The 56,820-nt window shown below is 74.2% G+C and carries 50 protein-coding genes (1 of these 50 only partly in view); 31 read left to right on the top strand and 19 right to left on the bottom strand.

Translation table 11 applies throughout. From position 1 onward, the window contains the following. Positions 1–1,254, bottom strand: a 1,254-nt coding sequence (locus tag ACWDD9_RS07385) for a putative Ig domain-containing protein (RefSeq protein WP_449811070.1), incomplete at its 3' end; no start/stop codon positions are given. A gap of 224 nt (positions 1,255–1,478) precedes the next feature. After that, positions 1,479–2,447, bottom strand: a complete 969-nt coding sequence (locus ACWDD9_RS07390) for a hypothetical protein (protein ID WP_449811071.1) — start codon at positions 2,445–2,447, stop codon at positions 1,479–1,481. 154 nt (positions 2,448–2,601) lie between these two features. Between ACWDD9_RS07390 and ACWDD9_RS07395 the strand changes: the two genes are divergently transcribed. Together ACWDD9_RS07395 and ACWDD9_RS07400 are read left to right on the top strand one after the other, a co-directional pair. Beyond that, positions 2,602–3,723 (top strand): alpha/beta hydrolase, encoded by a 1,122-nt coding sequence (locus ACWDD9_RS07395; protein WP_074001025.1) that lies wholly within the window; start codon positions 2,602–2,604, stop codon positions 3,721–3,723. Positions 3,724–3,794: 71 nt separating this feature from the next. Then, entirely contained in the window at positions 3,795–6,224 is a 2,430-nt protein-coding gene (locus ACWDD9_RS07400) for a glycosyltransferase family 39 protein (RefSeq protein WP_449811072.1), read from the top strand. A gap of 104 nt (positions 6,225–6,328) precedes the next feature. On the opposite strand, the gene ACWDD9_RS07405 is transcribed toward ACWDD9_RS07400, so the two are convergent. From ACWDD9_RS07405 to moaA, 3 genes are all read right to left on the bottom strand, one after another. After that, a complete protein-coding gene (locus ACWDD9_RS07405) occupies positions 6,329–7,894 on the bottom strand; it encodes an alpha/beta hydrolase (protein ID WP_449811073.1) in 1,566 nt (521 codons plus the stop codon). Between the two features lie 94 nt (positions 7,895–7,988). Further along, positions 7,989–8,762, bottom strand: coding sequence for an HNH endonuclease family protein (locus ACWDD9_RS07410; RefSeq protein ID WP_117487336.1), 774 nt, complete (start codon positions 8,760–8,762; stop codon positions 7,989–7,991). 146 nt (positions 8,763–8,908) lie between these two features. After that, a complete protein-coding gene (moaA, locus tag ACWDD9_RS07415; RefSeq protein ID WP_449811074.1) occupies positions 8,909–9,982 on the bottom strand; it encodes a GTP 3',8-cyclase MoaA in 1,074 nt (357 codons plus the stop codon). A gap of 130 nt (positions 9,983–10,112) precedes the next feature. Here moaA and ACWDD9_RS07420 point away from each other — a divergent pair, with 130 nt between their 5' ends. The 5 genes from ACWDD9_RS07420 (at position 10,113) to ACWDD9_RS07440 (ending at position 15,282) form a co-directional block, all read left to right on the top strand. Next, the gene (locus tag ACWDD9_RS07420; RefSeq protein WP_259316543.1) at positions 10,113–10,730 is read left to right on the top strand and encodes a nucleotidyltransferase family protein; all 618 of its coding nucleotides are present in this window, start codon (positions 10,113–10,115) and stop codon (positions 10,728–10,730) included. Positions 10,731–10,904: 174 nt separating this feature from the next. Continuing rightward, positions 10,905–11,753, top strand: a complete 849-nt coding sequence (locus tag ACWDD9_RS07425; RefSeq protein ID WP_241852729.1) for a hypothetical protein — start codon at positions 10,905–10,907, stop codon at positions 11,751–11,753. A gap of 221 nt (positions 11,754–11,974) precedes the next feature. Next, complete coding sequence (locus tag ACWDD9_RS07430; protein WP_049660965.1) at positions 11,975–12,847, top strand: tetratricopeptide repeat protein; 873 nt, start codon at positions 11,975–11,977, stop codon at positions 12,845–12,847. Between the two features lie 163 nt (positions 12,848–13,010). Next, entirely contained in the window at positions 13,011–13,958 is a 948-nt protein-coding gene (locus ACWDD9_RS07435; protein WP_449811075.1) for a (2Fe-2S)-binding protein, read from the top strand. A 214-nt stretch (positions 13,959–14,172) separates the two neighbouring features. Continuing rightward, entirely contained in the window at positions 14,173–15,282 is a 1,110-nt protein-coding gene (locus tag ACWDD9_RS07440; RefSeq protein WP_449811076.1) for a DUF2637 domain-containing protein, read from the top strand. Positions 15,283–15,334: 52 nt separating this feature from the next. On the opposite strand, the gene ACWDD9_RS07445 is transcribed toward ACWDD9_RS07440, so the two are convergent. Continuing rightward, a complete protein-coding gene (locus ACWDD9_RS07445) occupies positions 15,335–17,743 on the bottom strand; it encodes a SpoIIE family protein phosphatase (RefSeq protein WP_079271782.1) in 2,409 nt (802 codons plus the stop codon). Positions 17,744–18,081: 338 nt separating this feature from the next. Then, positions 18,082–18,468, bottom strand: a complete 387-nt coding sequence (locus tag ACWDD9_RS07450) for an ATP-binding protein (protein WP_049658213.1) — start codon at positions 18,466–18,468, stop codon at positions 18,082–18,084. Positions 18,469–19,133: 665 nt separating this feature from the next. Between ACWDD9_RS07450 and ACWDD9_RS07455 the strand changes: the two genes are divergently transcribed. From ACWDD9_RS07455 to ACWDD9_RS07475, 5 genes are all read left to right on the top strand, one after another. Further along, the gene (locus tag ACWDD9_RS07455) at positions 19,134–19,844 is read left to right on the top strand and encodes an urease subunit gamma (RefSeq protein WP_449811077.1); all 711 of its coding nucleotides are present in this window, start codon (positions 19,134–19,136) and stop codon (positions 19,842–19,844) included. Beyond that, positions 19,841–21,562, top strand: coding sequence for an urease subunit alpha (locus ACWDD9_RS07460; RefSeq protein WP_375873907.1), 1,722 nt, complete (start codon positions 19,841–19,843; stop codon positions 21,560–21,562). Before ACWDD9_RS07455 ends, ACWDD9_RS07460 begins: the two co-directional genes overlap by 4 nt. Before the next feature lie 17 nt (positions 21,563–21,579). After that, on the top strand, positions 21,580–22,626 hold the full coding sequence (locus ACWDD9_RS07465) for an agmatine deiminase family protein (RefSeq protein WP_117487341.1): 1,047 nt from the start codon (positions 21,580–21,582) through the stop codon (positions 22,624–22,626). Between the two features lie 97 nt (positions 22,627–22,723). Next, positions 22,724–23,323: a TetR/AcrR family transcriptional regulator gene (locus ACWDD9_RS07470; RefSeq protein ID WP_375873908.1), complete on the top strand. Its 600-nt coding sequence runs from the start codon at positions 22,724–22,726 to the stop codon at positions 23,321–23,323. 166 nt (positions 23,324–23,489) lie between these two features. Further along, positions 23,490–24,974: an alpha/beta hydrolase gene (locus tag ACWDD9_RS07475; RefSeq protein ID WP_449811078.1), complete on the top strand. Its 1,485-nt coding sequence runs from the start codon at positions 23,490–23,492 to the stop codon at positions 24,972–24,974. A 52-nt stretch (positions 24,975–25,026) separates the two neighbouring features. Here the strand turns inward: ACWDD9_RS07475 and ACWDD9_RS07480 are convergent, their stop codons facing one another. Then, positions 25,027–26,655: a protein phosphatase 2C domain-containing protein gene (locus ACWDD9_RS07480; protein WP_449811079.1), complete on the bottom strand. Its 1,629-nt coding sequence runs from the start codon at positions 26,653–26,655 to the stop codon at positions 25,027–25,029. Positions 26,656–27,044: 389 nt separating this feature from the next. On the opposite strand from ACWDD9_RS07480, the gene ACWDD9_RS07485 reads away from it, so the two are divergent. The 4 genes from ACWDD9_RS07485 to pth all read left to right on the top strand — a co-directional run bounded on the left by ACWDD9_RS07485 (position 27,045) and on the right by pth (position 29,748). Further along, positions 27,045–27,512 (top strand): hypothetical protein, encoded by a 468-nt coding sequence (locus ACWDD9_RS07485; protein WP_074001015.1) that lies wholly within the window; start codon positions 27,045–27,047, stop codon positions 27,510–27,512. Between the two features lie 101 nt (positions 27,513–27,613). Continuing rightward, positions 27,614–28,279: a DUF3105 domain-containing protein gene (locus ACWDD9_RS07490; RefSeq protein ID WP_049656099.1), complete on the top strand. Its 666-nt coding sequence runs from the start codon at positions 27,614–27,616 to the stop codon at positions 28,277–28,279. A gap of 26 nt (positions 28,280–28,305) precedes the next feature. Then, the gene (locus ACWDD9_RS07495; protein ID WP_396276730.1) at positions 28,306–28,980 is read left to right on the top strand and encodes a DUF305 domain-containing protein; all 675 of its coding nucleotides are present in this window, start codon (positions 28,306–28,308) and stop codon (positions 28,978–28,980) included. A gap of 177 nt (positions 28,981–29,157) precedes the next feature. Next, on the top strand, positions 29,158–29,748 hold the full coding sequence (gene pth, locus ACWDD9_RS07500) for an aminoacyl-tRNA hydrolase (RefSeq protein WP_375873911.1): 591 nt from the start codon (positions 29,158–29,160) through the stop codon (positions 29,746–29,748). Here the strand turns inward: pth and ACWDD9_RS07505 are convergent. Beyond that, a complete protein-coding gene (locus tag ACWDD9_RS07505; RefSeq protein WP_449811080.1) occupies positions 29,745–31,241 on the bottom strand; it encodes an MFS transporter in 1,497 nt (498 codons plus the stop codon). The two genes, pth and ACWDD9_RS07505, sit on opposite strands and share 4 nt — an antisense overlap. Positions 31,242–31,432: 191 nt before the next feature. Between ACWDD9_RS07505 and ACWDD9_RS07510 the strand changes: the two genes are divergently transcribed. Both ACWDD9_RS07510 and ACWDD9_RS07515 read left to right on the top strand, forming a co-directional pair. Then, complete coding sequence (locus ACWDD9_RS07510) at positions 31,433–31,951, top strand: MarR family winged helix-turn-helix transcriptional regulator (RefSeq protein WP_049656105.1); 519 nt, start codon at positions 31,433–31,435, stop codon at positions 31,949–31,951. A 104-nt stretch (positions 31,952–32,055) separates the two neighbouring features. Next, entirely contained in the window at positions 32,056–32,565 is a 510-nt protein-coding gene (locus ACWDD9_RS07515) for a GNAT family N-acetyltransferase (RefSeq protein WP_449811081.1), read from the top strand. 42 nt (positions 32,566–32,607) lie between these two features. Here ACWDD9_RS07515 and ACWDD9_RS07520 read toward each other — a convergent pair whose 3' ends face one another. Together ACWDD9_RS07520 and ACWDD9_RS07525 are read right to left on the bottom strand one after the other, a co-directional pair. Next, positions 32,608–33,117, bottom strand: a complete 510-nt coding sequence (locus ACWDD9_RS07520) for a methylated-DNA--[protein]-cysteine S-methyltransferase (protein WP_049656108.1) — start codon at positions 33,115–33,117, stop codon at positions 32,608–32,610. Next, on the bottom strand, positions 33,114–34,778 hold the full coding sequence (locus ACWDD9_RS07525; RefSeq protein ID WP_449811082.1) for a DNA-3-methyladenine glycosylase 2 family protein: 1,665 nt from the start codon (positions 34,776–34,778) through the stop codon (positions 33,114–33,116). The genes ACWDD9_RS07520 and ACWDD9_RS07525 overlap by 4 nt, the downstream gene beginning before the upstream one ends. Before the next feature lie 348 nt (positions 34,779–35,126). On the opposite strand from ACWDD9_RS07525, the gene ACWDD9_RS07530 reads away from it, so the two are divergent. Then, the gene (locus ACWDD9_RS07530; RefSeq protein WP_049658651.1) at positions 35,127–35,585 is read left to right on the top strand and encodes an ASCH domain-containing protein; all 459 of its coding nucleotides are present in this window, start codon (positions 35,127–35,129) and stop codon (positions 35,583–35,585) included. 59 nt (positions 35,586–35,644) lie between these two features. Here ACWDD9_RS07530 and rsgA read toward each other — a convergent pair whose 3' ends face one another. Together rsgA and ACWDD9_RS07540 are read right to left on the bottom strand one after the other, a co-directional pair. Beyond that, the gene (rsgA, locus tag ACWDD9_RS07535; protein WP_449811083.1) at positions 35,645–36,778 is read right to left on the bottom strand and encodes a ribosome small subunit-dependent GTPase A; all 1,134 of its coding nucleotides are present in this window, start codon (positions 36,776–36,778) and stop codon (positions 35,645–35,647) included. Between the two features lie 412 nt (positions 36,779–37,190). Then, a complete protein-coding gene (locus ACWDD9_RS07540; RefSeq protein ID WP_449811084.1) occupies positions 37,191–38,327 on the bottom strand; it encodes a cytochrome c oxidase assembly protein in 1,137 nt (378 codons plus the stop codon). A 297-nt stretch (positions 38,328–38,624) separates the two neighbouring features. Here ACWDD9_RS07540 and ACWDD9_RS07545 point away from each other — a divergent pair, with 297 nt between their 5' ends. Then, complete coding sequence (locus ACWDD9_RS07545; protein WP_380777412.1) at positions 38,625–40,253, top strand: FtsW/RodA/SpoVE family cell cycle protein; 1,629 nt, start codon at positions 38,625–38,627, stop codon at positions 40,251–40,253. A 122-nt stretch (positions 40,254–40,375) separates the two neighbouring features. On the opposite strand, the gene ACWDD9_RS07550 is transcribed toward ACWDD9_RS07545, so the two are convergent. Beyond that, on the bottom strand, positions 40,376–41,803 hold the full coding sequence (locus tag ACWDD9_RS07550; RefSeq protein WP_449811085.1) for a YihY/virulence factor BrkB family protein: 1,428 nt from the start codon (positions 41,801–41,803) through the stop codon (positions 40,376–40,378). A 213-nt stretch (positions 41,804–42,016) separates the two neighbouring features. Here ACWDD9_RS07550 and ACWDD9_RS07555 point away from each other — a divergent pair, with 213 nt between their 5' ends. The 11 genes from ACWDD9_RS07555 (at position 42,017) to ACWDD9_RS07605 (ending at position 51,920) form a co-directional block, all read left to right on the top strand. Then, on the top strand, positions 42,017–42,100 hold the full coding sequence (locus ACWDD9_RS07555) for a putative leader peptide (protein ID WP_310593185.1): 84 nt from the start codon (positions 42,017–42,019) through the stop codon (positions 42,098–42,100). A gap of 198 nt (positions 42,101–42,298) precedes the next feature. Then, positions 42,299–44,023 carry a nitrite/sulfite reductase gene (locus ACWDD9_RS07560; protein ID WP_449811086.1) on the top strand — a complete coding sequence of 575 codons (1,725 nt, stop codon included), beginning with the start codon at positions 42,299–42,301 and terminating at the stop codon, positions 44,021–44,023. A gap of 99 nt (positions 44,024–44,122) precedes the next feature. After that, positions 44,123–44,305 carry a hypothetical protein gene (locus ACWDD9_RS07565; RefSeq protein WP_030060859.1) on the top strand — a complete coding sequence of 61 codons (183 nt, stop codon included), beginning with the start codon at positions 44,123–44,125 and terminating at the stop codon, positions 44,303–44,305. Next, positions 44,286–44,987 (top strand): phosphoadenylyl-sulfate reductase, encoded by a 702-nt coding sequence (locus ACWDD9_RS07570; RefSeq protein WP_117487354.1) that lies wholly within the window; start codon positions 44,286–44,288, stop codon positions 44,985–44,987. The genes ACWDD9_RS07565 and ACWDD9_RS07570 overlap by 20 nt, the downstream gene beginning before the upstream one ends. Positions 44,988–45,049: 62 nt before the next feature. Then, a complete protein-coding gene (gene cysC / locus ACWDD9_RS07575; RefSeq protein ID WP_049655048.1) occupies positions 45,050–45,631 on the top strand; it encodes an adenylyl-sulfate kinase in 582 nt (193 codons plus the stop codon). Next, a complete protein-coding gene (gene cysD / locus ACWDD9_RS07580) occupies positions 45,628–46,587 on the top strand; it encodes a sulfate adenylyltransferase subunit CysD (RefSeq protein WP_259316546.1) in 960 nt (319 codons plus the stop codon). Before cysC ends, cysD begins: the two co-directional genes overlap by 4 nt. Further along, entirely contained in the window at positions 46,587–47,900 is a 1,314-nt protein-coding gene (locus ACWDD9_RS07585; RefSeq protein ID WP_074001004.1) for a sulfate adenylyltransferase subunit 1, read from the top strand. The genes cysD and ACWDD9_RS07585 overlap by 1 nt, the downstream gene beginning before the upstream one ends. A gap of 246 nt (positions 47,901–48,146) precedes the next feature. Continuing rightward, entirely contained in the window at positions 48,147–49,310 is a 1,164-nt protein-coding gene (locus tag ACWDD9_RS07590; protein ID WP_049655034.1) for an aliphatic sulfonate ABC transporter substrate-binding protein, read from the top strand. A 142-nt stretch (positions 49,311–49,452) separates the two neighbouring features. Beyond that, on the top strand, positions 49,453–50,256 hold the full coding sequence (locus tag ACWDD9_RS07595) for an ABC transporter ATP-binding protein (protein ID WP_416873510.1): 804 nt from the start codon (positions 49,453–49,455) through the stop codon (positions 50,254–50,256). Next, complete coding sequence (locus ACWDD9_RS07600; protein ID WP_074001002.1) at positions 50,243–51,175, top strand: ABC transporter permease; 933 nt, start codon at positions 50,243–50,245, stop codon at positions 51,173–51,175. The genes ACWDD9_RS07595 and ACWDD9_RS07600 overlap by 14 nt, the downstream gene beginning before the upstream one ends. Before the next feature lie 7 nt (positions 51,176–51,182). Beyond that, positions 51,183–51,920: a sirohydrochlorin chelatase gene (locus ACWDD9_RS07605; protein WP_449811171.1), complete on the top strand. Its 738-nt coding sequence runs from the start codon at positions 51,183–51,185 to the stop codon at positions 51,918–51,920. Positions 51,921–51,923: 3 nt separating this feature from the next. On the opposite strand, the gene ACWDD9_RS07610 is transcribed toward ACWDD9_RS07605, so the two are convergent. From ACWDD9_RS07610 to ACWDD9_RS07630, 5 genes are all read right to left on the bottom strand, one after another. Then, positions 51,924–52,235: a hypothetical protein gene (locus ACWDD9_RS07610; protein ID WP_449811087.1), complete on the bottom strand. Its 312-nt coding sequence runs from the start codon at positions 52,233–52,235 to the stop codon at positions 51,924–51,926. Between the two features lie 148 nt (positions 52,236–52,383). Then, positions 52,384–53,097: a ricin-type beta-trefoil lectin domain protein gene (locus ACWDD9_RS07615; RefSeq protein WP_053112563.1), complete on the bottom strand. Its 714-nt coding sequence runs from the start codon at positions 53,095–53,097 to the stop codon at positions 52,384–52,386. Positions 53,098–53,389: 292 nt separating this feature from the next. Beyond that, a complete protein-coding gene (locus tag ACWDD9_RS07620) occupies positions 53,390–55,057 on the bottom strand; it encodes a DEAD/DEAH box helicase (protein WP_074001000.1) in 1,668 nt (555 codons plus the stop codon). Positions 55,058–55,220: 163 nt separating this feature from the next. Then, positions 55,221–55,427 carry a cold-shock protein gene (locus ACWDD9_RS07625; RefSeq protein WP_049657493.1) on the bottom strand — a complete coding sequence of 69 codons (207 nt, stop codon included), beginning with the start codon at positions 55,425–55,427 and terminating at the stop codon, positions 55,221–55,223. Between the two features lie 338 nt (positions 55,428–55,765). Then, a protein-coding gene (locus ACWDD9_RS07630) for an MMPL family transporter (protein WP_380738717.1) crosses the window boundary here: on the bottom strand, positions 55,766–56,820 show its 3' end. Its footprint extends 1,144 nt past the window's final position; 1,055 of the gene's 2,199 nt are visible here — the last part of the coding sequence; its start codon lies beyond the right edge, outside the window; the stop codon is at positions 55,766–55,768.

Genomic DNA, 56,820 nt, shown 5'->3' on the forward strand with positions numbered 1-56,820 from the left:
GTCCGAGTGGGTGGAGCCGTAGCCGTTCAGCCACGCCTTCCAGGAGCCGCTGTGGGCCGCCTGCGAGGCGCTGCTGTCCACCACGCCGCTCGACGTCGTCCACGGCGTGGCCGTGCCCGACTCGAAGCCCTCGTTGCCCAGCAGCTGGGCCGGGGTGCAGCCGCCGCCACCGGTGGAGACGGCCCAGGTGAAGCTGGTGGAGGCCGACTTGCCGGCAGCGTCCGTCACGGTGACGGTGACGGTGGAGCTGCCCGCCGTGGAGACGGTGCCGGTGATCGCGCCGGTGGAGGCGTTGATCGACAGCCCGGCGGGCAGGCCGCTCGCGGCGTAGGACAGCGGGGCGGTGCCACCGGAGGCGTTGATCTGGAGGTTGACCGCGCCGCCGACGGCGGTGGACTGGTTGCCCGGGTTGGTCACCGAGACGGCGCTGCCGGCCGGCTTGGTGAGCAGGCAGCCGGCCACGTTGAGGTCGATGGCCCGGGTCGAGGAGTTCAGGCAGGTGGTGAACCAGTACGTCTCCTCACCGTAACTCTGGCCCTTGTAGGCCTTGGTGGTGCCGTCGGCGGCCACCTCACACGGGTTGTTGAGGGTGCACATGCCGCCGTCGTCGTTGCCGGTGTTGTTGATGCCGACGATCCGCCCGCTGGCGGAGTCGACGATCGGCGAGCCGGAGGTGCCGTGCGTGGTGTTGCAGCCGGAGCTGTAGCGCAGCGAGTCGTGCCAGGTCCAGGCGTCCTCGCGCAGGGTCGGCACGAAGCCGTTGACGGAGCAGTTCCAGACCTGCTTCCAGTACGACGAGGGTATGTACATCGACGCGCCGTCGGTCGGGTGGGCGTCGCTGATCGTCAGCGCGGTGGCGCCGTACTTCGAGCTGATCGACCCGTAGGTGTCGGTGAGTTGGTAGAGGGCGACGTCGGTGCCGGTCATGGTCGCGTAGAGCAGCTTGTCGGCCTGGACGGTGCCCAGGCTGTTGCCCGCGCCGTCCAGCAGGGTGCCGCTGCGGCTGGCGGTGGTGTTCTGGATGACCTGGCCGGCCGAGGGCATGGTCGGCAGGCAGTGTCCGTTGGTGAGCATCAGCGCCCGGTCACCGGCCGCCGAGGTGGGGTAACGGACCAGCGAGGCCGAGCAGTTGCTCAGGGCGATGGTGGACGTCAGGTCGGCCGCCTGGACGGCGTGCGCAGGGGCGGCGGCGAAGGCCAGCCCGCCCGCGACGACGGCACTCGTACCGGCCACCGCGACAAGTCTCTTGAACATGGCTCTCCTTGTGGGGGATCGCGGGGTGTACGACTGGTCGCCGACGCCCGCGCCGCATGAAAGTGCCATGGCCACTTCAAGAGGTCAAGGAGTGTGACCGAACTCGCCACTGCCCGGCACGGGCCGTGCCATCCGACGGCAACGACCCGTCCCGGTATGCCCGTTACGGGCCGGGGCAGTGGATACGGCTGCGGTCGCGGTCGCGGTTGCGGCTACGGCTGCGGCTACGGCTGCGGGAAGGCGTTCGGGTCCACGTCGTTGGTCTTGGCGTTGCCGTCGGCCACCGGCTGGAGGGTGATCTCCCAGGAGGTCGCGGTCCGGCCGGTCTCGAACGGGAAGGTGTCCTCGAACTTGGTGAACTGGCAGTTCTGGGTGAAGCCCTTGGCATCGGAGTCCCAGTCCGCGCCGCCGGAGACGTAGACCTCGTACGTCCCGTCCTCCACGCCGTCGACACTGGCGTGCTGCCCCTTGCCGACGAACACCGAGTGCACGGCCTTGCCGTTCAGCGCGAGCGACACCACGGCGTCCACCTTGCCGCCGTTCTCGACCTTGAACACGCCCTCGCCGCGCAGCTTCCCCTTCCGGACCATGGTGCCGTTGTCCAGCGCGCGGGACTGCTGCTGGGGCAGCGGCGGGACGGCGAAGGTGGTCTGGTAGCCGGCCGCGGTCATCGTGACGAGGGCCGCCGACACCGCCGCCAGCCCCTGGGAGGCGCCCAGTTCGGCCTCGGCCGAGCTCAGCGCGCAGACGTCGTGGAACTTGATGTCGCTGCGGACCTTGCCGGCGTCGGTGGCGAGCGAGGTCAGCGCCGCCACCAGTTCCTTCCGCGCCGCCGTCACCCCGGGCGGCTCGTCCGCCACGCTCAGGGACTTGGCGGCGCCCTGCGCGCTGGTGACGATGCCGCCGAGCACGGTGTCGAGGTCGCCCAGGTCCTTGGCGCCGGCCACCTGGGCGAGCGCGACGGTGACCGGGTCGACGCTCGCGCTGAGCACCGGGCCGTACGGCGCCCGGGTCGGGGTCGGCGTCGGCGTCGCGGTCGGCTTCGCCGAGACCCCCGTCCCCGCCGCCCCGGGCGCGGACGAGCCGCCCGCCGAACCACCACCCCCGCCACCGGAGCAGGCCGCCAGCGCCAGCGCCGTGCCGACGGCCAGACCGACCTTCCCCACGAACCTCTCGGACCCCGTGAACCTCATGCCCCACCCCCGGGTAGCCGGACCGCGCGCACACCGCGCAGCCGTGCGGTCACACATGGTCCCGAGCACGAACGACCCCGTCAACCCATTACCCGGCGGTCACCTCCGAGGGGCCCCCCGAGGCCGTCTCCGGAGGTCAACTACGATCGGGCCCGTGCTCAGTCTCACCGGACTCCCCCTCCAGATCATCGCCTCGCTCCTCGCGATCGCCGTCTTCGCCGCCACCATGTGGCTCTGGCCGCGGTTCGGCGGGAAGGGCTGGAAGGCGTGGCTGGGCCGGCTCGGGGCGTTCCTGGCCACCCAGGTGTCGGTGCTGGCCGCGATGGGCCTGATCGCCAACAGCTACTTCGGCTTCTACAGCTCCTGGACGGACCTGCTCGGCACCAGCGGCGGGCTCGGCACGGTGGTCGACCACCAGCCCAACGCGTCCGGGGTGGCCGTCACCGGCGAGCAGAAGTTCTACTCCGCGCAGGGCTCGGACCCGGAGCGCTCCGGCCTGATCCAGAAGGTCGACGTCAAAGGAGCCGGCAGCGGCCTGACCACCGAGGCGTACGTCTACCTGCCGCCGCAGTACTTCCAGCCGGACTACGCCAAGCAGCGCTTCCCGATGGCCCTGGTGCTCACCGGCTACCCGGGCACCCCGGAGAAGCTGATCTCGCTGATGCAGTACCCGGCGTCCACGCTGAACGCGATCGAGCAGAAGAAGCTGCCGCCGACCGTCCTGGTGATGACCCGGCCCACCCTGGTCGGCGACCGGGACACCGAGTGCGTGGACGTGCCGAACGGCCCCCAGGTGGAGACCTTCTTCACCAGCGACCTGCCCAAGGCCCTCGCCACCACCTACCGGATCGGCACCGACCCGGCCAGCCGGGCGGTGATCGGCAACTCCACCGGCGGCTACTGCGCGCTCAAGTTCGCGCTGCGCAAGCCCGACGCCTACCGCTCGGCGGTCGCGCTCTCCGGCTACTACGACGCGGCCCACGACGCGACCACCGGCGACCTGTTCGGCGGCAACGACCGGCTGAAGCAGGAGAACGACCTGCTGTGGCGGCTGAAGAACCAGCCGCCCGCCCCGGTCAACCTGCTGCTGACCACCGCGTACGACGAGAACAACTACGACGAGACCAAGGCCATGATCGCGGCCTTCAAGGCCCCCACCACGATGTCCTCCATCACCCTGGACACCGCCGGCCACAACTTCCACACCTGGACCAGGGAGATCCCCCCGGCCCTGGAGTGGCTGGGCAAGCACCTCGCCGTACCGCCATCCGCCTGACGTTCCAGATCACACGCGCCTCACACTCCCGTCTCACGGTTCTCTCAGGCACGCCACCGACGGTATGGCGCATGACCACGAGCAGCTACTCCCCTCCGGCCGGCGAACCGTGGCCCGAGGCCGCGCACTACCCGCCGCCGGAGGTGCCGCAGCCGGACCCGGTCCGGCCGGACCCGGCGCCGCTCTTCCCCGAACAGCCCCTGCCGCCCGCCGGCCCCAAGGGGTTCGCCACCTGGCCCGACCGGCTGCGCACCCTCCCCGCCCGCGCCTGGCGCGGGCGCGCTGACGACCCGCGCTGGGTGCGCCCGGCCCTGCTGGCGCTGCTGGCCGCGACCGCCGTCCTCTACCTGTGGGGCCTGAGCGCCTCCGGCTGGGCCAACTCCTTCTACTCGGCCGCCGTGCAGGCTGGCTCGCAGAGCTGGAAGGCCTTCTTCTTCGGCTCCTCGGACGCGGCGAACTTCATCACCGTCGACAAGCCCCCGGCCTCGCTGTGGCCGATGGCGCTCTCGGCGCGGATCTTCGGCCTCTCCTCCTGGTCGGTGCTGGCCCCGCAGGCGCTGATGGGCGCGGCCACCGTCGGCGTGCTGTACGCGACGGTGCGCCGGCGCTTCTCCCCGCTCGGCGGCCTGCTGGCGGGCGCCGCGCTGGCGCTCACCCCGGTCGCGGCGCTGATGTTCCGCTTCAACAACCCGGACGCACTGCTGGTGCTGCTGCTGACGCTGGCCGCGTACGGGATGGTCCGGGCCGTCGAGGCGGCGGGCACCCGGTGGCTGGTGTTCACCGGGGTGATGTTCGGCCTCGCCTTCCTCACCAAGACCCTGGCGGCCTTCCTGGTGCTGCCCGCCTTCGCGGTGATCTACCTGGTGGTGGCGCCCACCGGCCTCTGGCGGCGGGTGCGGCAGACCCTGCTCGCGGGCGTGGCACTGCTGGTCTCGGGCGGCTGGTGGGTGGCGGTCGTCGAGCTGATGCCCGCCTCGGCCCGCCCGTACATCGGCGGCTCGCAGGACAACAGCTTCCTCTCGCTCACCTTCGGCTACAACGGCCTCGGCCGGGTCGACGGCAACGAGCGCGGCAGCGTGGGCGGCGGCGCCCGGATGCCGGCCGGGGTCGACCTGCCGGGCGGCGCGGCGCCCGGCGGCCGCGGCTGGGGGCAGACCGGCCTGACCCGGATGTTCGGCACCGACATCGGCGGGCAGATCGCCTGGCTGCTGCCGGCCGCGCTGATCCTGCTGCTGGCCGGCCTCTGGGCGACCCGCCGCTACGGCCGCGCCGACACCGCCCGCGCGGCCTTCCTGGTCTGGGGCGGCTGGCTGCTCTCCACCGCGCTGGTCTTCAGCTTCATGTCCGGGATCTTCCACCAGTACTACACGGTGGCGCTGGCCCCGGCCGTCGCGGCGCTGGTCGGCATGGGCGTGGACGGGCTGTGGCGGGCCCGGCACCGGGTGCCCTGGGCGCTGGTACTGGCCGGGACGCTCGCGGTGACGGCGGTCTGGGCGTTCGTGCTGCTCGGCCGCAGCTCCGGCTTCCTGCCGTGGCTGCGCTGGGCGGTGCTGGCCGGCGGACTGCTCGCGGCGGCCGCGCTGGCGGCCGGGCCGTTCGTCGGGCGGGTCTCCGGCCGGGCCGGCGCGCGGATCGCCTCGGTGGCGGGCCTGGTGGGCCTGGCGGCGGCGCTCGGCGGTCCGGCCGCGTACGCGGTGGACACCGTGAACTCCCCGCACACCGGCTCGATCGTGACCGCCGGGCCGGGCGTGAAGGGCGGGTCCGGGCCGGGCGGCATGGGGCACCGGGGCGGCAAGGGCTTCCCGGGCGGCACCGGCAACGGCAACGGGCACTGGTTCGGCCAGGGCGGCCCGGGTGGCCAGGGGGGCTTCGCGGGCGGTCAGGGCGGTCAGGGCGGTCAGCAGGGCTTCGCGCCCGGGCAGGGCTTCCCGGGCGGCGGCATCGGCAACGGCGGCGACCGCGCCAACGGCCGCCACGAGCGCGGCACCGGCGGCGGCACCGGCCTCCCCGGCACCCAGGACCCCGAGGGCACCGGCACCGACGGCGCGGGCGGACTCCCCGGCGGCGCCGTCGACGGCACGGCCGGCGGCCCGCCCCCCGGCGGCATGGGCGGCCTGCTCGACGGCCCCAAGGTGACCGACGAGGTCGCCGCCATGCTCAAGGAGAACGCCGACCACTACACCTGGGCGGCCGCCGCGATCGGCTCGCAGACCGCGGCCGGCTACCAACTCGCCACCGGCGAACCGGTGATGGCCCTCGGCGGCTTCAACGGCACCGACCCCTCGCTGACCCTGGCCGGCTTCCAGAAGTACGTCCAGGAGGGCAAGGTGCACTGGTTCATCGGTGCGGGCGGCTCCCGCCGCGGCTTCGGCGGCGGCGCGGGCGGCGAGGGCGGGCAGCAGAGCGAGTCCGCCCAGATCGAGTCCTGGGTGACCGCCCACTTCACCGCGAAGACCATCGGCTCGACCACCTTCTACGACCTGACGGCCCCCACCTCCTGACCGAGGGCCGCGACCCCGGAGGGGGCGTGCCGCGCGAAAGCGGCACGCCCCCTCCGCGCTGTCCCCGGCCGACCCCCGCCGAGCTCATCCGGACCCTGGCGCCCTCAGTCCGACCCGCAGCGGGTACCCGCCGCCGGCAGCCGCCCGTCCACCAGGAACGCCGTCACGGCCGCCCGGACGCAGCCGCTCTTGTCGTACGCGGTGTGCCCGTCGCCCTCCCGGGTGAGCAGCACGCCGTGCTCCAGCCCGGCGGAGAGCCGCTCGGCCCAGGCGTACGGGGTGACCGGGTCGGCGGTGGAGCCGATCACCAGGAGCGGGGCGCTGCCCGGCGCCCGGACCGGTCGCGGCGGCTCGGCCGGACGGTACGGCCAGGGGCGGCAGTCCGCTTCGAGCAGGGTGCCGACCGGGTCGTGCCCGCTGGTCAACGGGGCGCGGGCGGCGAGTTCGGCGAGGGCCGGGCGCAGTTCCGCCTCGGTGGGCGGCGGCGGGCCGTCCGCGCAGGAGATGGCGGCGAAGGCGTCGGCCGGGGTCCGGTAGCGGCCGTCCTCGCCGCGGCCGTCGGCGCCGTCGGCGAGGGCGAGCAGGCCGTCGGCGTCGCCCCGGGTGACGGCCGGTTCGAGGGCCTCGCGCAGCCGGGGCCAGGAGCGGCGGCCGTCGGAGAGGACGTCCAGGGCGGCGACCCAGCCGAGCGCGGCGGTGAGGGTCCGGCCGTCGGCGGCGCGCAGCGGGTGGTCGCGCAGGCCGTCGAGGAAGCGGGCGAGGCGCTGCGGGGCGGCGGCCGGGTCGGCGCCGAGCGGGCAGGCCGGCCCGTCCTCGGTGGCGCAGGCGGCGGCGAAGGCCCGGAGCCCGGTCTCGGCGGCGACGGCGGCTTCGATGCCGAGCCGCGCCGCGGGGGCGCTGTGGTCGACGGCGCCGTCGAGGACGAGCCGGCCGGTGCGCTCGGGGAACTCCTCGGCGTAGCGGGCGCCGAGGTGGGTGCCGTAGGAGAAGCCGAGGAAGTCCAGCCGGCGTTCGCCGAGGGCGCCGCGCAGCACGTCGAGGTCGCGGGCGGTGTCGCGGGTGCCGAGGTGCGGGAGCAGGTCGGCGTGCCGGGCGCGGCAGGCCTCGGCGAGGATCCGGGCGTGGTCGTAGGCCGGGTCGTCGGTGGCGTTCCACTGGTCGCGGGTGCGGTCGTCCAGGCAGTGGACGGGGGTGGTGTCGCCGGCGCCGCGCGGGTCGAAGCCGACCAGGTCGTACCGGTCGTGCAGCGGCCCCTGGTAGCTCTGCCAGCCCCAACGGACCATGTCGACACCGGAGTTGCCGGGGCCGCCGGGGTTGAGCAGCAGGGTGCCGAGCCGCCGCTTCGGGTCGGCGGCGGCCACCTTGGCGAGGGCGACGTCGACGGTGCGGCCGCCCGGGTCGGCGTAGTCCAGCGGGACCTTGAGGGTGGCGCACCGCACGGCGGCCGCGTCCTGGTCGCCGTCGTCCTCGCCGGGGCAGCTCCGCCAGTCGATCCGCTGGTCGTAGAGCGCGCGCAGGGCGGGGGCCGCGGTGGCGGCGACCCGTTCGTCCAGCGGCGGGCGGACGGCCGGGCGGGCGGCGCCCGTGCAGCCGCTCGACAGCGCGAGGGCGAGGGCGGCGGCGAGGGCGGGCACGGCGCGCCCGGCCGACCGGGGGAGCGGGGAGATCATCGGGGCCACCGCCCACGAATACCACCCGGCCCGCGCCCGGCCGTCACCGGGGGCACACCGCGCCCGCCCTTCGACGGCGGGGATTGACGTTTCGTCAGCCGCCGCACAGCTGGAGCATGGTCTTCTTGTCGGCCTCGGTGACGGGCAGCTGGTACTTCAGCGAGACCTGGGCGAAGCGCACCGCGTAGGAGCAGCGGATCTCGGTGTTGGCGGGCAGCCAGGAGGCCGGGCCGGAGTCGCCCTTGGAGGCGTTCTGCGAGCCGTCGGCGGGGATCAGGTTCAGCGGGTCGTTGGCGATCTGGACGCGCTTGGCCTTGTCCCACTTGCTGGCGCCCATCTGCCAGTCGTAGGAGAGCGGCATCACGTGGTCGATCTGGATCTTGGAGGCCTGCTGCTTGGTCCACTGGACGCTCTTGCCGGTGTACGGGTCCCAGATGGTCATCGCGGTGACCGTGCAGTCCGAGCCGTCCTTGTGCTCGACGGCGGTGCCGTCGCGGGCCAGCAGGTCGTTGCGGGTGTCGCACTTGTTGCCGCCGAACGGGACGCCCTCGACGTTGTCCGTCCAGGCGGGGCCGAACTCGTTGCGGTCGTAGCCGTCCTTGGTGCCGACGGCGGCGGTGGTGACCTTGGCGATGACGTCCCGGCCGGCCTTCTGCTCCTCGGGGGTGGTCAGCGGCGCCAGGCCGGGCTTGGTGCCGTCCGGGTTCTGCAGCGGGCTGGTGCCGGTGGCCCCGGCGGCGGCGGTGCCGCCGTTGGCCTTGGGGCCGGTCGACTTGTGGTCGCGGCCGCCGATCAGCCAGCCGACCAGCGCGAGCGCGCATATCAGGAACACGGTGGCGGCGGACAGGGTGGAGCGGCGGGCGGGCACGGGGAACTCCGGAGGTCAGGGGCGGGTTGACGGCAAGCCAGCAGACCAGCCGCCCGGGGGGAGGTCAAGCCGACGCCACGCGATCCCGCCGAGCATGTCGAAGCTCACACCCGCTCACCCCCTGGTCCGGGGCCCGGGCGGCGCCGTCAGCCGCCGATGGCGGACATCGGGCGGTCGGGCCGGACGAACTCCGCGCTGCCGACGGCGTGTCCGGGCCCCTTGCCCGCCACCGCGGCCCGCCAGGCCGCCTCGATCGCCGCGTCGTCCGCCCCGCCGCGCAGCAGCGCCCGCAGGTCCGACTCCTCCGTCGCGAACAGACAGGCGCGCAGCTGCCCGTCCGCCGTCAGCCGCACCCGGTCGCAGCCGCCGCAGAACGGCCGGGTGACGGAGGCGATCACGCCGACGACCGCGTCCGTACCGGCGATCCGCCACTCCTCCGCCGGGGCGTTGCCGGACCGGCCGACGGGGACCAGGTCGAACCGCTCCTCGAGTGCCGCCAGGACCTCCGCCGCCGTCACCATCGCCGAACGGTCCCACGCCCCTTGCGCGTCCAGCGGCATGGACTCGATGAACCGCATCCGGTACCCGTGCCCGACGGCGAACTCCACCAGCTCCACGATCTCGTCGTCGTTGACCCCGCGCACCGGCACCGCGTTCACCTTCACCGGCCCCAGCCCCGCCGCCCTCGCCGCTGCCAGCCCCGCGAGGACGTCACCGATGCGGTCCCGCCGGGTGATCGCGGCGAAGCGCTCCGGACGCAGCGTGTCCAGGCTGACGTTCACCCGCCCCAGCCCCGCCGCCGCCAGCCCGGCCGCCGCGCGCGCCAGCCCGATCCCGTTCGTGGTCAACGACAACTCGGCCCCCAGCGGGGCGATCCGCCCGACCAGCCCCGCCAACCCCCGCCGCAGCAACGGCTCCCCGCCCGTCAGCCGGACCGACCGCACCCCCAGCCGCTCCACCGCGATCCGCACCAGCCGGACCACCTCGTCGTCCCCCAGCAGCCCGGCGCGCCCGAGCCAGGGCAGCCCCTCCGCCGGCATGCAGTAGGTGCAGCGCAGGTTGCAGCGGTCGGTCAGCGAGACCCGCAGATCGGTGTGGACCCGGCCGAAGCGGTCCACCAGCGGGGGCGGGGCCTCGCTGTCGTGCGGTCGTGTGTCGTACGGAGGCGTGGTGCGCGGAGGCGTGGTGCGCGGGGCGGGGTTGTACGGGGCCGTGTTCATCGGCCCAGTACAGGCGGGGCGGGCCCGCCCCGGCCAGCGGCCGAACCGCCGGGGCGCGGCCACCGCGCACCGCCTCCGCTTGTGGCTTCCCACAATGCGCGCCCCGGCCCCGACCGGGCAGGCTGGCCCCATGCAGACAGCGCCGACACCCGCCGGACCGGGCCCGGTCGCCGCCCTGGTCCTCGCCGCCGGCGGCGGGCGGCGCCTCGGCGGGCGGCCCAAGGCGCTGCTCCGCTACCGGGGCCGGCCGCTGGTGGAGCACGCGGTGGCGGTGGTCCGGGCCGGCGGCTGCACGGAGGTCACGGTGGTGCTGGGCGCGGCGGGCGAACGGGTCCGGGCCACCGCGCACCTGCCGGGCTGCCGACTGGTCGGCAACCCGGACTGGGCGCAGGGCATGGGCTCCTCGCTGCGGGCCGGCCTGGCCGCGCTGCCGCCGCACGCCTCGGCGGCACTGGTGATGCTGGTGGACACCCCCGGCGTCACCCCGGCCGCGGTGGCCCGGCTGCTGGCCGCCCACCGGGCGGGCGCCGAACTGGCCGCGGCGGCCTACGAGGGGCGGCGCGGACACCCGGTGCTGATCGGCGCCCGGCACTTCGCCGAGGCGGCGGCGGGCGCCCGCGGCGACGCCGGGGCCCGCGCCCTGCTGGCGGCGCACGCGGCGGAGCTCGTCCTGGTCGAGTGCGCCGACGTCGCCGCCCCGGACGACCTCGACACCCCCGCCGACCTGGCCCGCTGGTCCGCCGGCTGAACGTCCCGGTCCGCCCCGCCGGGCATCCCCCTCCGGAAGGATTCCTTCCCTACCCGAGCAGGCAGGATCCCCTGATCCGTCCCTGAGGATTGCCCCATTCCGCGTCCTGCGCCGGACATTTCGGGGAGCATGGGAGACGTCCCACCCACCCGACACCGACGGACGGAGCCCGCGATGGCCGGACTGCCCGACGACTTCACCGGACACGACCCCGCTCGGACGGGGCCCGGCGGTGGCGCCCGGGCGATCCGCTGCCCCGCCTGCCGCCGCGAGCACCTCTACGAACCGCCCTCCCTCCCCTGTCCGTGCGGGGCCTCGCTCAAGGTGCCGCTGCTGCGCGGCGGAGTGCCGGTGCAGGTGCGCTTCCGGTCCTGGGAGGACTCCTGGCTGAGCATGCGCTGCCCGCACTGCGGCCGCTCCGACCAGTGGCCGCAGCCCGAGTTCACCTGCAACTGCGGCGCCACCGTCCGGCTGCCGGTGGACCGCGCCACCCGCCTGGGCACCGGCACCGCCGCCCCGCTCGCCGCCCCCGGCCCGCAGGCCGCCCGCCCGCTCCCGGCCCACCCGGCGAACGCCCCCGCCCCGGCCCCGCCCGCACCGTCCCCGACCGGCCGCTCCCGCCCGTTCCGCCACCGCGCGCCGTTCCGCCCGCACCCGGTGCGCACCTCGCAGGACGCGGTGTTCACCGCCGCCCGCTACCTGGAGTGGCTCGGCTTCGACGACCTGGAGCTCACCGAGTCCCAGGAGCGCGACGGGGTCACCCTGCTGGGCGGCCGGATGGTCGCCCAGGTGGACACCTGGACCGAGCCCGCCGACGTGAAGTCGGTCGAGTGCCTCTGGCTCCAGACCCTGCACGCCGAGGAGATGGCCGCCGCGATGTTCACCCTCGCGGGCTATTCGCACCAGGCCACCGTGCGCGGCGAACAGCTGCTGGTGGCCCTGTTCAGCCTGGACCTGGCGGGCGTGCCGCAGCCCGCGAACGGCGCCGCCGAGGCCCTGATGGAGACCGGCTGGACCTCCTGACCCACCGGGCGGCCCCGCCGGGCCGCCCCACCGGCCCCCTCCGGTCCCTTTCCCTCGCGCACCCCTAGATCATTTCTCTTCCAAAAGCAACAACCTTCGCTCGTGATCTGGTGCACAAGCTCACCCCCGTGTTGAATTGCCGCCACAGCGCGGGCCTTTCGCCCTGTCGTCGCCATGCGTGCGGGTCGTGGCGACAGGGCCTCAGGGGCAGGTCCGTGCCCATGCCGGATGGCGCACACAAGGAGGTGGCGTTGTCGGAGCACGGATGGGACCCGAGCAACCCGGAGGGGCGGGGGCGGGCGGCAGCGGAGGAGCCGGGTGACACCGTGTGGCGGCTGAGGTCCCGGGGGTGCTGGCAGGAGGCCGCCGAACTACTGCGACCGACCGCCGAGCACGACCCGGACGCGGCCCTGGGGCGGGCCGAACTCCTCATCGAGCAATGCCTGTTCACCGCCGCGAACTGGACCCAGGCGGAACAGGCGCTGCGCCTGGCGGAGGCCCTGGCCTCCGGCACCGAGCAGCGCGCGGCCGCCGCCTGCGCCCGCGGCTTCCTCGCGTACGTGGCGAGCGTCCTCGGCCCGCGCGACCGGCTGGACGAGGCACAGGCGGCGCTCGGCCGCACCTCGGCCCTGCTGCCGCCGGACGCCCCGGGCCGCCCGCTGCTGGACTTCCGGCGCGGACTGGTCGCCGAGAACCTGCTGCGCGACCGCAGCGCGGCCTGGATCGCCTACCGGCGGGCGCACGAGGGCGCCGGCGAACGCGGGGACGAGCTGCTGCGCTCGTACACCTGGCGGCACCTGGCCGCGCTGGCGCTCTCGCGCGGGGAGCGCGGGAACGCCCGGGAGGGCTTCGACGCCTCCCTGCGGCTGCGCGAGCAACTCGGCTTCACGGTGGGGGTGGCGCCGGCGCTCGCGGCGCTCGCCGAGGTGTCCGAGCCGCCCGAGGCCGCGCGGCTGCGGGCCGAGGCGACCCGGCTGGTGGACGCCCTGGGCGGCGTGCCGGTCTGGCTCGCGCGCCAGCTGAACGCCCTCCGCACAACCGGTGCTCCCCCGGACGGGCGCATCACCAGCGAGACCGGGGGGACGATCAGCTAAGGTGAGGCTAACCTGGCCGGGGGGAGCAGTACCCCGGCCAGGTCGCCTTGCCGTTCCCCGGGCACCGCCATGCCCCGGTCCGGCCGCGTCCGGCGCCGCCACCACCCGGCCGGGCACCGCCGGGCGGACCATGGGCGCCCCGGTCGACCCGATGGGGCCGTCCATGACCGCGAGCAGCACCCGGCCCGGCCCCAGGCCGCGCGTCCCCCGCGCCACCGGGGCGCGCACCCCCGCCCCCACCGCCCCGGGCGCCCCCTCGTACCACCGGCTGTCCGGACTCACCCCCGTCCTGACGGTGCGCTGCGCACCGCCCCGGCGCGGCGGCGGCTGGCTGCCCGTCGCCGACCTCGCCGCCCGCCCCGAGGCGGTGCGCGAGCTGATCGCCCACGACGCCCGGCAGGGCCTCGCCCGCTACGGGCAGCCGCTGCGCCCGGACGTCGCGGCCGGCTTCGGGCTGCACCGCTTCGTCTGGCCGGTCTCGCTGCTGTTCACGCTGCCGTGGTTCCTGGAGCGGCGCGTCCCGCTGCTCGGCCTCGGGGACGTCGCGCTGCGCCGGCGCCCCGACGCGGTCGAACTGACCGTCCGCCCGGCGGAGTTCGCCTGCCTTCCGGACGACCCGGCGGCCGGGTCGGGGGCGGGTTCGAAGCCCGGGACGGCCGTCGGCCCGGAGTGGGCCCGGACGGTGCCGGACGAGGCGGCGCTGGCCGCCGCCCTGCGGTCCGCGCTGGGCGCCTTCCTGGCCCCGGTGCTCACCGCCTTCGGCCCGGAGGCGCGGCGCGGGCCCCGGGTGCTGTGGGCGATGGCCACCGACGCGGTGGTGGAGGGGCTCTGCTACGCGGGCGGGCTGCTCGGGGAGCAGGAGCGGGCGCGCGCCGAACTGTCCGCGCTGCTGGCGCCCGGCGGGCCCCCCGACCCCGCGCGCACGCCCGGCGCGGGCGACCGCCCCGCTCCGGCCCCGGCCCCCTTCATCCCGGGCGCCGGATTCGCGCCCCCGGCGCCCGGGGGCGGTGGCGCTCCGGTCCTGGAGCGCTCCCGGGCCAGCTGCTGCCTCGTCTACACCGCCGATCCGAAGGACATGTGCGGCGGCTGTCCGCGCGTCACGCGGCGTTGACGAAAACCTGTCCGATATCAGGTCCGAAAAGCCCGCGATTCCGGGAAAAGCCCGCTTCAAATTCGCATGACAATGCGATGGTAACCGGGTCAGAAATCCCTCTCCTCAGCGCATTGACGGCGAATCGGCCATTTCCTCGCCGCGCGTCCGCCATGATGGTCCCCGCCGTCACGACGCAGAAAAGCGACACAGGAAAGCGAGGCTGGTTTCGGCGATGAAATTGTCCGACATACCGCTCGGATGGGCGATCACCGTGGTCGTGGGGCTGCTGGTCAGCGCACTCCTGGTGGCCCTGCTCCGCAGCCGGGGGTCCGCCTCCTCCACCGCCGGCACGGATTCCTGGGAACGCTCCGAGGAACGGCGCCGCCGCAAGGAATCCCTGTACGGCGGCGCCTCCTACACCCTGTTGTTCTGCTGCGCGGGCGTCGCGGCCGCCCTCTCCTTCCACGGCCTGGTCGGCTTCGGCGTGCAGAACCTGGGCCTGTCCGGCGGCTGGGAGTACCTCGTCCCGTTCGGCCTGGACGGCGCCGCGATGTTCTGCTCGGTGCTCGCCGTCCGCGAGGCCAGCCACGGCGACGCGGCGCTCGGCTCCCGGCTGCTGGTCTGGCTCTTCGCCGGCGCCTCGGCCTGGTTCAACTGGGTGCACGCCCCGCGCGGCCTGACCCACGCCGGCGCCCCGCAGTTCTTCTCCGGCATGTCCCTCTCCGCGGCGATCCTGTTCGACCGGGCGCTCAAGCAGACCCGCCGGGCCGCGCTGCGCGAGCAGGGCCTGGTGCCGCGCCCGCTGCCGCAGATCCGCATCGTCCGCTGGCTGCGCGCCCCGCGCGAGACCTACGCGGCCTGGTCGCTGATGCTGCTGGAGAACGTCCGCAGCCTGGACGAGGCGGTCGAGGAGGTGCGCGACGACAAGCGGGAGCGCGCCGACGAGAAACAGCGCCGCAAGCTGGCCGGGCGCCGGGAACGGGCCGAGATCCGGGCGATCAACCGCTCCCACAGCGCCTGGCGGCGCGGTGGCGGCACGGCGCGGCGGCTGGGGTCCGGCGCGGAGCCCGCGACGGCCGCCGCGGCGGACCGCCCCGGGGTGGAACGCGTCTCGACGGAGCGGGTGCCGGCGGAGCGCGTCGGGGCCGAGCGCCCCGAGGTGGAGCGCCCCGCCGGTCCGCGCGAGGTGGAACCGGCCGAGGGCACGGTCGTCCAGCCGGGCCTGCCGGCCCGTCCGGAGCGGCGCACCATCGACCTCACCCTGGAGGAGGACACCGTCACGCTGCCCCGGCTGGACGAGATGGAACGCAAACTGAAGGACCTGGAGCAGCAGTTCGGCTGACCGCTCCCCCGTCGGCGCCCCGGGAGCCGGAGACCGGGCCCCGGGCCGGGGCTCAGGCCGCCGACGTCCCGCTGAGCTCGAACCACATCCTCTTGCCGGAGCCGCGCGGCTCCACGCCCCAGGAGTCCGCGAGTGCCTCGACCAGCATCAGACCCCGCCCGGAGGAGGCCTGCTCCCCCGGCGTCCGGCGGGTCGGCCAGAGGTCCGACTCGTCCTCCACCTCGACCCGCAGCCGGGCCCGGCCGCCGTCCGCCTCCGGCTCCCGGTAGAGCCGGGCGGTGAACATGGCGTCCCGGTCGGTGTGCCGGATGGCGTTGGTGACCAGCTCGGAGGAGAGCAGCTCGGCGGTGTCGATGAACTCGGCCACGCCCCAGCGGCGCAGCGCGTCGCGCAGCTCGGCCCGGACCTCGGCGACCCGCGCCAGGTCGGCCTGGCCGATCCGGCGGCGCAGCTGCTGGGCGGCCAGCCCGCCGGCCGGGCCGTCCCAGCGCAGGAGCAGCAGCGCTATGTCGTCCTCGCGCTCGCTGGAGTCGGCGGCCTGGGAGGCGATCCGCTCGGCCAGCTCCTCCAGCGGGTCGCGGGCGGCCTGCCCGGCGTCCGGCAGCGGGCGGGCGAGCGCCCGGGCGAGCCGGGCGATGCCCTCGTCCAGGTCCATGCCGCGCGCCTCGACCAGGCCGTCGGTGCAGAGCAGCACGGTCTCGCCCGGGTCCAGGCTGAACCGGGTGACCCGGTACTCCTGGTCCGGGTCGATGCCCAGCGGCAGCCCGCCGGCCACCGGCACCACGGCGGCGGTGCCGTCCGCGCGGCGCACCAGCGGGTCGAGGTGACCGGCCCGGACGGCGTAGACCACGCCGTAGTCCACGTTGACCTCGGCGTAGGTGCAGGTCGCGAAGTGGTCGGTGTCGAGGTCGGCGAGGAAGCGGGAGGCGCGGGCCATCACGGCGGCGGGCGGGTGGCCCTCGGCCGCGTAGGCGCGCAGCGCGATCCGCAGCTGGCCCATGATCCCGGCGGCGTGCACGTCGTGGCCCTGGACGTCGCCGATCACCAGGCCGACGTGTCCGCCGGGCAGCGGCACCACGTCGTACCAGTCGCCGCCGATCTGGAGGCCGGAGCCGGCCGCGATGTAGCGCACGGCGGTGGTCACGCCCGGGACGGACGGGACGGTGCGCGGCAGCATCACCCGCTGGAGGCCGGCCGCGAGCTCGTGCTCGGCGTCGTGCAGCCGGGCCCGGGCCAGCGACTGGGCGACCAGCCCGCCCAGGGTGGTCAGCAGGGTGCGCTCGTCGGCGTCCAGCTCGCGCTCGTCGTCGAAGCTGACCACGCAGACGCCGATCGCCCGGCCGCTGGCCACCAGCGGCAGGTACGCCCAGGAGCCCCGGCCGGTGCGGCTGGTCTGCTCCCACACCTCGGGGTAGCCGTCGCGGAAGTCCTCGCGGGTCGAGACGAAGACCGGCGCGCGGTGGCGCAGCGCCTCGGCGGCCGGGTGGCCGGGCGGCAGCACGGTGCGGTCCCAGACCGCCAGCGAGTCGGAGCGGTAGCCGGAGGCGCCGAGGATCTGAGCCCGTCCGGCCTCGAAGGAGGCCAGCACCAGGCCGTCCGGCGGCAGTCCGGGCAGCGGCAGTTCGGTGAACACCCGGGCCACGTCACGCACGGTGACGGCTTCGGAGAGGGCGCGCGCCGCCTCCTTGATGAACCGGGAGCGCTCCTCGCGCAGCAGGGCCATCCGGTCGGCGTGGTCCCGCTTGTGCAGCTCGACGGTGGCGTCCCAGACGAAGCCGACCATCCGGGAGGCCCGGCCGAAGGCGTCGGCGAGCACCCGGCCGCGGAAGCGCACCGCGCGCATGCCGCCGTTCGCCCCGACCGTCCGGTAGTAGGCGCCGCACTGGCCCAGTTCGGACACCGCGCGCTCGACCCGGCGGCGCACCACGGGCGCGTCCTCGGGGTGCAGCATGGCCAGGAAGGAGGCGGCCGTACGGTCGAAGCGGCTCTGCCCCAGGGCGTCCAGTCCGACGATCGCACAGGCCCGCTGGTCGCCCTCCAGGACGTCGCGGCGGATGTCCCAGTCGAAGGAGCCGATGCCGTTGGCCGCCATCGCGGGCTCCAGCCAGTCCGGCATGGTGTCCGCGGAGGACGGCGGCAGGCCGCCCGACAGCACGGGCGCCAGCCGGGCGGCGGCGAGGCTCGGGGACGGGCGCACCGCGGAGCCGCGGCGCGAGGACTGGGCGGGCGGCCGGGCCCGGCCCGTCCCGGTGGTGGTGGGGCCGGCGGCGGGCTGCCCGGAGGTGCGCGGCTCCGGGGCGCCCGGCTGCTCGGCGACACGCGGCTCGACGGCTCTCGGCCGGGCGGTGCGCGGCTCCACGGTCCTCGGCTCTACGGCTCGCGGCGCCACCGTCCGCGGCTCGACGACGGGCGCCGCGCCGGGAGGAAGCGCCGGCCCCGGCGACTCGGGCTCAGTGGGCATGCTGCTCCTGCCGCTGCCGTGGCGGACCGCGCCGACCGTCCGGACGGGCCGCGTGGCGTTGTGATGGGTCGTGCTGGATAGGACGGTGCGACGGACGGTCGCCAGTCGAGGTTCGGTCTCCCCGCTGCTTCCCGCACGTGGACACACATTCCCACCATCCTGGCCAATGTTCGGCCGAGCGGCAATGCCAACGGGCCGGAAATCTTCCGTTCCGCCTTCTGTTCTGGGCTTCCTTCGACAGCGAATCAATCGACGGCGAACAATCGTACGTCCTGCCGCCGACCCGGAACACACGGCCCGGAACGCACGGCCCGGAGCATGCCGCCCGGAGGCGGGACTCAGGGCATGGCGAGCTCGAACCAGGTGACCTTGCCGTCGCCGCGCAGCTGCACGCCCCAGGAGTCCGCGAGCGCCTCCACCAGCAGCAGGCCGCGCCCCGAGGTCGCGTACTCGCCCTCCGGATCGCGCCGCCGCCCGGGCAGTCTGCTGGTGCCGTCCTGCACCTCGATGCGCAGCCGGTGGTCCGAGCCGAGCTCCGCGTCGAACACCGCGCCCTTGCCCGTGTGCAGCAGCGCGTTGGTGACCAGCTCGGAGGAGAGCAGCTCGGCGGTGTCGGACAGCTCCGGCACCCCCCAGTGGCTCAGCGCCGAGCGCAACCGCCGCCGCACCGCGCCCACCCCGACGAGATCCGCCGGATCGAGCGTGAGGTGCAGTCTCCGGTGCACGGCACACCCCGGTGCCGGCGCACCCGGCAGGGTCGTCCCGGTGCCGGCGACCGGCGCCTGGACCGGCCCGGACCGGTAGGCGTCGCCGGAACTCGTCCGCTGCCGCGGGAATCGCGACTGACCGTCCATCAACACATGCCCCCGCCCTGAAATCCGGGCCCCCGCCTCCGGATCCCCCGCCGGCCGGGTGGCCCCCTCGTTCTGACCACTCATCCTCATGCCCAGTTGACGGCGTTTGCAACAGTGTGCGTCCGATCACGTGGGGTGAAAGGGGCACGGGGTGGTTCGCGTGATCCAACTGCCCGCGCCGGACAGGTTTGCGAAGCGCAGAGGCTGTTTTCGAAGAAGCCCCCACCCGATCCCGCGCACACCCGGCGCCCGTACCAACCGTGCGCCCGACCACGCGCCCCCTGCCCCGCTCCCGCCGCGCGCCGGGGTCCGGGCACCGGCCCACCCGGTCCTCTTCGCCCCCGTCCCCCGCTCCCGCCCGCTCACCCCCGTCCCCCGCCCGGCGGGCCGAACGCCCGCGGAGCGGCAACGCTGGACAGGGCGGCCCGCTGCGGGTTCAATGACCCCGAGATGTTTGAACGCCGTTCTAACATCGATCCCGACAGCCCCCGAGGACCCGAGCCGACCCCCTTCCCGGCGACCGCGAGCGAGGAACCGTGCGACTGACCCCCACCGAGCGGGACCGGCTGCTGATCTTCACGGCAGCCGAACTGGCCCGCGCCCGCCGCGCCCGGGGCGTGCGCCTCAACATCCCCGAGGCCACCGCCCTGATCGCGGACACCGTCTGCGAGGCCGCCCGCGACGGCCGCCGCCTCGCCGAGGCCATCGAGGCCGGCCGCTCCGTGCTCACCGCCGACGAGGTGCTGCCCGGCGTGCCGGACGTGGTCACCGTCGTCCAGGTCGAGGCGGTCTTCGAGGACGGCACCCGCCTCGCCGTCGTCAACGACCCGTTCAAGGGCGCCGGCTCGCTCGGCGACGACGCCCCCGGCAGCGCGCTGATCGGCGACGGCGCCGGCTACGACCCGGTCGAGGAGACGCTGCTGCTCCCCGTGCACAACACCTCCGGGGTGCCGATCTCGGTCACCTCGCACTTCCACTTCTTCGAGGCCAACCCCCGGCTGGCCTTCGACCGGGCCGCCGCCTACGGCACCCACCTGGCCGTGCCGGCCGGCTCCTCGGTGCGCTTCGACCCGGGCGCCACCGTCGAGGTCGGCCTGGTGCCGATCGGCGGAAAGCGGGTCGCGATCGGCTTCGCGGGGCTCGTGGACGGGCCGCTGGACGCGCCCGGCGCGAAGGAGGCCGCCCTGGCGAAGGCCCGCGCGACCGGCTACCTGACCGGCTTCGACGACGCGGAGGTGCCCTCGTGAGCGCGATCACCCCGCACGACTACATCGCCGTGCACGGCCCGCGCGCCGGGGACCGGGTCCGGCTCGGCGACAGCGGACTGATCGTCCGGGTCGAGTCCGACTCCCAGGCGCCCGGCGACGAGTTCCTGGCCGGCTTCGGCAAGACCGCCCGGGACGGCCTGCACCTCAAGCCCGCCGCCGTCCGCGACACCTGCGACGTGGTGATCAGCAACGTCCTGGTGATCGACGCGGTCCAGGGCGTCCGCAAGACCTCGATCGGCCTGATCGGCGGCCGGATCGCCTCGATCGGGCGGGCCGGCAACCCCGACACCCTCGACGGCGTCGACGTGGTCGTCGGCACCGGCACCACGATCGTCTCCGGCGAGGGCCTGATCGCCACCGCCGGCGCCGTCGACACCCACGTCCACCTGCTCTCGCCGCGGATCATGGAGGCCTCGCTGGCCTCCGGCGTCACCACCATCATCGGCCAGGAGTTCGGCCCGGTCTGGGGCGTCGGCGTCAACTCCCCCTGGGCGCTGCGGCACGCCTTCAACTCCTTCGACGCCTGGCCCGTCAACATCGGCTTCCTGGGCCGCGGTTCGTCCTCCGACGAGGCCCCGCTGATCGAGGCGCTGGCCGAGGGCGGCGCGTCCGGCTTCAAGGTGCACGAGGACATGGGCGCGCACACCCGCGCCCTGGACACCGCGCTGCGGGTCGCCGAGGAGTACGACGTCCAGGTCGCCCTGCACACCGACGGGCTGAACGAGTGCCTCTCCGTCGAGGACACCCTCAAGGTGCTCGACGGCCGGACCATCCACGCCTTCCACATCGAGGGCTGCGGCGGCGGACACGTCCCCAACGTCCTCAAGATGGCGGGCGTGCCGAACGTCATCGGCTCCTCCACCAACCCGACGCTGCCGTTCGGGCGGGACGCGCTCGGCGAGCACTACGACATGATCGTCTCCGCCCACGACCTCAAGCCCGACCTGCCCGGCGACGCCGCGATGGCCCGCGACCGCATCCGGGCCGGCACCATGGGCGCCGAGGACGTGCTGCACGACCTCGGAGTCATCGGCATCACCTCCTCCGACGCCCAGGGCATGGGCCGGGCCGGCGAGACCGTGCGCCGCACCTTCGCCATGGCCGGGAAGATGAAGGCCGAACTCGGCCCGCTCGACGGCGCCGGCTCGTACGGGACGACGGAGAGCGGCGACGACAACGAGCGCGTGCTGCGCTACATCGCCAAGCTCACCATCAACCCGGCCATCGCCCACGGCCTCTCCCACGAGGTCGGCTCCATCGAGATCGGCAAGCTCGCCGACATCGTGCTGTGGCGCCCCGACCACTTCGGCGCCAAGCCGCAACTGGTCCTCAAGGCCGGCTTCCCCGCCTACGGCGTGGTCGGCGACCCCAACGCCTCCACCGACCGCTGCGAACCGCTCGTCCTGGGACCGCAGTTCGGCGCCCACGGCGCGACCGCCGCCGACATCTCGGTGGCCTTCGTCGCCCAGGCCGCCGCCGACGGCGCCTACCTCGACCAGGCCGCCGACGGGCTGCCCACCCGCCGCCGCCGGGTCGGCGTACGGAACACCCGCGGCATCGGACCGCGCGACATGGTGCGCAACGCCCGCATCGGCCACGTCGAGGTCACCGAGACCGGCCTGGTCTCCCTGGACGGCTCGCCGCTGCGCTCCGAACCCGCCGACAGCGTCTCCCTCAGCCGCCTCTACTTCCTCTGACCGCTTAGGACTTCACGATGACCACCGCCACGCCCGCCTCCCTCGGCTACCGGATGCCCGCCGAGTGGCACCCGCACGACCGCACCTGGATGGCCTTCCCCACCACCAACCCCACCTTCGACGGCCCCGAGCAGCTGCACGCCGCCCGCCAGGCCTGGGCCGCCGTCGCCGACACCATCGTCCGGTACGAGCCGGTGACGCTGATCGTCAACACCGGCGAGACCGAGCAGGCGCGCACGTACGTCTCCGAGAAGGTCGAGATCGTCGAGCGCCCGCTGAACGACGCGTGGATGCGCGACATCGGCCCCTCCTTCCTGATCGACGGCAAGGGCTCGCTGGCCGCCACCGACTGGATCTTCAACGGCTGGGGCGCCCAGTCCTGGGCCCGCTGGGACAAGGACCAGCACATCGCCGAGCACATCAGCGAACTGACGGACGTCCGGCGCTTCGCCTCCCGGCTGATCAACGAGGGCGGCGGCATCCACGTCGACGGCGAGGGCACGGTCCTCGTCACCGAGACCGTCCAGCTCGGCGAGGGCCGCAACGCGACCTGGACCAAGGAGGAGGTCGAGGCCGAGCTGCACGCCTTCCTCGGCACCACCAAGGCGATCTGGCTGCCGCGCGGACTCACCCGCGACTACGACGAGTTCGGCACCCGCGGGCACATCGACATCGTCGCCTCCTTCGTGCGCCCCGGCGTCGTGGTCGCCCACGTCCAGCCCGACCCCTCGCACCCGGACCACGAGGTCTGCCGCGAACTGGTCGCCGTGCTGCGCGCCTCCACCGACGCCCAGGGCCGGCCGCTGGAGGTCCTCGAACTGCCCGCCCCCACCGTCCTGCTGGACGAGGACGGCGAGCCGGTCGACTACTCCTACATCAACCACTACGTGGCCAACGGCGCCGTCGTCCTGTGCGCCTTCGACGACCCGCGCGACCAGGAGGCCGCCGCGATCCTCGCCGAGGCCTACCCGGGCCGCACCGTCGAACTCGTCGACGCCCGCGAGATCTTCGCCAACGGCGGCGGCATCCACTGCATCACCCAGCAGCAGCCGAAGGCGCTCTGACGCCCCGCCCGGGCGGGGGCCGTACGCCCCCGCCCGGGCCGCCTTCCCGCGTTCCGCGCCGCCTTCCCACGCTCAGGCCCACCGAGGAGAACCCCACATGGCCGACCCCCGCCCGCGCCGGCCGGCCCGCCCCCGCGAGGAGGTCTTCGCCACCGCCCGGGCCGCGATCGCCGAACACGGGCTCGCCAAGCTCACCATGGCCGGGCTCGGCAAACAGCTCCAGATGAGCGCCGGACACCTGCTCTACTACTTCGGCAGCAAGGACCAGCTGCTGCTGGAGACCCTCCGCTGGAGCGAGGACCAGCTCGGCGCCCGCCGCCGCGAGGCCCTCGCCGACCACACCCTCGACGCCTGGCAGCGCCTCGACGCCTACCTGCGCCTCTACCTGCCGGAGGGCGCGGGCGACCCGCGCTGGATCCTCTGGGTCGAGGTGTGGGGCCGCTCCCCCGCGAGCGCCGAGATCCGCCAGGGCCAGCAGGAGATCGAGGCCCCCTGGCAGGCCGACCTGGTCGCCCTCATCGAGGAGGGCACCGCCACCGGCCGCTTCACCCCCGGCCCCGCCGCCGACCGCGCGGCCCAGATCCGCGCCCTGCTCGACGGCCTCGCCGTCCCCGTCGCCATCGGCCTCCCCGACGCCCACCGCGACACCGCCCTCACCCAGGCCACCGCCGTCACCGGCATCCTCCTGCGCACCTGAGCGGCCCCGCGGCCTGACCGGCTCCGGTTCCGGCCCCGGATCCGGGTCCGGCTTCGGCTTTGGCTTCGGCTCAACCACCGGGTGGAGAACGGCGGGTGGAGAACCGGCCGCCGACCTCCACCCCCGCTCCGAAGCCGGGGCCGCCGAGCCGACCTACCGTCAGAGTATGACCGCGATCCTGCGCCGCACGGCCGCGACCGGTGGCCTGCTGCTCTCCCTCCTGCTCCTGCCCGCGGCCGTCGCCCCGCCGACGGCCGACGCCGCGCCCACCGCCCTCCGTTGGGGGCCCTGCCCGGCCCCGACCCCCAACGCCAACGGCACGCCCTTTCCCCGCGACCCGCGCCAGCGGTGCACGACGCTGCGCGTCCCCCGCGACTACCGCCACCCCGGCGCCGGGACCCTCACGCTCACCGTCTCCCGGATCCGCACCGCCGACCCGGCCCACCGCCACGGCGACCTCGTGGTGGTCCCCGGCGGACCGGGCGGCTCCGGCCTCGACTACCCCGGGGAGGCCACCGCCTTCCTGCCGCCCGACGTCCTGCGCTCCTACGACCTGATCGGCTTCGACGAGCGCGGCGTCGGCAACAGCACCCCCGTGCACTGCGACCTGCCCGCCGAGGAGCGCGCCGCCGAACTCAACTACCCCTTCCCCGCCCCCGACGGCTCGATCACCGCCAACCTCGACCTGGCCCGGCGGATCGCCGACGCCTGCGCCGCCGCGAGCGGCCCGTACCTCGCCGACATCACCACCGCCGACTCCGCCCGGGACCTCGACCGGATCCGGGCCGCCCTCGGCGTCCACCGGATCTCCTACCTGGGCTCCTCCTACGCCACCTACCTCGGCCAGGTCTACGCGAGCCTCTTCCCCACCCGCGCCGAGCACCTGGTGCTGGACAGCACGGTCGCCCCCGGCGGGGAGCAGCAGGCGATCGGCCTGTTCAGCGAGGGCACCGAGGAGGCCTTCCCGGCCCTCGCCCGGTACCTCGCCGCCCGCGACGACACCCTCCACCTGGGCGCCACCCCCGAAGCCGTACGGGCCGCCTACCTGCGGCTCGCCGAGGAGCTCGACCGCGCGCCGTTCGGCCTGCCCGACGGCCGGACCCTCACCGGCAACACCCTTCGGGCCGTCGTCTACGCCTCGCTCACCAAACCTCGCTACTACCCGCTGGCCGCCACGGTGCTGCGGATGGCCGCCACCCGCACCGCCCCGCCGCCGGGAGGCTCCCCCGGCAGCGGCCTCCCGTCGGTCATCCCGGACAACTTCGTCGCCGCCCAGTCCGCGGTGATCTGCGGCGACTCCGCCTGGCCCCGCGACCCCGCCGTCTACGCCGCCCGCACCGCGGCCGACCGGCAGCGCTACCCGCTCACCGCCGGCATGTCCGGCAACGTCTGGCCCTGCGCGTTCTGGCACTACCGCCCTGAGGAACCGCCGGTGCGCCCGAACCCGGACGGGCCGCGGAACATCCTGATGCTCCAGAACCGCTACGACGCCTCGACGCCGTACTCCGGGGCCCGTCAGGTCCGGTCGGCCTTCGGCCACCGGGCGGCGATGGTCACGGTGGACGCCACCGGGCACGGCGTCGACTTCACCGACCCCCGGATCCGCGACCCGCTCACCGCCTTCCTCCTCGACGGCCGGCTGCCGGCCTGACCGGCCCGGGACCGCACCCCGCCGCTCCGCATCCCGCCGCCGCCCTCCCCGGTCACTCGGTCCAGATGGCGGCGGCCGTGCGGTCGTCGGCGTAGCCCTTGGCGCGGACCTGGACCTGGCGGAGGAAGTCGACGGTGCCCGGGGGGTGCGGGTGGGTCCAGTGGGTGGAGAGGAAGTGGGCGACGGCCGGCTCGTCGGCGATGGGGCGGGCGAGACCGGGGGTGCAGAGCAGGAGGATGTCGCCCGGCGTCACGGGGACGAGCCGGAAGCGGAACGGGCGCGGACCGGGAACCGGGGCCTCGGGGACCGGCGGCTGGCCGTCCGGATGGTGCAGCAGGCGGGCCGCGTAGGCGTCGATCCAGTGGCCGGAGCGCAGCAGGTAGAGCCCGCCCGGGCCGACGCCGAAGGCCGCCCGGTAGCCGGCCTCCGGGTCCAGCGACACCAGCAGGCAGTGCAGCAGCGCCGGGGACGGCGCGTCCTCCTCCTCCCGGGGCACCAGGGCGCGCAGCGGGGCGGCGGCACCGGTGGCCAGGCGCTGGAGGCCGTAGCGGAGCCGGTCGCGGGCGCCGGCGCGCAGGTCGGCGGCCAGGCCGGCCCGGCTGCGCCCGATCGCGGCCGCGAGCTGGTGGCACGCCTCCCCGGTGGCCGCCGCGACCGCCTCGGCGGTGAGCGCCTCCTCCTCGGCGCCGCCCGTACGGTCGAAGCCGCCGAGGACGGCGAGCAGCAGGCCGTCGGGGCCCTCGCCGAACCGGGTGACCAGCAGGGCGTCGCGGCGCGGCTCGCCCCGGTAGCGCGCGGAGTCACCCCGGACGGAGGCGGCGCGCAGCACGGACGGCCCGTACTGGGCGCCGTCCAGCACGGTGTCCGGTACGAGCGCGCGCAGTGCGCCCGGGTCCGCCTCGGGTACGGCCGTCGGCTCGGGTCCGTAGGTCGGCGGGCGCTCGCCGACGTGCGGGACGGCGGCGCCGCCGTCGGCGAGCGGTGCGCGGATGGCCAGGCGGGGGTCGGGGACGGGCGCGGGGGCTTCCGGCTCCTCCGCCGTCTCCGGCTCGGCCGGCGCCTCGGCGACGACGGGCTCCGGCTCGGGCTCGGGCTCCGGTTCGGGGGCGGGCGGCGGTTCGGGGGCGGGCGGCGGGGTGGGGGCGGGCGGCGGGGTGGGCTTCTCCAGCGAGACCGGGTCCGGGACCGGTACGGCCTCCGGCTCACGTACCGGCTCGGGCTCAGGTACCGGCTCCGGCTGTACCTCCGGCTCCGGCGCGGGCTTCGGCGCGTCCTCGGCGAAGGCGGGGGCCGGGACGTGGTGGGTCTCGGAGGAGGTCCGCTGTCGCCCGATCCCCTCCGCCCCGCCGATCACGCCGACCGCGGTGTCGAACCAGTCGTCGATGCTGTCCCGGTTGTCCGCGCCCTCCGACCCGTCAGGCTCCGCGGGAGCCCCGGCCCCGACCTCCGGCACAGCCGCCGCAACCGCCACCTCCGGCTCCGGATCCGGCCGCACCTCCGGCTCCGCCGACCGCTGCTGCCCGATGAGCCCGACCGCCGTGTCGAACCAGTCGTCCACGCTGCCGTCCCCCGGGTCGGCGTGCGGGGTGTCCGGGAGGGTGCCCGCCGGACCGTCGTAGACGGCGTCCCACCAGCCGTCGTCCGGCCGGTGCGGCTGTGCCGGTGCACCCTGCTTGCTCATCTGACGGCTCCTGGTCGTTCCGTGGTCGCGCCGCCCCCGGGCGGGCCGGGCTGACGACATTGTTCTCCACCCGCGAGGACCCTGTCCGGGTTTCGGCGACAACCGGTCACCCACCGGAAAGTCCCGGCCACCGCGCTCACCTGCCGGTTCGCGAGCCCGGTCCCGGGCGCGTCATCCGTTCGTCCGCTTCCGTTCCGTCCGTGCTTGCCGGATGTGTCCGGAGCAGGGTGTTTCCTGGTCATCCGGGCGTACGGGCCGCCGAAAATGGGGGCCGGTGGGGGGCATCGCATCACTCGTTCGGCTGATTAAATGTGCGCATGACCGCGTCGGCCCCCAGTTCGCCCCGACCGGGGAGGGCCGCATCCGCGGGCCGCCCGGCAGGTGGGCTGTTGGTCCTGCTGCTCGTCGCGCTGCTGACGCTGCTGCCGTGCGCGGGCCAGGCGAAGGCGGTGGACGGCTCCGGCCATCCGACGGCGGCCGCGGCCCCGGCCGGCTCCGTCACGGTGGTCAGCGTGGTCAGCGTCCAGGTCGCCACCGGGCACGCGTCCTACACCGGCCGTGCCGCGAAGGTCGCCAAGTCCGCGAACCCCTCGGACCACCACCGGACGGCCGAGGAGCAGGGGCACTGGATCCTCTGCACCGCCGACGGCCAGCCTCCGCGCAACAACGGCTGCTCCAGCCACCCGTACTGCCCGCAGGACGCCCAGCTGCCGAACCCGCCGCCGCAGCCGCAGCCCGCCGTGTCACCGCTGACCCCGACCGCGCCCGACGCGCAGCCCCGGGTGGTGCCCGCCGGCCTGCTGGACGGCGCGCACCCGGTTCCCGACCTGCACGAACTCCAGGTCCACCGGTCCTGAGCGGAACCCACCGCCGGCGCAGCCGCCGACGGATCCGTCCCTCCTCTCACTCCACCTGACCGCCGCCACCGACCGGTGCGGCGGGGACAAGGACGACCACCATGGGTTCCTCCTCCAAGCAGTCCAACAAGCCCGGCGGCAAGCAGGACGGCCTCGACCGCCGTGCCCGGATCGCCGAGCTGCGCGCCGCCGAGCAGCGCCGCGACCGCCGCAACAAGATCGTCGCCTCGGTGGTGGCCGGTGTGCTGGTGGTCGGTGCGATCGCCACCGGCACCTGGGTCGTCATGGACCAGAACCAGAAGAAGAAGGACAAGCAGGCCGCCGCCAACGCGGACATCCCGGGCGTGAAGACCTTCGGCGAGCTGAGCCGCACCCACGTCAAGGACAAGGTCACCTACCCGATGACCCCGCCGGTCGGCGGCGACCACAACGCCATCTGGGCGGACTGCATGGCCCACGTCTACGACCAGCCGCTCGAGAACGAGCGCGCCGTCCACTCGCTGGAGCACGGCGCGGTCTGGGTGACGTACAACGGCAAGGCCACCCCGGACGACATCAAGACCCTCTCCGACAAGGTCAAGAAGACCCCGTACTCGATGATGAGCCCGTACCCGGACGAGCAGGGCACCATCACCCTGAACGCCTGGAGCACCCAGCTGACCGTGGACAGCGCCAGCGACCCGCGGGTGGAGGAGTTCTTCACCAAGTACGTCCAGGGCAAGCAGACCCAGGAGCCGGGCGCCTCCTGCACCATGGGGCAGATGTGACCGCCGACGCGGACCGCCCGGACGACCTGGACGGTACGGAGGACGGCGCGGCCCCGCGCCGCCGCCGCCTGTGGTGGCCGGCCGCGCTGGCCGCCGCCGTGGCGCTGGCGCTCGGGGTGCCGGCCCTGGTGGCGAGCGGGACCTCGGCGTCCGGCTCGTCCACGCTGTCCGTCCCGGCGGACGACTCCCCCGAGGCCGGGTTCGCCCGCGACATGGCGACCCACCACCAGCAGGCGGTGGACCTGTCGTTCGTCGTCCGGGACCGCACCGCCGACGAGCCGACCCGCACCCTGGCCTTCGACATCATCAACACCCAGGCCAACCAGCGCGGGATGATGATGGGCTGGCTGGACCAGTGGGGGCTGTCCCAGCACTCGACCGCCACGCCGATGGCGTGGATGAAGATGGGCCACGAGTACCAGGCCCACGACGGTTCGCTGATGCCCGGCATGGCCACCAACACCCAGATCGCGAAGCTGCGCACGCTCAACGGGCGGGACGCCGAGGTGTTCTACCTCCAGCTGATGATCGAGCACCACAAGGGCGGCGTCGAGATGGCCCAGGGCTATGTCGACAAGGCCCGGAACGACACCGAGAAGCGGCTGGCGCAGTCGATGGTGGTCGCCCAGACCTCCGAGCTCCAGCTGATGACCGACATGCTCAAGGAGCGCGGCGCCGAACCCGGCGTGCCCGCCTCCTGAGCGGTCGCCCCGCTCGGCCTGTTCGGTCTCTTCCAGCTGTTCCACCTGTTCCGCGTTCCGCGCGTTCCCCGGACGGCCGGGGCGCCGGCGGGGACGGTCCCGTACCGTCCCGGCCGCGCCCCGGCCGTCCGCCGTTCTTCCCCGCCCCCTTCAGAACCCCCTTCGGAGCACCCCCGCATGACCCCCGACGCCCCCTGGCTGATCGCCGGACTCGGCAACCCCGGCCCCTGGTTCCGGCTCACCCGCCACAACGCGGGCTTCCTCGCCGTGGACCGGCTCGCCGAACGGCACGGCGCCCGCTTCCGCCGGAGCGGGCTCGCCGGCCTGACCGCCGAGATCGGCATCGACGGCCACCGGGTGCTGCTGGCCAAGCCGCTGTGGTGGTCCATCAACCTGTCCGGACGCCCGGTGGCCGCGCTGCTGCGCCGCCACGGCGTCCCGGTCGAACGGCTGGTGGTCGTGCAGGACGACCTGGACTTCCCCTTCGGCTCCGCCCGGCTCAAGCGCGGCGGCGGCCCCGGCGGCCACAACGGCGTGCGCTCGGTGGGCGAGGTGCTCGGCACCCGGGACTTCGTCCGGCTGCGCTTCGGCATCGGCCGCCCCCCGAAGGGCCGGAGCGTCGGGGACTTCGTGCTGAAGAAGTTCTCGGAGGAGGAACTGGCCGCCATGCCCGGCGAGTTGGACCGCTGCGCGGACGCCCTGGAGACCCTGGTCCGGCGCGGCCTCAACCGCGCCCAGGACACCCTGAACGCCCGTACGGACGCCTAGGGTCCGGTCCTTCGGGTGCGGACGGGCCGGGTGAGCAGTGCGGCGGCGGCCGCGACGGCGGCGAGGGCGAGCAGCACCGTCCGCCCACCGGACGCGGCGCCCGCCAGGTGGACACCGAGGACGGACAGCGCCATGCCGAGCGCCGTACCGAGGCTGCGGGCCATGTTGACCATGCCGCCGCCGACCGCCGAGCACTGGGCCGGGATCGCCCGCATCACCAGGGCGTTGTTGGCGGGCAGCAGCAGGCCCAGTCCGTAACCGGCGACCAGCAGCGGGAACGCCACCGCGTCCGAGGCCGGCAGCAGGGCGAACAGCAGCAGTCCGACGGCCGTGAGCAGCGCGCCGAAGCGGCACCTGGTCACGTCCGACCAGCCCCGGGGCAGCCACCCGCCGCCGACGGTCGCGGCGAAGGCGAACGCGGCGGGCAGCAGGGTGACCACCAGGCCCGCGTGGGCCGTCGACACGCCCGCGCCGGTGAGCAGCACCGGGCCCAGCACCAGCGGGCAGAACAGCAGCAGGTAGCCGATCAGCGCCACCACCAGGCCGGAGCGCACGCCCGGGGTGTTGACCAACCCGGGCGCCAGGATCGGCCGGGCGGCCCGCCGCTCCTGGCGCACCAGCGCCAGGGCCAGGACGGCGGAGGCGAGCAGCAGGGCGGCCACCGCCCAGCCGGGCAGGGGCAGTCCGGAGGCGGTGGACAGGGCGAGCAGCAGCGTGGTGGTCGCCCCGGTGAGCAGCAGCAGGCCGGGCAGGTCGAAGCGGGCGGCCTCGCGGGGGGCGGTCCGGTGGGCGGCTGTCCGGTGGGTGCCGGTCCGGCCCTCGCGGGGGCCCGGTACGGCGGCCGGGGCATCGGTCGGGGCGCCGGCCGTCCGGGTGCGGGGCAGCAGGTACCAGCCGGCCAGGATGCCGAACACCGCGATCGGCACGTTGACCCAGAAAACCCAGCGCCACGAGGCGTGTTCGACCAGCATCCCGCCGAGGATGGGCCCGAGCGCCAGGCCGAGGCCCTGGGCGGAGGCCTGGATGCCGAGCGCGCGCCGCATCGCGTGCCCGGGGACGCCGCGCGCGACCAGGGCGACGCTGTTGGCCTGCATCATCGCGGCGCCGACCGCCTGGACGGCGCGGAGGCCGACCAGGACCCAGAGGCCGCCGGCGAATCCGGCGCCCAGCGAGGAGAGGCCGAAGACCGCGAAGCCGCCGATGTACATCGTCTTGCGGCCGACCAGGTCGGAGAGCCAGCCGATCGGGGCCAGCAGGGCGACCAGGACCAGCAGGTAGGCCAGGGCGACCCACTCGACGGCGGCGAAGCCCGCGCCGAAGTGGCGGCCGAGGGCGGGGAAGACCAGGGCGATGACGCTGGCGTCGAGCTGGCCGAGGAAGGCTCCGAGACAGACCGTGCCGACGGCGAGCCAGTGGGCGTGGCGCCAGCCGGCTATGCCACGCGGCCGGGGCCGCTCGGTGAGCAGCCTCGTGGCAAGGGCAGTGGCATTCATGACACGAATATATCGGATACAGATATGTTCTTTCTACGAGCAGCTCGCTCTGCGACAGGAGACGTCCCACGGTACGGACGGTGCCGGAGGGACCCCCGCCGCGAGGCCCGCAACAGAGCCGCAACACCGTGCGGCCCCGAGGCCCGAACCGGCCGCCGAACCGCCCCGTACCAGGCGATACGCTGTCCGCCATGCCGTCGTCACCACACGTTCCCGACCCCGCCACCGGAAGTCCCGACCCGGCGGTCGAGCACGCCCGGCGGCTGACCGACACCGTCACCCGGCTGCGCCGCGCGCTGCGCAGCAGCATCCGCACCGACTACCCGTGGGAGTCCCTGCCGATGGCGCAGGTCGAACTCCTCCAGACCCTGGCCGCCGCACCGCTGCGGGTCGGCGAACTGGCCGCGCGACAGCGGCTCGCGCCCAACACCGTCAGCGGACTGGTCGGCAAGCTGCTCGACGCCGGCTTCGTCGACCGCCAGGCCGACCCCGGCGACCGCCGCACCGCCCGGATCGCCCTCACCCCGGCCGGGCGCCGACAGCTGGACGACTGGCAGCACGCCCACGAACGCCGGATCGCCGCCGCGCTCGGCACCCTCGACCCGGCCGACCGCACGGCGGTCGTCGACGCGCTGCCCGCGCTGGAACAGCTCGCCCGCGCCCTCGCCCAGCCGGGCACCGGGCCCGAGCAGGGGCCCGCCGCCGGCTAGGAAGCCACCGACGGGAAACCGGCCTGCGGGAAACCGCCCTGCGGGAAGCCGGCCGGCCGGAAATCACTGGTCGCCGGGGCCCGTCCGGCGCTACCGTCCCCGGCATGACCACCGCGGACGTACGCATCGAGCCCTGGACGGACGACGACCTCGCACTGCTGCGCCGGGTCAACACACCGGAGATGAAGAAGCACGTCGGCGGGCCGGAGAGCGAGGAGCGGCTGCTCGTACGGCACCGGCGCTACCTGGACTTCGTCCCGTCCGGGCTCGGCTGCATGTACCGGATCGTGCTGCTGCCCGAGGGCGGGGCGGTCGGGACGGTCGGCTACGGCACCCGGACGTGGGAGGGTCGGACCGTCCATGAGATGGGGTGGAACGTGCTGCCCGGCTTCCAGGGCCGGGGCATCGCGGTTGCCGCCACCCGCGCGGCGGTCGCGGCCGCCCGCCGCGAGGCCGCGCACCCCCACCTGCACGCCTTCCCCTCGGTGGACAACCCCGCCTCCAACGCGGTCTGCGCGAAGGCGGGGTTCACACTGCTCGGCGAGACGGACTTCGAGTTCCCGCCCGGGCGGTTCATGCGGAGCAACAACTGGCGGGTGGACCTTCGGAGTTGATCGCTCGCGTTCGGCGTTCGAGGTTGCCGTGGGCCTCGGCGGTCAGAACAGGGTGCCGCCCTCCAGATCCAGCAGCCAGCGCTTGCGGTCCACGCCGGCGGCGAAGCCGGTGAGCGCGCCACCGGCGCCGAGCACCCGGTGGCAGGGCCGGACGATCAGCAGCGGGTTGGCGCCCACCGCGCCGCCGACCGCGCGGACCATGCGCGGCTCCTGCCCTGCCAGCTCGGCGAGTTCGCCGTAGGTGACGGTGGTGCCGTACGGGATCTCGTCCAGCGCGGCCCAGATCCTGCGGCGGAACTCGGTGCCCTCGGGCGCGAGCGGGAGGTCGAAGCCGGTGCGCTTGCCGGCGAAGTAGTCGGTCAGCTGGGCGACCGGCTCGGCGAGCGCCTCGGGGTCGCGCACCCAGTCGTCGGCGGGCTCGGCCAGCGCGTACTTCTGGCCGGGCACGGTGACGGTGGCCAGCGCGGCCGGTCCGCCGTCCTCCGGCAGCACCCCGCTGAGCAGCAGCCGGCCGAAGGGGCTCTCCATGGTGGTGTAGACGGTGGTGCTCATGCTCGTCCGATCTCCGTTCCGGTGCTGGTGCTACTGGTGTCGCTGGTACTGATGCTGGTGCTCATGTCGGTGTCGGTCCCGGTGTCGGTCCCGGTGCCTGCGGGGCCGGTGCCTGCGGGGCCGGTGGTCGCGGGGCCGGCCCACAGCCGGTGGACGGCGTAGGAGCGCCACGGGGCCCAGGACTCGGCGGCGCGGGCGGCGGACTTCGGGTCCCCGGCGGCGCCGAGGCGGAGCAGGCCGTGCTTGACGCCCACGTCGCTCGGGAGGAAGACGTCGGGGTCGGCCAGGGCCCGCATCCGCAGGTAGCCGACCGTCCAGGGGCCGATGCCGGGCAGGTCCAGCAGGCCGGCCGCGGCCTCCTCGCGGTCGACCCCGCTGTCGAGCCGGACCGTGCCCTCGGCCAGCGCGCCGCACAGGCCGATGAGCGCGCGACGGCGGGTGGCGGGCATCGCGAAGTCCTCCGGATCGGCGGCGGCCAGGGCCGCCGCGGTCGGGAAGAGCAGGCGCAGGCCGCCACTGGGCTCGGGCAGCGCGGTGCCGTACTTCTCGGCGAGCCGTCCCGCCAGGGTACGGGCGGCGACGACGGTGATCTGCTGGCCGAGAACGGCGCGGACGGCGAGCTCGTGCGGGTCCACGTGACCGGGCGAGCGCAGCCCGGGGCGCTCGCGGACCAGCGGGCCGAGCAGCGGGTCGGCGCCGAGCTGCTCGTCGACCGCGAGCGGGTCGGCGTCCAGGTCGAAGAGGATGCGCAGGCGCTGGACGGCGGTCGGCAGGTCGCGCAGGTCGGCGAGCAGCAGGCGGCAGTCCAGCCAGCCCCGGGTGGGCGGCTCGCCCGGCGCCAGGCCCTCGACCTCGGCGATGCCGTGGCCGTACGGCAGCGCGAGGGTGCGGCGGTACACGCGCATGCCGGGGCGCGCGCCGGGGACGACCTCCTCCACGCCGGGGACGGCGCGCAGGGCGAGGAAGTCGATCAGGTGCTCGCTGTCCAGCGCACCGCGGTAGGCCAGGCGCAGGGTGAGACCGCCGGCCGGAGTCGCGATGCGGCGACCGGCGGCGACCTCGGCGCGCAGGCCGCTGGGGGTGCGGTCGTAGACCTCGCGCACGGTGTCGTTGAACTGGCGGACGGAGGCGAAGCCGGCCGCGAACGCGATGTCGGTGACGGGCAGTTCGGTGGTCTGGAGGAGCAGGCGGGCGGTCTGCGCACGACGGGCGCGGGCCAGCGCGATCGGGCCGGCGCCCAGCTCGGCGGTCAGCTGGCGCTGCAGCTGGCGGGAGCTGTAGCCGAGGCGGTCGGCCAGGCCGGCCACGCCCTCGCGGTCCACCACGCCGTCGCCGATCAGGCGCATCGCCCGGCCGACCAGGTCGGCGCGCTGGTTCCACTCGGGCGAGCCCGGCACGGAGTCGGGGCGGCAGCGGCGGCAGGCGCGGAAGCCGGCCCCCTGGGCGGCCGCGGCGCTGGGGTAGAAGACGCAGTTGACCCGCTTGGGGGTCACGGCGGGGCAGCTCGGACGGCAGTAGATGCCGGTGGAGGTGACCGCCGTGAAGAAGACCCCGTCGAAGCGGGAGTCGCGGCTGTCCACGGCTCGGTACCGGATGTCGTCGTCGATCACGTTGTCCAGTTTGCGGCACTGGGCGGGGGGTGACTGGCGGGAATCGGACATCACCGTTGATCGTCGCCGTTCCCTGCTTCGGGGGGCCCTCCCCCTTCCCCCGCCCCCACCCTCCCCACCACCCACCCACCACCTCACCCCATGGCCCATCGGCCCAGCGGCCCATGGCGCCTTGGCCCGGAGGACTGCTGGCCCGCCCATTCGCCGACCCGCGCCCGAGAGCACCCGCACGGCACGGCACCCCTGCACGCCCCGGGCCTGGGCACCTGGGCTCCGGGCACCGGGAGCCTGGGCTCCTAGGCTCCTGGCCCCGGGCTCCAGCGGCCGGGCACCGGGCGCCGAGAGCCCCGGGCCCGAAATTCGCGGGCCCGCCAGCCGTCCCGCCGTTACCCTCGCGGCATGAGCGAGCAGCACCCCTACACCGGTCCGGACGACCCGCGCGTCGTCGCCCTGCCTCCGGCCGAGTTCGCGTTCCCCGGCCCGCTGCGGGACCAGCTGGTCGCGGCGATCCTCGACGGCGCCAAGACCAGCACCACCGGCCTGGTCGCCGACTACGACCACGAGGGCGAGCCCCTGCCGCTGCCCGGTGAGCTCTCCGCGGTCCTCGACTCGGACGGCCGCAGGGTCGCCGTGATCGAGACCACGGACGTCCGGGTGGTCCCGCTCGCGGAGGTCGACCTCCAGCACGCCCTGGACGAGGGCGAGGGGTGCACCAGCGTGGCCGAGTGGCGTGCGGTGCACGAGCGGTTCTGGCGCAGTCCGGAGATGCTCGACGCCCTCGACGACCCGGGTTTCACCGTGGACGACAGCACTCCGGTGGTCCTGCAGAGCTTCCGCCTGGCGGCCGACCTCCGCTGAACCGGGTGGGCCCGGCGGAGGCCGGCGGCCGTGGCTCGGCGGCCGGCCGGTGCCGGGGTTCAGCGCTTCACCGGACCTCCCGCGGCTCGCATCGACTTGTTGATCGTCTTCCACTTCTTCAGCCGCGCCTTGGCCACCCGGGCGTCCGACCGCGAGGCGATCCACTCGTTCTCGCGCTGGAGCTTGAGGTAGCTGTCCATCCGGCGCTGCGGCAGGGTGCCGTCGGCCAGCGCCGCCCGCACCGCGCAGCCGGGCTCGGTGTGGTGGCCGCAGTCGTGGAAGCGGCAGTCCTCGGCCAGCTCGGCTATGTCGGCGAAGGCCAGGTCCACGCCCTCGCCACCGTAGAGGCCGACTTCGCGCAGCCCGGGGGTGTCGATCAGCACGCCCCCGCCGGGCAGCGGGATCAGCTCGCGGGTGGTCGTGGTGTGGCGGCCCTTCTGGTCGACCTCGCGGGCCTCCTGGACGGTCATCACCGAGGAGCCGGCCAGGGCGTTGGTGAGCGTGGACTTGCCGACACCGGACTGGCCGATCACCGCGGTGGTGCCGGGGGTGCAGGCGCGGAGCACGTCCATGCCCTCGCCGGTCTCGGCGCTCACCACGACCACCGTGACCCCGGGGGCGACCGCCTCGACGTCGGCCCGGATGAAGTCGGCGTCGTCGACGAGGTCGGCCTTGGTGAGGACGACCAGCGGATCGGCGCCGGACTCCCAGGCCAGGGCGAGGAAGCGCTCGATCCGGCCGAGGTCGGGATCGGTCGCGAGGGAGGAGGCGATCAGCACGGTGTCGACGTTGGCGGCCAGCACCTGGCCGTCGGAGCGCTTGCCGGCCACCTTGCGGATGATCGCGGTGGAGCGCGGCAGCAGCGCGGCGACGGAGGCCATCGGCTGGGCGTACAGGTCGACGGCCGCCCAGTCGCCCGTGCACGGGCAGTTGATCATGTCGGCGTCGCCCACCGGCCGGGTGTCGAACCGGACGGTGCGCGGCTCGCCCGTCTCCGGGTCGGCGATGACGGCATCGCACTGGCCGCGGTCGACCCGGACGATCCGCGCCGGGAGCAGCCCGGCCTCGCCGAACGGGGTGAACAGCTCCGCGAGCTCGGCCGTCCAGCCGTAGCCGGTCAGCCCGGAGGCGTCAGCGGAGGTCGAGGAAGAGGAGGAAGAAGAGAACGACGGAACGGAGGCAGCGTTGAACAACGCAGTGGCCCTTCGGGAGGAGATGTCCCGGCGGGCTACGGCTGGCGCGAAGGGCTCAGCCGGCGGCCGGGAAAAGGAGGTGAACGCGAGTGCTGCCCTGGGCAGCTATCGGGGCGACAACGACCACGGGGTTCACCTCCTGCTCTCTACTCCTCGGGCGGCCCAATGGCCCCCGAACCGGATGTGTCACACGCTAGCGGAGCGGGGGATCCCGGCCAACCTATTTTTGACCTGCGGAAATGCGGGCAAGAGGCCGTCGGGAAGGCCTCGAAGGGCCATAATTGGCCCGCCGCGAACAGCCGCTCGGCCACCCCGCCAGACCCGGCCACCCGGCTGCCCGGCCACCCCGCCAAACTCGGCCACCCCGCCAGGCCCGGCCACCCCGCCACCAGACACCCGCCCCCGCCGCGCCCTACCCTCCGTACCGGTGCTTGAGGTTCGGGTCGTCCAGCCACCACGGCCGCATCCCGGTCTCCTCTTCCTCCGGCTGCCCCGTCTCCCGCGCCCGCTCGGCCGCCGCCGCGAAGCGGGCGTCCAGCTCGGCGTCCACCGCCTCGGTCTCCTCCCGCCCCTGCACCACCATCCGCCGCACCAGCGCGGCCAGGAACGGCAGCCCGACCAGGTCCCCCAGCACCCAGAACGCGTTGCCGCCCCAGGTCTGGTCCTGCGCCGGGCTCGGCCCCCACGGCCGCCCGAGCGCCAGGTAGTAGTGCTCGGCGACCAGGTGCCCGCCGTAGATCAGCACGATCCCGAGCCCCGCGTCGAAGATCACCTCGGCGAAGGTGATGAACAGCCCGACCAGGTGCGGGTACTCGTGCCCGACCGGGTCGAGCTGCAGGCGCGGCCAGAAGTACGCGAGGCCGAGCAGCACCAGCGCCAGGTGCAGCACCACGTTCCCGAGCCCGCTGGACACCGACCACTCGTACCAGGGCGTGAAGTAGAGCAGCCACGGCGGCGCCATCAGCAGCGCGGTGGAGACCGCCGGGAACATCAGCACCTTGGACGGCCGGCTGCGCAGCGCCCGCAGGACGCGCTCCCGCCGGGCCGCCGGCGCCGCCTCGACCAGCAGCGAGACCGGCGCGCCGAGCGCCAGCAGCAGCGGGACGACCATCAGGAGCAGCACGACCTGCACGGCCCGGTCGGTGAAAAGGATCCGGTCGTACACGCCGAGGCCCGAGCAGGTGCACCAGATCCACAGCAGCAGCCCGCCGAGGAACGCGGCGGTACGGGTGGGCTGCCAGCGCCCGCCGGCGAACCCGGCCCCGACCCCGACCCCGGAACCAGCCCCACCCCCGCTCCCGGCCCCGCCGGCCCGGTTGACGCGGCGCACCGCCGCCAGGTACCAGGCGCCGAGCAGCACCGACAGCGCGAGCACCAGCGGCTCGGCCGTCCAGGAGGTCGCCAGGTCGGACCACTGCCACGGCGGCGGCCCGCTGTAGGCGAGCACCGAGGCGGGACCGCCCACCGGACCGCCCGCCGGGCCGCCCACCAGGCCACCCGCCGGAGCACCCATCGCGCCGTCCAGCACCGCGCCCATCCGCCCGCTCACCTCGCTCGTCCCGGTGGTCCCCGCCTGTCGCGAATCCCATCGGCCGGGACCCGCCGATCGGGAACCCCGACACCGGAGCACCCCGGCGCCCGGCCATGATGTCCCTCGGCCGCGCCCCCGCCGCACCCGGGGCCCGCCTCTATACCCGGGCCTGAACAAAGCTTTACCAAGCCCCAACAAAGCTTTGCCCAGGCAAAGTTCTGCCCTCCGTCCCCTCTTTTCCGCAACCGCGGGCGAAGACACAAACGTCTGGCAGGATGCCCCGTCGGCGAGACCCGCCACGTGGCCGACAAGGGGATGACAAGGGTGCGAACCACTGCACGCGGCGACGGCCGCCGGCTGGCGGCGCGCCACCGCAACATCGAACTGGGCCTCCTGGCCCTCGCGGTGGCCGTCTGTCTGGCGGGACACATCGACGCCGACCTGGCGCTCACCGGCAGGATGCCGCCCGGGCTGCTGGTGCACGGCCTGTCGCTGGGCGCGCTGGCCGGGGCGGCCCACCTGGCGGTGCGCCGGTTCGCCCCGTACGCCGATCCGCTGATCCTGCCGCTGGGCGTCTTCCTGACCGGCTTCGGGCTGGTGCTGCTGGACCGGCTGGACTTCAGCTACAAGGCCGCGCACGCCGCCAAGGGCGACTACCAGAAGCTCCCGGCGGCGCCCTCCCAGCTGATGTGGGTGTTCATCTCGGTGGCGGCGGCGCTCGCGCTGATCGTCTTCGTCAAGCACCACCGCTTCTTCCAGCGCTATGTCTACCTGCTGATGGCGGGTGCGCTGATCCTGCTGGCCGCGCCGGTGCTCTCCCCGGGCGACAGCTTCGGCGCCAAGCGCTGGATCCGGCTGTTCGGGCTCTCCTTCGAGCCGGACGAGTTCGTGAAGGTCGCGATCACGATCTTCTTCGCGGGGTACCTGATGGCCTCCCGGGACGCGCTGGCGCTGGCCGGGCGGAAGGTCTGGGGGCTGACCCTGCCGCGCGGCCGGCACGCCGGCCCGGTGCTGGCGATCTGGGTGGTCAGCCTGCTGGTGCTGATCTTCGAGCGCGACCTGGGCACCTCGCTGATCTTCTTCGGCGTCTTCATCGTCATGCTGTACGTGGCGACCGAGCGCACCAGCTGGGTGGTGCTCGGCCTGCTGATGGCGGTCGGCGGTGCGGCGGTGGTCGGGACGGTGGAGCCCCATGTGCACGGCCGCGTCGAGGCCTGGCTGCACCCGCTCGACTACTACAAGCCGGTGCACGACATGGCGATCTCCGAGCAGCCCGCCGAGGCGCTGTTCAGCCTGGGCACCGGGGGCATGACCGGGACCGGCCTGGGCTCGGGACGGCCCTGGCTGATCGGCTTCGCCGGGCGCAGCGACTTCATCTTCACCACCATCGGCGAGGAGCTGGGCCTGGCCGGGGTGACGGCGATCCTGCTGGTCTACGTGCTGCTGGTCCAGCGCGGCCTGCGCACCGCGATCGGCCTGACCGACCCGTTCGGCAAGCTGCTGGCCACCGGTCTGTCGGCGGCGCTGGCGCTCCAGGTGTTCGTGGTGGTCGGCGGGGTGAGCGGGCTGGTCCCGCTGACCGGCAAGGCGCTGCCGTTCCTGGCCGCCGGCGGCTCGTCGCTGCTGGCGAACTGGCTGATGGTGGCGCTGCTGATCAAGCTGAGCGACTCCTCCGGGCGCACCGCCCTGGACCCGGCCCAGCCCTCCCCCGAGCCGCTCCCGGCCCAGGCCCGCCCGGCCGAGCCGTCCGTACGAACCGAACCGTCCGCGCCCGGCCCGTACGGCCCCACCGACCCCGACGCCCCGCACGACCCGTCAGCCCAGCGCCCGACGGACCCGACCCCGGCGGGACCGCTCTCCTCCACCCCCGGCGCCGCCGACCCCTCCGCCCCGACCGAGCTGCGCCCCGCGTACGGCCACCCGCCGAACCCGTCCGCCCCCTGACCCACCGCCCGACCCACCGCCCGACCCACGACGCACCCGCGGCGCACCCCACGCCCCGACGCACCAGGGCCTCCCCCGCACCCGCGGGAGAGGCCCTGCCGTCAACCTTCCGTCCGCCCCGCCTACCGCTGTTCCCACGGCGGCCGGGGCGGCCTCGGCGGGTACCCCGGCACCTGCTGCCCAGGCGGCACCGGCCCCAGCCCCGGCCCGGACGGCGCCCCCGGCCCCGAACCCGGCCCAGGCCCAGGCCCAGGCCCAGGCCCAGGCCCAGCGCCCGACCCCGGCTGCCCTGCCCCCGCCCCCGCCCCGCCCGCCTGCGGCGGCCCGGCCGGCCGGTCGCTGTCCGGCGGCGGCGGCCCGGGCCGGTGGTGCGGCCCGCCGCGGGCGGTGAGCCGGCCGCGCACGTTGTCGGCGGCCAGCACGTCGGCCCACCGCTCCGGGTACTCGGAGGGCACGTCCTCGCCCTCGTCCTCGCCCCACTCCTCCTCGACGCCCTCGGCGAGCCCGAGTTCGCGGGCGCGCCGGGCCCGTTCGGCGGCCCGCCGGGCGGCGACCTCGCGGACCACGGCGGCGGCGGCCTCCTCGTGGGCGCGCTCGTTCTCGGCGCGCGCGTCGGCGGTCTCCAGGGTGGGCCAGCGGCGGTCTATCGCGGCGTTCATCGCGGCGCCGATGAGCACCGCGAGCGCCACCACGAAGATCCACAGCAGGACGGCCACCGGCGCCGCCAGCGAGCCGTACACCGAGGGGCCCTCGACCGAGCTGACCAGGTAGACCCGCAGGCCGACGCTGCAGAAGACCAGCACCACCAGGGCGACCAGGGCGCCGGGGATGTCCTCGCGCCACGGGGTCGAGACCGGGACGGCCAGGTGGTAGAGGGTGGTCAGCGAGACGGTCAGCAGCACGATGGCGACCGGCCAGTAGAGCGCGCCGACCAGCCCGGACACCCCCGGTACGGCGTTCTCCAGCAGTCCCGGACCGACCATCAGCAGCGGCAGCACCAGCGAGCCGATCACCAGGGCGCCGAAGTAGAGGCTGAGCGACATCAGCCGGGTCTTGACGATGCCCCGCTTGCCGTCGAGCCCGTACATGACGGTGATGGTGTCGATGAAGATGTAGAGGGCCCTGGAGCCGGACCACAGGGACAGCAGGAAGCCGATCGAGACGAGGTCGGGCCGGGTGCGGTCGAACACCCCGTCCAGCAGCGGGACCACGACCTCGTTGACGGAGGAGTCCGACAGCACCGTCCCGGAGGCCGAGAGGATGCTCTTCTTGAGCCCGGCGATGGTGCCCGCGCCGACGAACTCGTCGAGGTAGCCGAGGGTGCCGGCCAGCCCGAGCAGCAGCGGCGGGATCGACAGCAGGGTGAAGAAGGCCGCCTCCGCGGCGAGCCCGGTGACCCGGTACTCGACGCAGGTGTTGGTGGTGTCCCTGATCAGTTCCCACGCCGTGCGGCGCCAGGTGGCCTGTTTGGCCGCGCGCCGGGAGCCCTTGCCCCGCCGCCGGGAGGGCCGCTCGGCGTTCGCTCTGCTCGTATCGCCTGCTGCTTGCACAGGGCCAACCGTATCGGGCCGGGGCCCGGCGGTTGATCTCCCCGGGGGTACGGGCGCGTGGCCGGGCGGGGTGGGGGCGCGTCGCCGTACGCGTCGCCGGACGTCCGGGCGGGGAGCGGCGGGAACATCCGGATGTCCCACATGACGAAACCTCAGAGTCCAGTATCTGGATGTTAGTGGACCGCGAGTCCCGCGCCGTGCGAATCTCTTGCCATGCCTAGCGCCGGAACCACCCTAGTAGGTCGACTCCACGTCGATCTCCTTCGCGTGTCCAGCGCCATCTGTCCGGTGACCTGAGCCCCCCGTCTCCGCCGCACCACCGCACCCGGCGCCGACCTTCCCGCCATCCCCGCCGCAGCGGATGCGCAGGCGCCCGCCCGGTCCCGGCCACCGCCCTCAAGACCTTGAAATCCGCAGGTCAGAGCGGTACCGCACGGCCGGACACGCCCCGCGACCCATTCGGCAGCAGCGCCATCCGCCCAGAAGGACTTCACCATGGCCACCTCCCCCGAGACCGTCGAGCCCACGGCCGACCGTGCCGCCGAGCGGCGCCCCGCAGCGGCCCGCAAGGTGACCCGCCACCGCGGCGAGGGCCAGTGGGGCATGGGCCACTACACCCCGCTGAACGCCAACGAGCAGTTCAAGAAGGACGACGACGGTCTCAATGTGCGGACACGTATTGAGACGATCTACGCGCACCGGGGCTTCGACTCCATCGACCCCGCCGACCTGCGCGGCCGGATGCGCTGGTGGGGGCTCTACACCCAGCGCAAGGAGGGCATCGACGGCGGCAAGACCGCGATCCTGGACCCGCACGAGCTGGACGCCGAGTTCTTCATGCTCCGGGTCCGCATCGACGGCGGCCGGCTGACCGTCCCCCAGCTGCGGGCGGTCGCCGAGGTCTCCGAGCAGTACGCGCGCGGCACCGCCGACCTGACCGACCGCCAGAACATCCAGTACCACTGGATCCGGATCGAGGACGTCCCGGCGATCTGGCAGAAGCTGGAGGCCGTCGGCCTGTCCACCACCGAGGCCTGCGGCGACACCCCGCGCGTCATCCTCGGCTCCCCGGTGGCCGGCATCGCCGAGGACGAGATCATCGACGGCACGCCCGCCATCGAGGAGATCCAGCGCCGCTTCATCGGCAACCCGGACTTCTCCAACCTGCCGCGCAAGTTCAAGAGCGCGGTCTCCGGCTCCCCGCTGCTGGACGTCGCGCACGAGATCAACGACGTCTCCTTCGTCGGCGTGGTCCACCCCGAGCACGGGCCCGGCTTCGACCTGTGGGTCGGCGGCGGCCTGTCCACCAACCCCAAGCTGGGCGTGCGGCTGGGCGCGTGGGTCCCGCTGGACGAGGTCGCGGACGTCTACGGCGGCGTCATCGGCATCTTCCGCGACTACGGCTACCGGCGCCTGCGCAACCGCGCCCGGCTCAAGTTCCTGGTCGCCGACTGGGGCGTGGAGAAGTTCCGCCGGGTCCTGGAGGAGGAGTACCTCGAGCGCCCGCTGCTCGACGGCCCCGCCCCGGCCGAGCCCGCCGCCCGCTGGCGCGACCACGTCGGCGTCCACCGGCAGAAGGACGGCCGCTACTACATCGGCTTCGCCCCGCGCGTCGGCCGGGTCGACGGCAAGCTGCTCGGCCGGATCGCCGACCTCGCCACCGCCCACGGCAGCGACCGGGTGCGCACCACCGCCGAGCAGAAGATGATCGTCCTCGACATCGCCGAGGAGCACGTCGACTCCGTGGTGGCCGGCCTGGAGGCGCTCGACCTGCGGGTCACCCCCTCGCCGTTCCGCCGCGGCACCATGGCCTGCACCGGCATCGAGTACTGCAAGCTCGCCATCGTCGAGACCAAGGAGCGCGGCCGCACGCTCATCGACGAGCTGGAGCAGCGCCTGCCGGAGTTCGCCGAGCCGCTGACCATCAACATCAACGGCTGCCCGAACGCCTGCGCCCGCATCCAGGTCGCCGACATCGGCCTCAAGGGCCAGCTGGTCACCGACGAGCACGGCGAGCAGGTCGAGGGCTACCAGGTCCACCTCGGCGGCGCGCTCGGCCTGGAGGCCGGCTTCGGCCGCAAGGTCCGCGGCCTCAAGGTCACCAGCGCGGGCCTGCCCGACTACGTCGAGCGCGTGCTGACCCGCTACCAGGCCGACCGCACCGAGGGCGAGCGCTTCGCCCAGTGGGCGGCCCGGGCGACCGAGGAGCAGCTGTCGTGAGTGAGCGATGGGGGCACCCCCGGCCGGAGGCTGGGGGAGAGCGAACCAAAAGGCAGGACGTTGTTCGCGAAGCGAACGCCGAGCGCAGCGAGGTGGGCAATGAGTGAGCGCGCTGCCCCTTTCTTCTGCCCCTACTGCGGGGACGAGGACCTGCGCCCCTCCGAGGCCGGGCACGGCGCCTGGGAGTGCCACGGGTGCCGCCGCGCCTTCCAGCTGAAGTTCCTCGGCCTGCTGTCACCGACCAACCACGGGGGTACGTCACATGAGCAGCACCGCGACTGACCACGAGGCGATAGCCGTCCGGGCCGGCCGCGAGCTGGAGGAGGCCACCGCGCAGGAGGTCCTGCGGTGGGCCGCGGACACCTTCGGCGCGCGGTTCTGCGTCACCTCCTCGATGGAGGACGCGGTGGTGGCCCACCTGGCGTCCTCGGTGTTCCCGGGGGTGGACGTGGTGTTCCTGGACACCGGCTACCACTTCCCGGAGACCCTCGGGACGCGCGACGCGGTGGCCGCGACCATGCCGGTCAACGTCATCACGCTCACCCCGCTGCGGACGGTGGCCGAGCAGGACGCCGAGCACGGGCCGGCCCTGCACGACCGCGACCCGGACCTGTGCTGCTCGCTGCGCAAGGTCGAGCCGCTCAACCGGGGCCTGGCCGGCTACGACGCCTGGGCGACCGGGCTGCGCCGCGACGAGTCGCCGACCCGGGCGAACACCCCCGTGGTGTCCTGGGACCCGAAGCGCCGCAAGGTCAAGATCGCCCCGATCGCCCGCTGGACCCAGGAGGACGTGGACGCCTACGTCGCCGCCCACGGCGTGCTGCTCAACCCGCTGCTGTGGGAGGGCTACACCTCGATCGGCTGCTCCCCGTTGTCCTGCACCCGCAAGCCGGGCGAGGGTGAGGACGCCCGGGCCGGCCGCTGGTCCGGCTCCGGCAAGACCGAGTGCGGCATCCACCTCTGATTCGATCCGTTCTGATCGTCCCTCCATCCTCGTGTAAGGAAAGAACCGTGACAGCTGACACCCTGGCCGCCGACGGAGCCGCAGAGGCGGCCCGCACGGCCGCCCCGTGCGAGCGCGGCGCCACCGTGTGGCTGACCGGGCTGCCGAGCGCGGGCAAGACCACCCTGGCCTTCGCCCTCGCCGAGCGGCTGCGCGCCGAGGGCCACAAGGTCGAGGTCCTGGACGGCGACGAGATCCGCGAGTTCCTCTCCAAGGGCCTCGGCTTCTCCCGCGAGGACCGGCACACCAACGTCACCCGGATCGGCTTCGTCGCCGAGAAGCTGGCGGCCAACGGCGTCAAGGTGCTCGCCCCGGTGATCGCCCCGTTCGCGGACTCCCGCGCCGCGGTGCGCGAGCGGCACGCGGCGGCCGGCACCGAGTTCCTGGAGATCCACGTCGCCACCCCGGTCGAGCTGTGCGCCGAACGGGACGTCAAGGGCCTGTACGCCAAGCAGGCGGCCGGCGAGATCTCCGGCCTGACCGGCGTGGACGACCCGTACGAGGCCCCGGAGCGGCCGGAGCTGCGCCTCCAGACCCGGGGCCGCGCGGTCGCCGAGTCCGCCGCCGAGCTGCACGCCTTCCTGACCGAGAGGGGTCTGGCATGACCACCGAGACCGACAGCCCGGTCCGCACCGCCGGCGACCCCAACCAGAATTCAGGGGGGCCCTTCGCGCTGTCCCACCTGGACGCGCTGGAGGCCGAGTCGGTGCACATCTTCCGCGAGGTCGCGGGGGAGTTCGAACGCCCGGTGATCCTGTTCTCCGGCGGCAAGGACTCCATCGTCATGCTGCACCTGGCGCTCAAGGCCTTCGCGCCCGCCGCCGTCCCCTTCTCGCTGCTGCACGTCGACACCGGGCACAACTTCCCCGAGGTCATCGACTACCGCGACCGCGTCGCCGCGCGGCACGGCCTGCGCCTGCACGTCGCCCACGTCCAGGACTTCATCGACCGCGGCGTCCTGCGCGAGCGCCCCGACGGCACCCGCAACCCGCTGCAGACCGTGCCGCTGCTGGACGCCATCGAGACGAACCGCTTCGACGCGGTGTTCGGCGGCGGGCGCCGCGACGAGGAGAAGGCCCGCGCCAAGGAGCGCGTCTTCTCGCTGCGCGACGAGTTCGGCGCCTGGGACCCGCGCCGCCAGCGCCCCGAGCTGTGGTCGCTCTACAACGGCCGCCACGCGGTGGGCGAGCACGTGCGGGTCTTCCCGCTGTCCAACTGGACCGAGCTCGACGTGTGGCAGTACATCGAGCGCGAGGGCATCGAGCTGCCGGAGATCTACTACGCCCACGAGCGGGACGTCTTCGCCCGCAGCGGCATGTGGCTGACCGCCGGCGACTGGGGCGGCCCCAAGGAGCACGAGCCGGTCCAGCGGCGGCTGATCCGCTACCGCACCGTCGGCGACATGTCCTGCACCGGCGCCGTCGACTCCGACGCCACCACCATCGAGGCCGTCATCGCCGAGATCGCCGCGTCGCGCCTCACCGAGCGCGGTGCGACGCGGGCCGACGACAAGCTCTCCGAGGCCGCGATGGAAGACCGCAAGCGCGAGGGATACTTCTAATGAGCACCGCCACCAACGCCACCTCGCTGCTGCGCTTCGCCACCGCCGGTTCCGTCGACGACGGCAAGTCCACCCTCGTCGGCCGGCTGCTGCACGACTCCAAGTCGGTGCTCGCCGACCAGCTGGAGGCCGTCGAGCACGCCTCCCGCAGCCGCGGCCAGGAGGCGCCCGACCTCGCCCTGCTCACCGACGGCCTGCGGGCCGAGCGCGAACAGGGCATCACCATCGACGTGGCCTACCGCTACTTCGCCACGCCCCGCCGGCGGTTCATCCTCGCCGACACCCCCGGGCACGTGCAGTACACCCGCAACATGGTCACCGGCGCCTCCACGGCCGAACTCGCCGTCGTCCTCGTCGACGCCCGCAACGGCGTCGTCGAGCAGACCCGCCGGCACGCCGCCGTCGCCGCCCTGCTGCGCGTGCCGCACGTCGTCCTCGCCGTCAACAAGATGGACCTGGTCGACTACGCCGAGCCCGTGTTCGCCGCCATCGCCGCCGAGTTCACCGCCTACGCCGCCTCGCTCGGCGTCAAGGACGTGCTGGCCGTCCCGATCTCCGCCCTCGCCGGGGACAACGTCGTGGAGCCGTCCGCGCACATGGACTGGTACGGCGGCCCGACCCTGCTGGAGCACCTGGAGACGGTGCCGGTCGGCAGCGACCCGGGCGCCGAGCCGGCCCGCTTCCCGGTCCAGTACGTCATCCGCCCGCAGACCGAGGAGCACCCCGACTACCGCGGCTACGCGGGCCAGTTGGCGTCCGGCGTGCTGCGCGTCGGCGACACCGTCACGGTCCTGCCGTCCGGCCACACCACCACCGTCGCCGGGATCGACGCCCTCGGCCGCCAGGCCGACGCCGCCTGGGCCCCGCAGTCGGTGACCGTCCGCCTCGCCGACGACCTGGACGTCTCCCGCGGCGACCTCATCGCCGCCGGGCCCGTGCCCGTCCCCACCAAGGACATCGAGGCCACCGTCAGCCACCTCAGCGAACGGCCGCTGCGCGCCGGCGACAAGGTCCTCCTCAAGCACACCACCCGCACCGTGCGGGCGCTGGTCAAGGACGTCGCCTACCGGATCGACATCGACACTTTGGAACAGCGCCCCGCCCCCGACGGGCTGAACGTCAACGACATCGGCCGGGTCGTCCTGCGCACCGCCGAGCCGCTGGCCCTGGACGGCTACTCCGACAACCGCCGCACCGGGTCGTTCCTGCTCATCGACCCGGCCGACGGCACCACCCTCACCGCCGGCATGGCGGGCGAGGCCTTCGCCACCGTACCCACCACCGGCACACCCGACGAGGAGGACTGGGTCTGATGCCCAGCGAGGCGTTCTCGGGCATGGACAAGGAAGGCGGCCGCATCGGCAGCGGCGTCCTCGGCAGCGGCCAGGGCGGCCTGACCCGATGTGCGGGCCGACGGGGCTGAGAACGCCCTGTCACCGGGCTGTCTCCCCCCACAGCCGCCCGGCTTGCCCCCGGCACACCGCTGCCGCGCGCACCACCTTCCAACCGTCCGTCCGAGACCGCCTCCTGACGGTCCGTCCGCGAACAGGACTCTCGCCATGGCACCGAACCCGGCCCTCCCGCATACCCGCACCCGCCCCGACGCCGGGCGGATCAGACGCTCCGCGGCCGCCGCCGCGGCCGGCCTGACCGTGGCGGCCCTGCTGTCGTCCTGCAGCTACGGCTCCAAGGCGGACGACAAGTCCTCCGACGCCAAGGCCAACACCGCTGCCACCGCCGGGAGTTCCGGCGCGAAGCTGTCCGCGGACACGGTGAAGATCGGCTACTTCGCCAACCTCACCCACGGCACCCCGCTGGTCGGCCTCCAGGAGGGCTTCTTCCAGAAGGAGCTCGGCGCCACCCAGGTCAAGACCCAGGTCTTCAACGCCGGCCCGGCCGAGATCGAGGCGCTGAACGCCGGCTCCATCGACATCGGCTGGATCGGCCCCTCCCCCGCGATCAACGGCTACACCAAGTCCGACGGCAAGTCCCTGAAGATCATCGGCGGTTCGGCCTCCGGCGGCGTCAAGCTGGTCGCCAACCCGGAGAAGATCGCCACCCTGGACGACCTCAAGGGCAAGAAGATCGCCACCCCGCAGCTCGGCAACACCCAGGACGTCGCCCTGCTCAACTACCTGGCGGGCAAGGGCTACAAGGTCGACGCGGCCACCGGCGCCGGCGACGTCTCGGTCGTGCGCACCGACAACAAGGTCACCCCCGACGCGTACAAGTCCGGCTCCATCGACGCCGCCTGGGTGCCCGAGCCCACCGCCTCCAAGCTGGTCACGCTCGGCGCGAAGGTCCTGCTCAACGAGAAGGACGTCTGGCCCGACAAGAAGTTCGTGATCACCAACATCATCGTCTCGCAGAAGTTCCTCACGGAGCACCCGGACGTGGTGGAGGCCGTGCTGCGCGGCTCGGTGAAGACCAACGCCTTCATCAAGGACAACTCCGACAAGGCCAAGGCCGACGCCAACGAGGCGATCAAGAAGGAGGCCGGCAACTCCCTGGAGCCCGCCATCCTCGACCCGGCCTGGGCCGACATCGACTTCCTGGACGACCCGCTGGCGAACACCCTCCAGGCCGAGGCCGACCACGCCGTCACCGCCGGGCTCCTCAAGAAGCCCAACCTGAACGGCATCTACGACCTCACCCTGCTGAACAAGGTCCTCGCCGCGGAGGGCCGGCCCGCCGTCGCGGACGCCGGACTCGGCGCCAAGTAGCGCCCGCAGCAAGGCCGTTCGTCACGACTCCGCGGTCCGGCCCCCGCCCGCCCGGTCGATCCCCGATCGATGCCCACCGGGACGGGCGGGGCCCGGGCCACGGCCCCGACCTCGCCAGACCACTCATCCAGGAGGTGCCCGGATGACCCCGGCACTGACCACCTCGGCGGACGCCCCCGGCGCCGACGCCCACGGCGGTGCGCCCGCCGTCCGGATCTCGCACGTGCACAAGTCCTTCGGCCGCCCCGGCGCCCAGACCCACGTCCTGGACGACATCACCCTCGACGTCGCCCCCGGCGAGTTCGTCACCCTGCTCGGCGCCTCCGGCTGCGGCAAGTCCACCCTGCTCAACCTCGTCGCCGGCCTCGACCGGCCCACCGCCGGCGCCATCGAGGTGCCCGGCGGCCGCCCCGCGCTGATGTTCCAGGAGCACGCCCTCTTCCCCTGGCTCACCGCCGGCAGGAACATCGAACTCGCCCTCAAGCTGGCCGGCGTCGCCCGCCCCGAGCGCCGCGCCGAAGCCGAGCGGCTGCTCGAACTCGTCCGCCTGGACGGCGCGTACGGCAAGCGCGTCCACGAGCTGTCCGGCGGCATGCGCCAGCGCGTCGCCATGGCCCGCGCCCTCGCCCAGGGCAGCAAGGTCCTGCTCATGGACGAGCCCTTCGCCGCCCTCGACGCCATCACCCGCGACGTCCTCCACGACGAGATCACCCGGATCTGGGCCGAACGGCAGCTGACCGTCCTGTTCGTCACCCACAACGTCCGCGAGGCCGTCCGCCTCGCCCAGCGGGTCGTCCTGCTCTCCTCCCGCCCCGGCCGGGTCGCCCGCGAATGGCACATCGACCTGCCCCAGCCGCGCCGCATCGAGTCCGCCGGCGTCGCCGACCTGTCCATCGAGATCACCGAAGAACTGCGTGGGGAGATCCGTCGCCATGGCCAGCACTGACACCACCCCCGTCCTGGACAAGAACGACAGGAACGACAAGCACGACCGGAACGACAGGACCGCCGACACCGCGGGCGTCGGCGCCGGCCTGGACGCCCTCGACGCCGTCACCGCACAGCGCGGCTCCCTCGGCGAGGCCCTGCGCAGCAAGGCCCTGCCGCCGCTCATCGGCGTGCTCGTCGTGCTCGCGCTCTGGCAGGGCGCGTACAGCCTGGAGCTCACCTCCTCCTACAAGCTGCCCAGCCCCGCCGACGTGTGGCGCTCCGCCCAGGACCTCTGGTACCAGGGCACGCTGTTCTCGATCATCTGGACCAGCGTCTGGCGCGGCCTGTCCGGCTTCCTCCTCGCCGTGGTGATCGGCACCCCGATCGGCCTCGTCGTCGCCCGCATCAGACCGGTGCGCACCGCCATCGGGCCCGTCCTGCAGGGCCTGCAGTCGCTGCCCTCGGTCGCCTGGGTGCCCGCCGCCGTCATCTGGCTCGGCATCAACGACTCGATGATGTACGCCGTCATCCTGCTCGGCGCCGTCCCCTCCATCGCCAACGGCCTGGTCGCCGGCATCGACCAGGTCCCCCCGCTGTTCCTGCGGGCCGGACGCACCCTCGGCGCCACCGGCCTCACCGGCGCCCGGCACGTCCTCATCCCCGCCGCCCTGCCCGGCTACCTCGCCGGCCTCAAGCAGGGCTGGGCCTTCTCCTGGCGCTCCCTGATGGCCGCCGAACTCGTCGCCTCCTCCCCCGACCTGGGCCGCGGCCTCGGCCGCTTCCTGGAGGACCAGCGCGAGTTCTCCGACATGTCCGGCGTCCTGCTCGGCATCATCCTCATCCTCTTCGTCGGCATCGCCATCGAGCTCCTCGTCTTCACCCCCGTCGAGCGCCGGGTGCTGCGCAACCGCGGCCTGCTGGCCACCGGCAAGTGAGGCAGCGCTGATGCCCGCCCTCCTCCTGATCGCCCACGGCAGCCGCGACCCGCGCCACGCCGCGACGGTGGCCGCGCTCGTGGAGGAGGTGCGGGCCCAGCGGCCCGGCACCGAGGTCGCCACCGCCTACCTGGACCACTGCGCGCCGCGGATCCCCCAGGTGGTCGGACGGCTCGCGGACGCGGTGGCGGTGCCGCTGCTGCTCAACCGGGCCTTCCACGCCAAGCACGACATCCCGGCCGCCCTGCGCGCCGCCGGCTCCCGGCTGCCGGTCGCCGACGTGCTCGGCCCCTCCCCCCTGCTGCTCGCCGCCCTGGACCGCCGCCTCGCCGAGGCCGGCCTCGCGGTCGGCTCACCCGCCGCCCGGGCCCGTACCGGCGTCGTCCTGGCGGCCGCCGGCTCCTCCGACCCGGCCGCCGACGCCGCGACCCGCGCGGTCGCCGCCGAGTGGCGCCGCACCCGCGGCTGGGCCGCCGTCGAGGTCGCCTACGCCTCCGCCGCCGGCCCCCGCGTCCCCGACGCCCTCGCCGCCCTGCGCACCGCCGGCGCCGAACGCACCGCCGTCGCCCCCTACCTGCTCGCCCCCGGCCTCCTCCCCGACCGCATCGCGGCCGCCGCCGAGGACGCGGGCGCGGACCTCGTGGCCGACGTCCTCGGCCCGTCCCCCGAACTGGCGGCCCTCCTCCTCCACCGCTACGACCAGGCCCGCCACGCCGCGGACACCACCCCGGCCCTCACCGCCTGACCGTCACGACGCCCGACGGTGCTGGTACTCCGCCACCGCCGCGGTGATCACACTGAGCGGCACCGGCTCGTCCACGTCCGCGATGGCGGCCTCGATCCACTCCCTCATGATCGCCGTCGGCTTCAGCCCCCGCTCCCGCGCCCGGCGCCGGACCTCGTCCATCACCGGCTTGGGCAGCCGCAGCGAGGTGGTGATCATCACCGACTCGGCCGCCACCGGCTCGCCCGGCTCGGCGCTCATGATCTCGTCCTCGGTCAGCTCGTGCGTCTCGTAGTACTCGGCGATCGCCTCGAGGTCCGCGGCGCTGTCGGCCATGCGTCACCTCCACCTCGTCCGGCACACGAGCAGCAGCGTGTTGCAAACGCAATGCACGACTCAAGCCGCCGTCACTCGGGCGAGTGACGGCGGCCAGGAGCACCGGCAGCGCGCACGGACGGGCCGTACGCCCTAGCCGGCTCGGGCGTCAGGCCGGGAGGTTCCACTTCTGGTTGGCGGCGCCGTTGCAGTCCCAGATGCCGAGCTGGTTGCCGTTGTCGGTGGAGAAGCCGAGGTCGTCCAGGCAGCGGCCGGACTGCGGGTTGAGGAGCGAGCCGTCGGGGCGGGCCTGCCACTGCTGGGCGCCGCTGCCGTTGCAGTCGTAGATCTGGACCTTGGTGCCGTTGCCGGTGTTGCCGCCGGAGACGTCCATGCACTTGCCGAGGGCGCGGATCGTGCCGTCGACGCCGATCCGCCACTTCTGCGCGACGGAGCCGTTGCAGTCGTAGATCTGGACGGCGGTGCCGTTGCCGACGTTGGCGCCCTTCACGTCGACGCACTTGCTCGCGTAGCCGGAGATCTGGCCGGTCGGGCCGGCCGGCGGGACGGCGCCGAGGACGACGCGCGGGAACTGGACGCTGTCGCCGATGCCGCAGGACGCGGACATGGTGCCGTCACCGATCGCGATGCCGCCGATGGCGGGGCGGGAGAACTGCACGGTGTGGTTGGAGTTCCAGTAGAGGCAGTTGGCGGTCACGGTCCAGGTCTGCATCGGGTCGAGGCCGGTACAGCTGCCGACGGCGTTCCAGGCGGAGGCCCAGGCGCCGCAGGCCGGGGCGGCCTGGGCGGAGGTGGCCGGGGCGGCCAGGGCGGCGGCCCCGGCGAGCAGGGCGGTGGTCAGCAGGGCGGAGGTTCGGCGCATGGGACGGTCGTCCTTCCGAGTGGGGGGATCACGTGGACTCACCATCCGCGCCTCCGTGGTGACGGGGCGTCGGATGTGTGGGCCGCGTCAGAGACTCGGGGGTGCGCGGTCGGCCGTCAACCGGCAGTGGACCGGCAGCTGCCGGGTGCGCCGGGGCTGAGCTGGGCGGTCGGTCCGGGCGGCAGTTTCGCCGGGGCACGGCACGGCGCCGGTCCCGGAAAAGCCGGAGGCCCCGCACGCCCCCTGCTGCGAGGGGGTGTGCGGGGCCCGTACGGCGTGGCCGGGACGGCCGTCAGTCGGCCTTGCGGCGCTGGCGGCCGGTGCCGTAGTTGGAGCCGGACTTGGTGCCGCTGCCGGGCTTGGCGCGGCCCGAGGAGCGGCCGATGAAGCCGGCCGCCTGCGGGCGCTCGCCCTGGGCGGCGCCGCCGATGCGCTGCTTGGGGCGGGGGCGGCGCGGGTTGCCGTTCATGTCGACGTCGGCGGGCAGCGCGGAGCGCTTGCCGGGCCGGCGGCGGGGGGTGCCGGACTTGGCCCCGGCGGGCTTGTCGGCGCCGCCCTTGGCCCCGGCGGCCTGGTCGGCGGTGACCGGTACGGCCAGCGTCACGGCCACGCCGCTGGGGGTGCGGGCGCCGGTGATCCGGGTGAGGTCGGCGTCGCCCGGGCGGATCTTGGTGACGGTCGGGCGGATGCCGGCCGTCGTCATCAGCCGGTTGACCTCGCGGCGCTGCTCGGGCAGCACCAGGGTGACGACCGTCCCGGACTCGCCGGCCCGGGCGGTGCGGCCGCCGCGGTGCAGGTAGTCCTTGTGGTCGACCGGCGGGTCGACGTTGACGACCAGGTCCAGGCCGTCGATGTGGATGCCGCGGGCGGCGACGTTGGTCGCGATGAGCGCGGTGACGTGGCCGTCCCGGAACTGGTCCAGGACCCGGTTGCGCTGCGGCTGGGACTTGCCGCCGTGCAGCGCGGCGGCCTTCACGCCGTTGGCGAGCAGCTGCTTGGCGAGTCGGTCGGCGCCGTGCTTGGTGTGCACGAACATGATCACGCGGCCGTCGCGGGAGGCGATGTGCGCGGTGGCGGAGGCCTTGTCGGCCTGCTCCAGCTGGAGGACGTGGTGGTCCATGGTGGTGACCGCGCCGGCCGAGGGGTCGACCGAGTGGGTCACCGGGTCGGTCAGGAAGCGCTTGACCAGCCGGTCGACGTTGCGGTCCAGGGTGGCGGAGAACAGCATCCGCTGCCCGCCCTCGGCGACCTGCTCCAGCAGCTTGCTGACCTGCGGCAGGAAGCCCATGTCGGCCATCTGGTCGGCCTCGTCGAGGACGGTGATCGCGACGTCGGAGAGGTTGACGTCGCCGCGCCCGATCAGGTCGTCCAGCCGGCCCGGGGTGGCCACCAGGACCTCGGTGCCGCGGCGCACCGCGTTGGCCTGCTTGTTGATCGACATGCCGCCGACGACGGTGGTGATCCGCAGGTTGACGGCGGTCGCGTACGGGGTGAGCGCCTCGGTGACCTGCTGGGCCAGCTCGCGGGTCGGCACCAGGACGAGCGCCAGCGGGTACCGGGCGTCGGCGCGGCGCCCGGCGGTGCGGGCGAGCAGCGGGAGGCCGAAGGCCAGGGTCTTGCCGGAGCCGGTGCGGCCGCGGCCGAGGACGTCGCGCCCGGCGATCGAGTCGGGCAGCGTGGCGGCCTGGATCGGGAAGGGCTCGGTGACGCCCTGGCGGCCGAGCGCGGAGAGGATCGCCTTGGGCATCTCCAGCTCGGCGAAGGACGCCGCCGGGGGCCGGGCCGGGGTGCCCTGGACCACGGTGAAGTCGGTGGCCTCGGGGGCGGCGGCGGGGCGGGCCTGCTTGGGGGCGCCGCTGCGGCCGCGCGGCTTGCGCGGGCGGTCGCCGCCGGCGGTGCGGCGGGCCTGGTCGGTGGTGCGGGGGCCGCGGTCGCGCGGCGAGCGGGCAGGGGTGGTCACGGATTCTCCGTCCGTCGGTCTACAGCCCGGGCTGCGGGCTGGAGTCGGCCGTCGGATGCATGGAGTGCGCCGCCCCGGCCGTACGGCGGCATGAGCGGGGGCCCGCACCGTGCGGTGCGGGCCCCCGCTTCGCGATGATCGCGAGTCAGCGTGGAGGCTGACGTCAGCCGATGATCTGGATGTTCTCGGCCTGCGGGCCCTTCTGGCCCTGGGTGACGTCGAACTCGACCTTCTGGCCCTCGAACAGCTCACGGAAGCCCTGGGCAACGATGTTCGAGTAGTGGGCGAACACGTCGGCGCCGCCACCATCCTGCTCGATGAAGCCGAAGCCCTTCTCGCTGTTGAACCACTTCACGGTGCCGGTAGCCATAACCGTCTCCTCTAAATCCTGGGGGCATCAGGGATCCACACCTCGTGGATCCCCGTGGTAGCCGCGATCCCCATCCGGAGACTGAAACACCGGACAAAACAAATGCGCCTGTCGGTTGGTACCAGCAGGCGCACACCACGTTCATGGGAACCAAAACTGCAACTGCTTCGACTGTAGCACGGTGGCACGGGGGTTGACCGGGGATTTTCCCGCCCAGGAGATCACGTTTGGTGGCCTCGGAAACGGGGCAGCGGCGCCCCGCCGTAGCGGGGCGCCGCCTGTTCGTACCGACCCGGTCAGGGCCGGGTCAGGGCACCGTTCACACCGACCCGGTCGGCTCAGCGCCGGCCGGCCGGCTCCGGCATCCCGTGGGCACCGGCCACCGGGGCCGGGCCCTCGCCGTGACCGTGGCCGTGGCCGTGGCCCGGGGCGTCCGCGTGGCCGGGCCACCAGGCGCGGTGGCCGAGCAGCGCGGTGAGCGCCGGGGTGAAGAACATCGCCATCACGAAGGCCGCGATGAGGATGCCGATGGCGATCGAGAAGCCCATCTCGCTCATCATCGTGTTGCCGGCCAGCAGCATGGTGGCGAAGGTCGCGGCCAGGATGAACCCGGCGGCGGCCACCGTCGGACCGGCGTGCCGGATCGCCTGGCTCGCCGCCTCGCGGGGGCTGCGGCCCTCCTGGGCCTCCTCGCGCAGTCGGGCGATCATCAGGATGTTGTAGTCGGTGCCGAGCGCGACCACGAACAGGTAGATCAGGATCGGCAGCATGAACATCAGGCCCTGCTCGCCCTTGATGTTCTGGAACAGCAGGGTGGTGGCGCCGAGGGTGGCGCCGAAGCCGAGGCCGACCGAGGCCATCAGGTACCAGGGGGCGACCACGCTGCGCAGCAGCAGCCCGAGGATCACCATGATCAGGACGGCGGCTATCGGGAAGACCAGGCTGTAGTCGTGGGCCATCGCCGTGTTGATGTCCTTGTACACGGAGGTGGTGCCGGCGACGTAGGCCTTGGTGCCGGCGGGCGCGTGGTCGTGGGCGACCTTGCGGACCTCGCCGATGGTGTCGATGGCCTTGTTGCTGGCCGCCTCGTCCTTGAGGACGACGGTGATGTCGGCGGTGAGCCCGTCCTTGCTGACCCCGTGCTCCGGGTCCGGCAGGGCCGCGCTGGAGACGCCGTCCACCTTGCCCAGGTCCGCCACGTAGCCCTTGAGGCCGGCGACGTCGATCTTGTTGCCGTTCTGGCTGGTCAGGTAGATGTGCGCGGGGTCGGCGGCACCGGCCGAGTAGGCCTTGATCATGGTGTCCTGGACGACCATCGACTCCTTGGTCTTCGGCATCGAGCTGCCGGCCATGTCGAAGGTGCCCTGGTAGCCGAGCGCGGCGACCGCGAGGC

This window comes from Kitasatospora sp. NPDC001119 (genome assembly GCF_053598475.1).

What these genes read in the sequence shown, in the direction of transcription:
- ACWDD9_RS07390 (WP_449811071.1), bottom strand. Translation starts at nt 2,447, where the DNA reads ATGAGGTTCACGGGGTCCGAGAGGTTCGTGGGGAAGGTCGGTCTGGCC.
- ACWDD9_RS07400 (WP_449811072.1), top strand. Translation starts at nt 3,795, where the DNA reads ATGACCACGAGCAGCTACTCCCCTCCGGCCGGCGAACCGTGGCCCGAG.
- ACWDD9_RS07405 (WP_449811073.1), bottom strand. Translation starts at nt 7,894, where the DNA reads ATGATCTCCCCGCTCCCCCGGTCGGCCGGGCGCGCCGTGCCCGCCCTC.
- moaA (WP_449811074.1), bottom strand. Translation starts at nt 9,982, where the DNA reads ATGAACACGGCCCCGTACAACCCCGCCCCGCGCACCACGCCTCCGCGC.
- ACWDD9_RS07420 (WP_259316543.1), top strand. Translation starts at nt 10,113, where the DNA reads ATGCAGACAGCGCCGACACCCGCCGGACCGGGCCCGGTCGCCGCCCTG.
- ACWDD9_RS07425 (WP_241852729.1), top strand. Translation starts at nt 10,905, where the DNA reads ATGGCCGGACTGCCCGACGACTTCACCGGACACGACCCCGCTCGGACG.
- ACWDD9_RS07430 (WP_049660965.1), top strand. Translation starts at nt 11,975, where the DNA reads ATGCCGGATGGCGCACACAAGGAGGTGGCGTTGTCGGAGCACGGATGG.
- ACWDD9_RS07435 (WP_449811075.1), top strand. Translation starts at nt 13,011, where the DNA reads ATGACCGCGAGCAGCACCCGGCCCGGCCCCAGGCCGCGCGTCCCCCGC.
- ACWDD9_RS07440 (WP_449811076.1), top strand. Translation starts at nt 14,173, where the DNA reads ATGAAATTGTCCGACATACCGCTCGGATGGGCGATCACCGTGGTCGTG.
- ACWDD9_RS07445 (WP_079271782.1), bottom strand. Translation starts at nt 17,743, where the DNA reads ATGCCCACTGAGCCCGAGTCGCCGGGGCCGGCGCTTCCTCCCGGCGCG.
- ACWDD9_RS07465 (WP_117487341.1), top strand. Translation starts at nt 21,580, where the DNA reads ATGACCACCGCCACGCCCGCCTCCCTCGGCTACCGGATGCCCGCCGAG.
- ACWDD9_RS07470 (WP_375873908.1), top strand. Translation starts at nt 22,724, where the DNA reads ATGGCCGACCCCCGCCCGCGCCGGCCGGCCCGCCCCCGCGAGGAGGTC.
- ACWDD9_RS07475 (WP_449811078.1), top strand. Translation starts at nt 23,490, where the DNA reads ATGACCGCGATCCTGCGCCGCACGGCCGCGACCGGTGGCCTGCTGCTC.
- ACWDD9_RS07480 (WP_449811079.1), bottom strand. Translation starts at nt 26,655, where the DNA reads ATGAGCAAGCAGGGTGCACCGGCACAGCCGCACCGGCCGGACGACGGC.
- ACWDD9_RS07490 (WP_049656099.1), top strand. Translation starts at nt 27,614, where the DNA reads ATGGGTTCCTCCTCCAAGCAGTCCAACAAGCCCGGCGGCAAGCAGGAC.
- pth (WP_375873911.1), top strand. Translation starts at nt 29,158, where the DNA reads ATGACCCCCGACGCCCCCTGGCTGATCGCCGGACTCGGCAACCCCGGC.
- ACWDD9_RS07505 (WP_449811080.1), bottom strand. Translation starts at nt 31,241, where the DNA reads ATGAATGCCACTGCCCTTGCCACGAGGCTGCTCACCGAGCGGCCCCGG.
- ACWDD9_RS07510 (WP_049656105.1), top strand. Translation starts at nt 31,433, where the DNA reads ATGCCGTCGTCACCACACGTTCCCGACCCCGCCACCGGAAGTCCCGAC.
- ACWDD9_RS07515 (WP_449811081.1), top strand. Translation starts at nt 32,056, where the DNA reads ATGACCACCGCGGACGTACGCATCGAGCCCTGGACGGACGACGACCTC.
- ACWDD9_RS07520 (WP_049656108.1), bottom strand. Translation starts at nt 33,117, where the DNA reads ATGAGCACCACCGTCTACACCACCATGGAGAGCCCCTTCGGCCGGCTG.
- ACWDD9_RS07525 (WP_449811082.1), bottom strand. Translation starts at nt 34,778, where the DNA reads ATGTCCGATTCCCGCCAGTCACCCCCCGCCCAGTGCCGCAAACTGGAC.
- ACWDD9_RS07530 (WP_049658651.1), top strand. Translation starts at nt 35,127, where the DNA reads ATGAGCGAGCAGCACCCCTACACCGGTCCGGACGACCCGCGCGTCGTC.
- ACWDD9_RS07545 (WP_380777412.1), top strand. Translation starts at nt 38,625, where the DNA reads ATGACAAGGGTGCGAACCACTGCACGCGGCGACGGCCGCCGGCTGGCG.
- ACWDD9_RS07555 (WP_310593185.1), top strand. Translation starts at nt 42,017, where the DNA reads ATGCCTAGCGCCGGAACCACCCTAGTAGGTCGACTCCACGTCGATCTC.
- ACWDD9_RS07560 (WP_449811086.1), top strand. Translation starts at nt 42,299, where the DNA reads ATGGCCACCTCCCCCGAGACCGTCGAGCCCACGGCCGACCGTGCCGCC.
- ACWDD9_RS07565 (WP_030060859.1), top strand. Translation starts at nt 44,123, where the DNA reads ATGAGTGAGCGCGCTGCCCCTTTCTTCTGCCCCTACTGCGGGGACGAG.
- ACWDD9_RS07570 (WP_117487354.1), top strand. Translation starts at nt 44,286, where the DNA reads ATGAGCAGCACCGCGACTGACCACGAGGCGATAGCCGTCCGGGCCGGC.
- cysD (WP_259316546.1), top strand. Translation starts at nt 45,628, where the DNA reads ATGACCACCGAGACCGACAGCCCGGTCCGCACCGCCGGCGACCCCAAC.
- ACWDD9_RS07585 (WP_074001004.1), top strand. Translation starts at nt 46,587, where the DNA reads ATGAGCACCGCCACCAACGCCACCTCGCTGCTGCGCTTCGCCACCGCC.
- ACWDD9_RS07590 (WP_049655034.1), top strand. Translation starts at nt 48,147, where the DNA reads ATGGCACCGAACCCGGCCCTCCCGCATACCCGCACCCGCCCCGACGCC.
- ACWDD9_RS07595 (WP_416873510.1), top strand. Translation starts at nt 49,453, where the DNA reads ATGACCCCGGCACTGACCACCTCGGCGGACGCCCCCGGCGCCGACGCC.
- ACWDD9_RS07600 (WP_074001002.1), top strand. Translation starts at nt 50,243, where the DNA reads ATGGCCAGCACTGACACCACCCCCGTCCTGGACAAGAACGACAGGAAC.
- ACWDD9_RS07610 (WP_449811087.1), bottom strand. Translation starts at nt 52,235, where the DNA reads ATGGCCGACAGCGCCGCGGACCTCGAGGCGATCGCCGAGTACTACGAG.
- ACWDD9_RS07615 (WP_053112563.1), bottom strand. Translation starts at nt 53,097, where the DNA reads ATGCGCCGAACCTCCGCCCTGCTGACCACCGCCCTGCTCGCCGGGGCC.
- ACWDD9_RS07625 (WP_049657493.1), bottom strand. Translation starts at nt 55,427, where the DNA reads ATGGCTACCGGCACCGTGAAGTGGTTCAACAGCGAGAAGGGCTTCGGC.